A 57,671-nucleotide genomic window follows, 5' to 3' on the forward strand; every position below is an offset into this window, starting at 1 on the left:
CACTATCTGGGTGTTTGTTTCATGTCGCAGAAAGCACGTCAAACTCCAACCACTATCCGTTTGATGCTTAAAATCATTCAATCCCCTCCGTCCCTGATCCGTTCGATCCGTTCAATCGTTTTTCTGGCAGTTCTGCTCGCCTTGCCTCTCGCCGCTCAACAGCAACAATCGAGTTTCGATTTCTCGATCAAGAACATCATGCGCGGCCCCGAGCTGTACGGCCGTCCGCCTGCCAACGTGCGCTGGAGCGCCGACAGCAGGTGGATCTACTTCAACTGGGTGGAGCCCGGGAAGGATTGGCGCGAGACGCCGAAACAGTACCGCGTTCGCGCGGTAGCCGGCTCGAAACCCGAGCGCGTCTCGCTGGCTCAGTTCGATTCCGCGGGCGCACTCGTTTCGCGGGGGAGGCGCTCGCGTGACAACCGGCTCGAAGCGGTCGAGTACAACGGCGACGTCTACATCAACAACCTTCAGACGGGAGCGACGCGCCGTCTCACGCAGACGCTCGCGCGCGAAAGCAGTCCGGAGTTCGCGCTGGACGCACGACGCGTGTTCTTCGTGCGCGATAATAATGTGTACTTCATCGACCTGTCGGATGGTCTTGTCCGCCAGCTCACTGATCTCCGCGCCGGACCCGAGCCCGTTGATTCGGCGAAGCCCACTGGGCAGCGCGGACGTCTTCAACAGCAGCAGCTCGATCTGCTCGAGTCGATTCGCGATCGCGTGCGTGCTGACAGCATCGCCAAGGCAGAACGTAAGGAACGCGAGGCACTCGGGCTCAAGACCTACCATACGATGAAAGGTGAGCAAGTCAGCGAGCTGTCCGTATCACCGACGGGCAGCGGACTTCTGATCCGCACGCGCATCGCAGCAGAAGGCGAAAAGGAGGCCGACGTCCCGCGATACGTGACCGAGACCGGATACACGGACCGTGTGCCAATTCGTTCCAAGGTCGGCGACCTCGAAGACAGGGGGCGTATCGGTTTTCTCTCGCTTCCCACGGGTACGATCCGCTGGATCAAGGCGTTCCCCGCCGATTCGACCAATGGCTTTGTCCAGATCCTCGGATGGAACCACTCGGGCACGCGAGCAGCGTTCTACTCGTATGCGGCCGATAACAAAGTCCGGCTGCTCCAGGCGATTGACGCATCCACCGGCAACTCGACGGTCCTCGAGACGCTGCGCGACACAGCGTGGGTGGGCGGTCCGTGCAACGACTGCGGCGGATGGTACGATGGCGGCCGTCGCTTCTGGTACGTGTCCGAGGCGAGTGGCTTCGCCCACATCTATACTGTCGCGGCCGACGGCAGCGACCGCCGCCAGCTCACCAGCGGAAAATGGGAAGTGAGAGACGCCGAGCTCGCCCCCGACGAACGAACGTTCTACCTCCACACGAACGAGGTGTCGCCGTCCGAGCTCCAGTTCTATAGGATGTCGGTGAACGGCGGCGCGCGGCAGCGAATCACCACGAGATCCGGAGGTCATCAGGCGGTGGTATCACCGAACGGCGAATGGCTCGCCGACGTCTACTCGTATGTGAACCGTCCGCCGGACCTGTTCCTGATACGCAATCAACCAGGCGCGGAGATGTCGCAGCTCACGCTTTCGCCGAGCGCGGAGTGGCTGTCGTTTCCGTGGATCGTGCCGGAGATCGTGATGATCCCGGCATCTGACGGAGTGATGGTGCCGGCCCATATCTACCGGCCGAAGGACATGGGTGCGCAGCCAAACGGCGCCGGCGTGATCTTCGTGCACGGCGCGGGATACCTGCACAACGTCGGTAATTTCTGGTCGTCGTATCCGCGCGAGTACATGTTCAACCAGTACCTCGCGTCGAAAGGGTACGTGGTGCTCGACCTGGACTACCGCGCGTCGGACGGCTACGGGCGTGACTGGCGCACTGCGATCTACAGGTACATGGGCGGCCGCGATCTGCAGGACCATGTGGATGCATCGCGCTACCTGACGAAGGAGTACTCGATCAACCCCGAGCGCATCGGGATCTACGGTGGCAGCTACGGCGGATTCATCACGCTGTTCGCGCTGTTCACTCAGCCGCAGTACTTCGGCGCGGGCGCTGCCCTCCGCAGCGTGACCGACTGGGCGCATTACAACCACGGCTACACGTCGCGGATTCTGAATTTCCCGCAGACGGACACGCTCGCGTATCGGCGCTCATCACCGATCTATTTTGCGGAAGGACTTCGCGATCCCCTGGTGATGCTGCACGGGATGGTGGACACCAACGTGTTCTTCGAGGATGTCGTCCGACTGACGCAGCGGTTCATCGAGCTCGGCAAGACCGGATGGGATCTCGCTGTCTATCCGGTCGAGGATCACGCATTCCTGCGCCCGTCATCGTGGGCGGACGAGTACCGCCGGATCTTCGAGCTTTTCGAGGAGACTCTTCCGGCGCGCGTTCCCCTGAAACCGGACTCCCCATGACTCGAGTTCTTGCCGTTGTCGACAATCTCGGGCGCGCTTTGCGCGCGATGCTCGGCGTGCCCGATTATGAGCGGTATGTCGAGCATTGCCGGTCGGAGCATCCAGGCATGCGGCCAATGACGCGCGACGAGTTCTCCTCCGATCTCCTGGATCGAAAGTACAGTCGACCAGGTTCGCGCTGCTGCTAACTACGGAACTACGGAACTACGGAACTACACAGATTTGCAAAAGCGATTCGGCGGATCTTTAGGCGATTTGGCGGATAACTACGGGATTTTTTGGGGAACTACGGAGGGCATCATCAAAGCCCCGACCGTCGTTGCTGTTAACCAAAAAGAATTTCTGTAGTATCCGCCGAATCCGTCTGAATCCGTCGAATCGCTTTTCCAAATCTGTTGTAGTTCCGTAGTTCCGCGGTCTCGCAGTTAGCCGCAGCGCTCCGCGTAGTCGGCAGCGCTCCACTCCTCGCCTCTTCGCTGCTCCTTCGCGCCGAGTGTGTGCGAGATCTCATGTCGCAGCGTCCGCGCTTTTGCATCGATAGTTCGCTCGTTCAGCTCGTCCAGACGACGAGCGAGTCGAATCATCCACTCGCCGTTGCTCTGATATGAGTGCCCGACCCCATAGAACCTGTACGGGCCCGACCGACGAACGATCGCCCTGTCGTACATGCGAACTCCGGAGAGGTGATTCTGAATGGCGTCACCGAGCTTGCGACATGTCTCCTCTGCGTGACCAGCGAGGCGCATGGCTTCCGCGTGGAACGCGGCCGCTTCGTCAGGCGAGACCTCAGCTTCCATGCACGCACTTCCAGCGACTGGTGCCGCGCTACTGGCCACGCACGGCGGTACCGTCCCCGAGTACTCAGGCGGCAAAGGGGCATCGACGGCGGGCGTGGTCATCGCGACCTCATACTGCGTACTCAGGTCGGACACGGAACGCGCCGCACCCGCGTGCGCGCAGGCAACCAGCAGAGGAAGAACAAGCAGTACTTTCATCTTGTGGCGGGCCTCACCATCGTCATTCCCATCGCGGCGACCAGCGCGAGCGATGCCCCGAACATAAACGCAGTCTCGGGACCAACGCGGTCCCAGATCGCTCCAAAAATCAGTGATGCTGGGAGCGCTCCTAATCCTATAGCGAGGTTGTACCAGCCGAAAGCCGCCCCGCGCCGTGCACTCGGCACCAGGTCAGCGACTAACGCTTTCTCAGTCCCCTCGGTCATCGCGTAGAACAGTCCATAGAGCGCGAACAACGCCCAGGCATGCCAAACGGCAGTCGCGCGCGCAAAGCCGAAGTAGACTACCGCATAGATCAGCCACCCCGCGATGATGAGCGGCTTCCGCCCGAAGCGATCGGACAGGGCACCGCCCCACGTTCCCGTCGCCGCCTTGATGAGATTCAAAAACGCCCAGAGTATTGGCGCGAGCGCAACCGCGACGCCGAGCTGATTCGCCCGCAGCAGCAGGAAAGCGTCGGTGGAATTTCCAAGAGTGAAAAGCAGAATGACGCCGAGGTAATACCAGAAGCGGCCACTCAGCTTCGATGCGCCGGCGAGCTGTGATCCGGCAGGGATCTGCGATCCGCCCGCGAGCTGCGAGCCCTCGGACAATTTCCCTGCGTCGTTCACCGCGGGCTTCACCTCGCGCACAGCGATGATCAGAACTATGAACGCGATGATTCCCGGAATGGCCGCCAGCCAGAACACTTCGCGCAGCGACAAGCCGCCCCACTTGAGAAGCGCGAACGCAACGAGCGGCCCGAGTACCGCGCCTGCATTATCGGCAGCGGCATGAAATCCAAACGACCGGCCACGCATGTCCGGATCGACTGAATCTGCCAGCAGCGCATCCCTGGGCGCCGTGCGAATTCCCTTCCCTACGCGGTCGGCCAGGCGGATCACCAGGACCTGCGTCGCACTCTGCGCCAGCGCCGTGAACGGACGCACGAACGTCGCGATTCCATAGCCGATCACGACGAGCGGCTTTCGCTTTCGAACCTTGTCGGACCACCACCCGCTAACGAGCTTGAGAACCGCCGCCGTGGACTCGGCCAGACCTTCGATTGCCCCGATGAAGCTCGCGTTGGCGCCCAGCACAGTGGAGAGGAAGAGCGGGAGCAGCGGGTAAATCATTTCCGTCGCCGCGTCGGTGAAAAAGCTCACCGCACCGAGCGCGACGACGTTGCGGCCGAGCTTCCTTACGAGGCCTTCACCTCGGAGTGGTCTCCAAGCGTGACCTCTCCGTTCACCCCCTCGAGCCGGGCCTCGTCGCCGATGAGGGAGTTCCTGAGCTTCGACTTCGAGATTCTCGCGCCGCTGCCGACAATCGAGTGGCTGATCTCCGAATCCTCGATAACGCTGCCCTCACCGACCGAGACGTTGGGGCCAATGCGTGACCCCTTCAGCGTGACATTGTCCTCGATGTAGACGGGATCGATGATCGTAGTGCCGTCGAGCGTTTCCGGCCGGCGGGCACGGCCCTTCGTGAGCATGGTCTGATTCGTCTCGAGCATCGTCTCGATCTTGCCGGCGTCATACCATCCTTCGACGTCTATCACTCTGATCCTCGCGCCCTTCTCGATCATGTACTGGAAAGCGTCGGTTAGGAAATACTCGCCCATATTCTTGGGAGAGCGAAGGACGTGGTCTATCCCCTCGAACAGCAGCTTCCAGTTTCTTATATAGTAGAGCCCGATGTTGGCGCGCTTCGAGATCGGAACCTTGGGCTTCTCAACGATCTGCGTCATGTTGCCGTCCTTGTCCGTGACGACAACGCCGAAGCGCTGATAGTCCTCGACCTCCTTCACCCAGATGATTCCGTCGGCGTCGACCGTTTTCACGACGGTGAGATCGGCGTCGAAGATCGTGTCCACGAAGATGATCAGGACAGGCTGGTCCACATAATCACGCGCCAGCGCAATCGCTCCGGCGGTCCCGTCCTGAATCTTCTGCTCGATGAACACCGACGGAATGTCCAGCGACGCGCGCGCGAACTCCTCGACTTTCTCCTTGAGGTGCCCGGTGATGTAGATGATCTCCTCGACGTTTCCGAGCTTTTTGAGATCGTCGAGGATGTACGACATCACGGGCTTGCCGGCGACTTTCATCATCGGCTTTGGTGTGATGTGCGTGTGCGGGCGGAGACGAGTGCCCTTTCCGGCGAGAGGAATGATGACTTTCATGGAGCAGACGTTCCCTCGCGGCCGTAGCGGTCCTGCAGCCTGACTACATCGTCCGCTTCGGGCGTAGACGCCTCGAGGATATCGCAGTCGGTAACAGCTTCCATTTGATGCACGGTGCCTGGTGTGATGCGGAACGATTGCCCGCGCGTGAGCCGCATGTCCTCGAGATCGTCACCGAGCTTGACGCGATAGATGAGCTCGCCGCTCAGCAGGTGGACCGTCTCGTCCTTTCTATTGTGGTATTGCACCGAGAGTGCCTGCCCCGCGTTTATGTGCAGGATTTTGCCGAGGTATCGGTTCGTGTGCGCCCAGATTGTTTCGTGCCCCCAGGGCTTGGGAACCGTGATGACGTTCACCGGCCCGGAGCGCGCACTGTCTTCGTTGTTCACGTCGATCATGCGGTAATATCTCCCGCAACGAGTGAGCGGGGCAATGCAGCCTTCCGCCGGGCATGCTTCCTGCCCCCCGTGGCTTCATCATCCTCGCTCCGCGATATATCCCTCGTATTGCGGCTACCGTAGGGCTGTTCACGCGCTACGGCCTGCTCGATTTCGCCAAGCGCCAGGGCCTCACGAGCATTGAAGGACTCGGTGCGACCGACGGCAGCCGGGCGCCGGCAAGGACGTCGCGGAAGCGAAGGACAAGGCGGTCGCTTTCCGCGAGCGTCTTGTCGAGCTGGGACCTGCGTACATCAAGCTCGGCCAGGTTCTCTCGACGCGGCCCGATCTCATGCCGCCGGCTTACATCAAGGAGCTCGAGCATCTGCAGGACAGCGTCGGGCCCATGTCGTTCGCCGACGTCGAGAAGACCATAGAAGAGGAGCTCGGCGCACGCATCAGCAAGCTCTTCGCGATGTTCGACGACAAGCCGCTGGGCAGCGCGAGTCTCGGGCAGGTTCACGCGGCGCAGCTGCGCGACGGGCGCGAAGTGGTTGTGAAGGTTCAGCGTCCCGGAATACGCGAGCAGCTCGCCGACGACATCGAGTTCTTCCGCGAGCTGGCGCGCTATCTCACGGAGCAGACGAACGCGGGTGACCGCGTGGACATGATCGGCGTGGTGCAGCAGCTCGAGCGGGCTCTCGCAGACGAGCTCGACTACCGGACCGAGGCGCGAAACTCGGCGATGTTCCGCCGCACACTCGCGCGCTTTCCGCACATTCTGATTCCGCGCGTCATCGATGCGTACACCACGCATCGAGTGCTGACCACGCAGCGAATACGCGGTATCAAGATCAGCCGGATTCCGCCTATCACCCGCATCGACCACGACTTCCTGCCGCTGGCCGAGGAATTCTCGAAGGCCTGTCTGCACCAGATTGCGGTGGTCGGCCACTTCCACGCCGACCCGCATCCCGGAAACATCTTCGTTGTGCTTCCGCGTGAGGACAACCCGATGACGCCGGCCGAGGCGAGTGCGGCTGATCGCCGTCTGGAACCGCGTGAAGCACAGACGCCCTTGCTCAAAACCGAGGCGCTGGCGATGCAGGAAGCAAGAGCGCCGGCCGATCCGACCGAGCCAAAGCTCGCGCTCATCGATTTCGGAATGACAGCGCACCTCACGCAGAGGATGCGCGACAGCGTCGTGCGCCTGCTGCTGGCGATGGCCGACAACCGCGGCGAAGAGGTCGCGGAGGTTCTCATAAGCATCGGCGATCAGGTCGAGACCTTCGATCGCAAAGGGTACATCCGCCAGATCTCCGGGCTTGTTGCCCAGCACGCGGATCAGACCGTCAGCGATATGCCCGCAGGGCTTATTCTCTACGAGATGATCAGCACCGGCTATCGGGCGGGACTTCGTCTGCCGGCGGAGCTGACGCTTCTTGCAAAGGCGCTGTTCAATCTCGACGCCGTGACGCGGTCGCTCGATCCTTCGTTCAACCCCACGGAGACAGTGCGCGAGAACGCGATGGAGATTGCCAACGAGCCCGCGCGGCACGACCTCTCGCCACGGCGGATCATTGAGATAATGGGCTCGACCTCCGATTTGCTGCAGGCATTGCCGCGCCGGATCGATACGATCACCGAGCGAATGTCACGTGGCGATTTTGCGGTGAGGATCGACGCGCCTCAGCTGCCGGCGCTGCTAACCGGCATGGAGAAGATCGCGAACCGGATTCTCGTGGGCCTGGTGCTGGCGGGTTTGCTCATCGCGAGCAGCATGCTGCTTCAGTTCTGGAGGACTCTCGGACTCGTCGGTTTCATAATCGCCGCGGGACTGGCGCTGTACGTTCTGATTACTGTCCTCGTGAACGATCGGCGAGACAAGCAGCGCTCGGCCAAAGAATAAAGGCACCCCTTGCTATCGGACCGGAGCAGATCAACTTTTTGGCATCTCATGGGTCCCGTCCGATAGGCGCTGCCTTGAGAGCTCGCGCCATGTAGTCGCACGCGTCAAAAGCCTTCGCTCCGACCCTATAAAAGGAGTTTCGATGACTCGCATCTTCTCTTTTCGCGCAAGTGCGCTGTCGCTCGCGTTCTTTTTCGGCAGCTGGTCTCCCGCCCGCGCTCAACAGCCGCCGGCGACCTCGAACCGGACAAGCCTATTCTCGAGCGAGACCAGTGACATCGCCGGTTCCGCCATACTCTCGCCGGACGGGCGATGGGTGGCGTTCTCGATCATGAGCTCACCCGCGACTGCACGGCTGGCGGTGAGCCGCGTTGGCATCGGAGAAGCGCAGCATCTGACCGCCGCGGGACGGTGGGACAGCAATCCTGAATGGTCTCCATCGCGCCGCGCGATCTACTTCGTTTCGAATCGACCCGCTCAGGCGGGCGATCAGAACTACTATGGTATGGTCTTGACGTTCGACCCGCGCAGGGGTCGCGCAATAGGGGAGCCGCGTCAGATAACGACCGACGCGGTGAACGGATTCATCCGCGTCTCACCGGACGGAAAAACCCTCGCTTATGTGGATGGCAGAGACCGGCGGCTGCTGAAAGTCATACCCGCCGCTGGGGGCGCTGCGCGCGTGATCGCACGAATGCCGGTTCGGTCGGGCAACATAGCATGGAGCCGCGACGGGAAGTCTCTGCTGTTCGTGACAAACGTTCCCGACCAGTCGGACCGCGTGCTGCATCGTGTATCTGCAGGCGGCGGTGAGGCCGTCGTCGTATCGCGCGGTCTCCCGCTGGGTCGTCTGACAGTCGGTCCCGGCGCCGAGAGTTTTCTTGCGGAGGAGAACGGCGACGGCCCGCGCGACCGCACGCTCAAGCTCGTCGATCAACGCGGCACCGTTCTCAAGACGGTCGCGACCAATCGCAACACCCGCGGCACCCAGGTGACGGCCGACGGGCGCAGTATCGTCGCGATAGAGGCGAACGTCGTCGCGCCCACGCGAATAATGCCAATCGAAGGCGGTACATACCGTGACGTGACTGCGCCCGTCACGTACGACTGGGTGATGCGCTGGAGCGGAGACGGCTCGACTTTGTATACGTGGACCGAGCAGAAGGGAGCGGCCGTTCTGGCGGCGGTGCCTGTGGGTGGCGGCGCACCAAGAACATTCCCGGAGAGTAAGAAATGGAGTGCGCAGGGCGCCAACAGCCGCTACCTCTTCGAGGCGACGCGGCGGGAAGGCACGAAGCCACGGGCTCTGGCGGCGATCGATCTGGGAAACGGAACGCGACACACGATTTCGGAGTCTCTACCTGGTCACAATATGATCTTTCCGTACGGGCCCGGCGGCACGTGGGCGGTGCACGACGAGCTGTATTTCTTCGAGCGTCATGGAGACCGGCTCGACGTGAAGGCATGGCGGGGGCCGGGTGACGTTCGAACCTTGCGTTCTCTTCCCGCGAGCCTCATCGGACGCACCAATGTCGCGGTACACAGCGAGCGGGTGGTTTGGCTCCAGGAGCGTGGCGACACTCTCGATCTCATGATTGCCGCCGGGTCGGATGGGCAGCCGCGGCGATTGCTTACGATGCCGACAATGCCGGGCTCGAACGAGATCTCCTTCTCGAACGACGGACAGCAGCTCGTGTTGCATTACTCGCGCGGGCCGGGCTCCCCCGACCTGATGGCTTTCGTCGATCCGTCGGGTGCCGCTCCGCCGAGGATCGTCGACACGGGTCTCAGCTACTGGTATTGGCCACGCTGGCTGCCGGACAACAGTGGCGTGCTCGTGGTGGGTGGCGGCGCGGGCGCGGAAGCGCACATTGTTCGCATTCCGGTTGCCGAAGGCGCGAAGCCGGTGAACATCACGCGCGGCGACCCGGCGTCGAAGTGGGGGTTCGAGGTGTCACCGGATGGGCGGTTTATCGCGTATCCTGGTGAGATATCAAAGGGCACCTCGGTCTGGCGGATTGATCTGGGCGGCGGCATGCGGTGAAGCTGCTGCCCTCGCCCTGCGGCGTAGTTTCGACCGGCGGATTCCGCAGACATCGTAGATAGAAACGGGAAGACGCGCGCGACCGAACCACCGCTTCATGCCCCGCGACATCGGATAGCCATGCCACGAATCGTTTCCTTTCTCCCTGCCGGCACCGAGATAGTCCATGCACTCGGCGCCGGAGCGGAGCTCGTCGGCCGCTCGCATGAGTGCGACTATCCTCCGTCCGTAGCGGATCTCCCCGTGGTGAGTCGCCCGGCACTCGAGCTGAACGACGCCTCTGCCGAAGACATCGATCGCGCAGTTACGGAGCGAATGGAGACGGGCGCGTCGATGTATGAGATAGATGAAATGTTGCTTCGCGAGTTGCGACCCGATGTGATCATGACTCAGAGCCTCTGCCGCGTATGCGCGCCGTCGGGCAATGAGCTGAGCCGCGCGGTGAAGGACTTCGACATAACGCCCGAGATTCTCTTTCTCACCCCGCGCAGCGTTGCCGAAGTCGAAGAAAACATTCTGGATGTCGGCAAAGCGATTGGGCGGCAGCAGGAGGCCGAATCGCTCGTTCGCTCGAATCGCGAGCTCATCGCGCGAGTCAACGCCGCGGTGTCAGACGTCCCGCGCCGCCGGATAGTCTTCCTCGAGTGGACAGATCCGCCCTTCTGCGGCGGCCACTGGGTTCCCGAGATGGTGGCGATGGCGGGAGGCGACGATCCCCTCGGCCGCGCAGGGGAGGATTCCGTTCGCATGACTTGGGACGACGTCGCGGAGGTTTCGCCCGGTGCGATTATCGTGTCGCCGTGCGGGTACGGCCTCGAAGAATCAACCGAGCTCGCGCGGTCCGTACCGCGCGAGCTGAATGCCCGCGTGTACGCCGTCGACGCCAACGCGTATTTCGCGCGGCCCGGGCCACGCATCGCCGAGGGTGTGGAGCTGCTCGCGCACCTGTTTCATCCGAATCGCGTCGTGTGGCCTCACGCACACGTTCCGTGGCAGGAGATCAATCAGGACGGGTCAGCTCGGCTGCATTGACCGCGTCCCACGTGACCGAAAGAATCCACCACCGCGACCCGTCGTTCCACAGCTGGATGCTGTTCGCTCCGCGGCGGATTGGCTCTCCGCCGAGTCCGGGCAGCTTCGTAAATGCTCCACACATGGGCGACGCTCCCGGATCGGAGCTCTTCGCGCCCCGTTTCCCATTCGTAGAAATCACCGGCGGCAAGTAGCGGCCTGCGTGATGCGATGTATTGCTCGGGACTGAGCACGCGCGGCGCGGGCGTCCCTTCGGTGTCGTTCTCGATTGGAATGAGCCGCGCGTTCGGCACGTAGAGCGTGCGCCAGCGGTCCCAATCACGCTCCTCTCTCGCGCGACCGGAGAGCACCTCATACACCGCGGCGACGATCGCCTCAGGTGAAGCGACATCCGCTTGGCGCGCATTCGCCGTCTGTGTCATCTGATCCTGATGTGGACGTTTCGTCAATGCGCCGCAGCACTCTCACGGGGGCATCCAGCAGCGCGTACTTTTCAAAGTCGAGTAACGCGAGCCCACCGACCACCAAGGTATGTTATGCGACGTCTTCTCGCACGGTTCGGCCTGTTCGCTGCGCCACTGGCGCTCGTCGCGCAGCAACCGGCCACTTACAACCAGCCGCCCGCACCCATCCCGCAGATGCTCGATGCGGAGCCGCTCCCTGCCGTCTCGCTCAGCCCTCAGCGCAACCGGATGCTGCTGCAGCGGCGTGCCGCGCTTCCCGGCATCGAGGAGATTTCCACGCCATATCTCGCGCTCGCCGGCGACCGCGTAAGTCCCCGCACGAACGGCAGCTGGTACGAGACGTCCATCAAGGCCCTCGCGATCAGGAACATCGACGGCTCGAGTGAAATCCAGATCGCTTCCCCTCCGCGGGGAAACATCATCAGCTCTCTATGGTCGCCCGACGGGCGAAACGTCGCCTTTATCGTTCGTACGGACAGCGCCCTCAATCTCTGGGTTGCCGATGCTGAAACCGGTAAATCTCTCCAGCTCACACGGTGGAACGTGAACGGCGCGGTCTTCCTGCCATGCTCCTGGGCGACCACGACTTCCCTGCTCTGCCGGATGGTGATTCCCAACCGGGCATCCGCGCCAAAAGCACCGGAAATTCCAAATGGTCCCGTAATACAGGAAACAGAAGCGGCGCCGGCGGCTGGAACTGCGACGTTTCAGAATCTGCTGCAAAATCAGACGGACGAAGCTCGCTTCGATTACTACTACGCCACGCAACTCGCGTCCATCGCCCTCGACGGAAATGTCAGTGCGATCGGGAAACCAGGGATCTACATTACCTCGCGCCCCTCACCCGATGGACAGTGGATTCTCGTTCAAGCACTTCACCGGCCGTGGTCGTATCAAGTCCCCCGCTTCCGGTTCCCGACGCGCACGGTGATTTGGTCCGCAGACGGGCGCGTCGCTCGCACTTTAGCGGATGTCGGTCTCCAGGACCGTGTGCCCAACGCTTCAGGCGCTGTGGCGACGGGACTCAGGCAGCCGTCGTGGCGCGCGGATGCGCCAGCCACAGTCGTGTGGGTCGAAGCACTCGACAACGGCGATCCAGCGAAATCAGTGCCGAGGCGGGACCGGGTGCTCGCTCTTGCCGCACCCTTCACCGGCGACCCTCAGGCGTTGATCGAAGTGGCGAACCGTTTCGGTTCAATTATCTGGGGTCGCGATAATCTCGCCATCGTCGACGAATACTGGGACAAAACGCGAAAAGCGATCACGTGGACTGTCGATCCGTCGAGGCCGGGCTCAGCGCCGAAGCTGCTGTGGGATCGTTCATACGAGGATGCGTACACTAATCCAGGGACCTTCGCGACCACCGCAGGACGATTCGGGCATCAGGTACTCTTTACAACAAGGGATGAATCGAAGGCGTTTCTCATCGGGCTTGGTGCATCTCCTGCAGGCGATCGGCCGTTCCTCGATCGCTTCGACTTCAGTAAATCGAAGAGCGAACGCCTGTGGCGCTCCGAGGCGCCACATTATGAGCAGCCTATTGTTCTACTCGACGCCGACAAAGTGCGTTTTCTAACCCGCCGCGAGAGCCTGACCGAGGTCCCCAACTACTTCATTCGCGATCCTTCTGGCGGAAATCGGGCGCTGGTCGCGGTGACTCAGTTCAAGGATCCCGGGCCGCAGTTCGCCGGCGTGGCGAAGCAGCTCATCACCTACAGGCGCGACGACGGCATTCAATTGTCGGCGACGCTGTACCTCCCGCCGGGCTACGACAAATCCAAAGGTCCACTGCCGTTTCTGTTCTGGGCGTATCCCCAGGAGTTCAAGAGCGCGAGTGCCGCGTCGCAAGTGACTGGCTCACCCTATCGCTTCACGCGACCAACAGGCATGTCGCACCTGTTCATGCTGACTCAGGATTACGGTGTCCTCGACAATCCGACGATGCCCATCGTCGGCGAAGGCGACAAGGAGCCCAACGACTCCTACGTGACGCAGCTCGTAGCTAGCGCAAAGGCCGCGGTGGACAAAGTTGTCGGGATGGGCGTTGCCGATCGCAACCGGATTGCTGTTGGTGGCCACTCGTACGGCGCCTTCATGACGGCGAACCTGCTCGCGCATTCCAGTCTGTTCCGCGCCGGCATTGCCCGGAGCGGCGCGTACAACAGAACGCTCACCCCGTTTGGCTTTCAGGCGGAGGACCGCAATTACTGGAAGGCGCGCGACGTTTACATGACTATGTCGCCGTTCAATTACGCCGACAGCCTGAGCGCGCCGATACTTCTGATACACGGAATGGCGGACGACAACCAGGGAACATTCCCGGTGCAGAGCGAGCGCTTCTTTGCGGCCCTCAAGGGGAACGGCAAGAAGGCCCGCCTCGTGATGCTCCCCGCCGAGCCGCACGGTTATCGCGCACGTCAGTCACTCGGTCACACCCTCTGGGAAATGACACAGTGGCTCGACAAGTACGTGAAGCCCCCGGCGGTCGCTGGGAAGTAGCCTGCGCTTACCGCGTGAGGATGACGAACCGCGTCTCGTTGGGGCTGGCGGGATCGCGTTTGCATGTGATCCCGGACTCACCAGATGCGGGTTACGCCGAATTCGTCGAAAACCGCTTCATTGGAGACGAGCGATAACTCATGATTCAATGATTGCGCGATCAGCATTCGATCGAAGGGATCCCGATGCGTTCCGGCCAGCGCGCCGGCCAAGTCTCCATCGGCGAAGGTGATCGGCAGCTCAGTGAGCTCGAGGCGCCGGACAGCGCCCGCGAGATCGTGCGCCAGCACAGCAGCTGATGACAGCTTGCCGAGGCGATACTTCGTCCGCACTTCCCACGCGCTGGCCGCACTGACAAAAACCTCGTCCGTCCTCGTGATCGCGTCGCGCGCGACAATTGACAGGTCTTCGTCACCTGTGGCGAACCAGAGAAATGCATGCGTGTCGAGGAGAATCCCTTTCATCCGGCGCCGTCACCCTGCCCCTCCCACGCCTGCAGCTCATCGTCAGGCAGCGGCTCGAAAAACTCGGGTCCGATCCTGGCGAGTCCCTTGTACAAGCCAAAGCGCCGCTGCGCGGGCGGGTTCACCGGGACCAGCTTCACCGCGGGATCGTTCCCGCGGGCGATGATGATCTCCTCTCCCCCTTCGGCGCGCTCGATGAGTTTGGAGAGGTTCGTTTTCGCCGCATGGACGGTAATAACTGGCATGGGCCGTCTCGACTGCCGGATGATTAGCTAAGTATTAGCTAAGTCGCCAGGAGATGTCAATATTCGCCCTTAACCGCCGCTCATGTGATACGGCAGCCCGCGAAGGCGGAGCGAGCGACTCGTCCGGTCGTGCTCTGAGCACTGGCGAACAGCGACCGGGTAGATTTTATCCTCATGGCCATGCGCATGTCCTCTCTCGGCAACGGCTTGGTGATCGCAGGCGGCGCCGTTGGCGTCGCAACCGTTGCGGCCATCGCAACTGGTACGGAGATCGGTCTCACGCCGGCGATGGTTCAGCTCCTTATCTACAAGGGACTGGCCGCCGCAGCGATCGGACTCATCGTGGTTGGATCCTGGCTCGGCCGGCGAGGCCGCCAGCACGACCAGTCAGCCAAGGGTGCGAATGCTGGTACGCGCGAGCTTGAACCGGGGATGCCTCCACTGCAACACACGGTCAGAAAGTCGAACGAGCTCGCCGTCAATACGGTCAGAGACACACACTCCAACTGACCAACCACGAGCATTCCAGAGTGCCTGCACTCAAACTGCTCATCATTGACGACGAGCCACAGATCAGACGCGTAGTGCGTCATGCCCTCGAGGGGGACAACACTCGCGTACTCGACGCCGCTTCGGGGCGCGAAGGAATCGATCTCGCCGCCGCCGAGAAGCCGGATCTGATCGTACTCGATCTGGGACTCCCCGATATTCCAGGAGCGGATGTCTGCCGCGACATCCGCGGCTGGTCCACCGCACCGATCGTTGTTCTCTCCGCCCGGCATTCCGATGTCGAGAAAGCGGCGCTGCTTGACCTGGGAGCCGATGACTACATCACCAAGCCGTTCAGCACGGTCGAATTCCAGGCGAGAGTTCGCGCGCAGCTGCGCCGAGCTCGCCTCTCCAATGAAGTCGGCGGTGACACCTGCGTGACCGCTCACGGAGTGGCAATCGACCTCGCGAAGCGCTCGGTGCACCGTGACGGCGAAACCGTGCACCTGACACCTATCGAATGGGAGCTGTTGCGAGTTCTATCGGCGAACGCGGGACGAACGCTGACGCACCGTCAGCTTTTTTCCCAGGTGTGGAGCCGGCAGCACGGCGACGCTCAGCAGAATCTCCGCGTCCATGTCTCGAGCATTCGCCGTAAGCTCGAGCGCGACCCGGTTCGCCCGCAGCTCATCGTTACCGAGCCCGGCGTCGGATATCGCTTCGAGCTCGAGGCATAGACCCTTGGCCGGGCGATTTCAGAAAAGCCCGAGCCGGCGCGGCAGCTCAAAGCTCTCCAGCCTGCCCCAGTCATTGGACTGGCTGCTCTGGTTCGCCGCGCTCACCATGGCTACCGCCGCGATGCTTCCATTTCGCGACTCTCTCGAGAAGGCGCATGTCGCGCTCGTTTACCTCCTCGTCGTGCTCGGGGCAAGCTCGCGATCGGGTCGGACGCTCGGACTCACGCTGGCAGTCACGGCATTCTTCAGTCTCAATTTCTTCTTCGTACTGCCTTATTACACGTTCATGGTCGCGAAGCCTCTGGACTGGCTGGAGCTCGCGGCCTTCCTGCTCACCAGCATGGTGGCCGCGCATCTGCTCTCGCGCGCGCAGAGTGAGGCAGCCGAGGCTCGCAACCGCGCGGCCGAGGTCGACTGGCTGTCGGCCATCGGCGCTGAGGCGCTGAACGCCGGCCGCGCCGAAGAAGCGCTCGGCACGATGGCAGCGGTAATTCGCGAGACTCTCGACGTCACGCACTGCGAGATATATCTGCGCGACGGTGCGGATGGGTCGATCAGGCTGATGGCCGAAAGCGGAGCTGCGCCTCAGCCGGTCAGCGCCGGTTTCCCGAATGACACGGCGCCAGGTGATGACGGGAATGCAGACGCGAGGCTTCCAACAGGCGCGCGCATGGTCGAATGGGTCGCCGAAAGCGGCCGCGCTGTAGTAGAGCGAACCGATGGCGGCACGCGCACTGCCGGTGACGCATCTGCTCACGCAGATTTCGACGAGGTGGACCTGACCAACGCCCGCACGCTGCTCCTGCCGCTCAGAGTCCACGATCACACTGTCGGTGTTCTTCGCCTGGCACACGCGGACGCACTGCCTCTCGATGCGCCAAGACGCCGCTTTCTCCGGGCACTCTCGTATTACGCGGCACTCGGAGTTGAGCGCGTCAGCCTCGTTGCAGACGCGGAGACCGCCGAAGCGCTGCGCCGCGCGGATGAAATGAAGAACGCACTTCTTGCTTCCGTTTCGCACGACCTTCGGACGCCGCTCACCACGATCACAGCGCTCGCGCACGATATCGGAAAAGAGGGTGATGATCGCGCGCTCACGATCCAGGAGGAGGCTGATCGGCTCAACCGCCTCGTCGCGGACCTTCTCGACCTGTCACGCCTCGCCGGTGGTGCGCTCACTGTTGCGACCGAGATCGAGGCCGCCGACGATCTTGTCGGGGCGGCGCTTCAGCGAGTTTCCGGAGCACTCAATGGCCGCGAGCTGAACGTCACGCTCGACCCGGCTGAACCGCTTCTCCTTGGCCGATTCGATTTCGTGCATTCACTCCGTATCCTCGTAAATCTCCTCGAGAACGCGCTCAAGTATTCTCCTGCCAGCTCGCCAATCGAGCTCTCGGTGCGACGTGAAAGCGACTGGCTCGAGTTCGTCGTCGCGGACCGTGGACCAGGCGTACCGACTGAGGAACAGGAGCGGATCTTCCAGCCGTTCTACCGCCCGGCCACCAGCCCGCCGGACACAGGCGGCCTCGGGCTCGGCCTTTCCATCGCTCACGGGCTCGCGACAGCGCAGCGTGGCAGCGTGCGCTACGAGCCGCGCAAGGACGGAGGGAGCCTTTTCATCCTGCGACTCCCGGCGGCCGATCTAGCCGAGCTTTCGGAGGTTTCACCCGGCTGAACTTTGTGAAATCTTAACGGGACAGCCCCCGTCCCTTGTGCGGTCTTCACGCTTCACCACGTAGCGTGCACCGAAGCGCAGAGCGCCGAACGGCGCATCGCCTCGGACACAATGACCGCAGAACCCACACCCGATCCTCACGGCCGCCGTCTCGCCGTGCTCACCCTCACGGCGCTCGGCGTCGTTTACGGCGACATCGGCACGAGTCCGCTTTACACGCTCCGCGAAACCTTTGCCCACGAGTACGGCCTTGTGCCGAACGCCGCCAACGTCTACGGCATTCTGTCGCTGATCACGTGGTCGCTCATACTGGTCGTCGTCGTCAAATATCTGTTCTTCATCCTTCGAGCGGATAACCGCGGAGAAGGCGGCGTGATGGCGATGCTCGCGCTGCTGCTTCAGCGTCAGCACCGGCGCGGCGATCGGAGGCGGAAAGCCCTGCTCGTCGTACTTGGCGTTTTCGGAACCGCGCTGCTGTTCGGCGACGGAATAATAACGCCCGCCATATCAGTGCTCGGAGCAATGGAAGGACTCGAGGTCGTCACCCCCGCGCTCGAGCCGTACGTGGTGGCTGTGACCGTCGTAATTCTCTTCGGTCTTTTCATGTTCCAGAAGCACGGGACGGCTCGCGTGGGCAAGACGTTCGGTCCTATCACCTTCGTCTGGTTCGTCACGATTGGTACTCTGGGGCTCGTCGAAATCGCGAGAGGGCCGAGCATTCTCGCAGCGCTCAACCCGTGGCATGCCGCGCAGTTTCTGAGCGGGCGCGGGTTCGTCGCATTCGCCGTACTTGGTGCGGTGTTCCTCGCTGTAACCGGTGCCGAGGCGCTGTATGCCGACATGGGCCACTTTGGAAGGAAGCCGATCCGGCTCGCGTTCTTCATCCTGGTGTTCCCCGCCCTGCTCCTGAACTATTTCGGACAGGGAGCTCTCGTTCTGCGCGACGCGACAGCCGTCGCCAATCCGTTCTATCTGCTTGCACCGCGCTGGTTCCTCTACCCGCTCCTGCTCATCGCGACGCTCGCCGCCATCGTCGCTTCGCAGGCGCTTATATCCGGAGCGTTCTCTCTCGCGCATCAGTCGGTGCAGCTTGGCTACAGCCCGCGGCTCACGCTGGTGCACACGTCCAGGGAGGAGTACGGGCAGATATACGTGCCCGAAGTGAACAAGGCTCTGATGGTCGGCACGCTTCTCATCGTGCTCGCATTCCGATCGTCGAGTGCGCTCGGCGCGGCGTACGGCATAGCCGTCACGGGAACGATGTCGATCACCACCGTTCTCTTCGCCGTAGTCGCGCGCACGCGATGGGGCTGGCCGATATGGCGCGTACTCGCGCTGTCTGCCTTCTTCCTTTCCTTCGATCTGGCATTTCTCGGCGCCAACGCCTTGAAAATTGCTCGCGGCGGATGGGTGCCACTGGCGATCGCGATTGCGATCCTGACACTCATGACCACCTGGAAGTCAGGGCGCGGCATTCTCCTGAGAATCATGAGGCAGAGCGGGCTGCCGCTCGATCTGCTGCTCAAGGAGATCGAGCGCCGGCCTCCGTGGCGCGTGCCCGGAACTGCCGTCTTCATGACATCGGAGGCTGAGAACGCGCCGCTCGTGCTGCTCCACCACCTGAAGCACAACAAGGCGCTCCATCAACAAGTGGTACTTCTGTCGGTCAAGGCGGCCGGCGTGCCGCTGGTGCAGGACGCGGAGCGAGTGCACGTGACTGCGCTGGCTCATGACTTCTATCGCGTATCGGCGACATTCGGCTTCATGGAAGCGCCGAACGTACCACGCGTCATGGAGCTATGCGCGGCGCAGGGGCTCCACGCGCCGCCGGCCGACACGAGCTACTACCTCGGCCATGAGCGCCTCATTCCAACGGGCAAATCCAGAATGCCCCGCTGGAGGAAGAAGCTATTTGTGTTCATGACGCGCAACACTCTCTCTGCCGCGCAGTTCTTCGGATTGCCTCCAAACCGGGTAGTGGAGCTCGGCGCGCAGATCGAATTCTGATCGTGTCCGTTCTTTTGATCACCGAGCGAGCAGGAATCTCCGCACGAATTCGACAGTCGAATAGAATTGAAAGTCGACGTTGTTCTTTTTCCTGAATCCGTGCCCTTCATCCTTGCCCATGAGGTACCATACCGGGCTTCCATTCTGCTTCACGCGCGCGACCATCTGCTCCGCTTCGGTCCTCGGCACTCGCGGATCGTTCCCGCCCTGCACCACGAACAGGGGCTTCGTGATCTTTGCGGCGTTGTTCAGCGGAGCGATTCGCTCGAAGAACGCGTACATCGCCGGGTCGCGCTCGTCGCCATACTCCACGCGTCGGAGATCGCGACGATACGACTCCGTGTTCTTCAGAAACGTATTGAAGTTGGAGATGCCGACGATATCCACCGCACAGCAGATTCGATCGTTGTAGTTGGTCGCCACGGCAAGCGTCATGTATCCACCGTAGCTGCCGCCAGTCACCAGAACCCGGCTCGCGTCGAGCTCCGGCTGCCGCGCGATCCAATCGAGGAGAGCGCCGATGTCCCGCACCGACTCTTCCCTCTTCATCCCGTTGTCGAGCTTCACGAATGACTTTCCGTAACCGGTGGAGCCGCGCACGTTCGGATAGATGAGCGCAACGCCAAGCTCGTTCAGGTAATAGTTGGTGCGGGCAAGAAACCCCGGCGTATACTGGCCCTCGGGCCCGCCGTGAATGTTTATGATGACCGGACGCTTCCCGGAGAAGCGCTTCGGCGGCCGGTAGTAGAAGCCCGTGATCTCCCGCTGATCGAAGCTCTTCCAGCGGATGAGTGAGGGCTCCACGAGCTCCGACGCGATGAGCCCGCCAAGCTCGCTCTCGGTCCAGCGCACGACACTGCCCGTCTGTGGATTGATCGAATAGACGTCGCCCGGACTCCGAGCCGACGACATAGTGAACGCCAGCTCGTAAAGACGTGGATGCCACCTCACACCGCCGATGCCGCCTGCCGGAATATTCGAGACCGGCTTGATCTGCCGCGACCGCGTGTCCATCAGGTAGAGTCGATCGATACCAGCCTCGTTAGCGACAAAGGCGACGCTCTGACCGTCGCTCGAGATTTCGAAGTCGACAACATCCCAGTCGATCGACGTGGTCAGGGGCGTGACGCGCCGCGTCGCAAGATCGACATATGCGAGCCGCTGAAACTCGGAGCCGGCATCGCTCGTGAGATATACGCCGCGGCCGTCCCGCGCGAACCGCGCGCCGCCATACGCGACCGTGTCCCGCTCATTCGGAATGAGTGGGGTGCGGGCTCCGCTCGCGACGTCCACGAGGTACAGCCGGCTCTCGTTCACCGAGAGGTACTCCCCGACAAGCAGTCGGGCGTCGTCCGGGGACCAGTCGCTCACGCCCCAGCCACCGCCCTTCACCTCGAGCACCCGGCGTGTGCTCGCCGGATTTATCGGGTCTGCGACGTAAATATCGCGATCGGTTCCGTTGCGCCGGGTGCTGCCGTACGCGATGCGGTCGCCGCGCGTGCTCCACCTAATGCCGCCGTTCTGCGAGCGGCCTCCGTCGCTCAGCAGCGTGACGGCGCCGCTGGACACGTCATATCGGTAGATCTGACCGAATTCGTTGCCGCCAATGTCCCGCGTGAACAGGAAGTAACGCCCAGCCCCGGGCTCGTACGAGGCGTTGCTGACAGGCTCGTCGAAGAACGTGAGCTGGGCGCGCGCGCCGAGCGGGGTGGCGACACGATGAATCTGCGCGGTATTTCCGGAGCGGGTGCTGATGAGCACCTCGCGGCGCGTGGGATGCCAGTCGGCCAGGCTCGCCGATCGCGATTCGGTGTAACGCCGCACCTCGGCAGCCAATGCCGCGGGGATCGGCGGAATCCCGTCCGCTACGAGGTTTTCCGGCGGCGATATGACCGGCGTCTGCGCGCCTTGCGCAGCGAGAGCCGCCGGAAGGAATTGCCCGAGTGAGACTGCGAGGATGAACGATCGGCGCATGCGGCGAGGTCCGGGTGACGGAGAATTGTAGATGTAGTCCGTATCCCCCGGCGACGCCAGATGCCCGCCGTCGCGACGAGCTAAGCGGCGCCCGGCATTATCCTGCTGCGGAGTACGGCGAGACGCTTTCGCACCGAGCCGTCCATCACCGTGTCGCCCACCTTCACGATCACGCCGCCGAGTATTGCAGGATTCACGTTGACGTGAAGCACCGCCTGCTTGCCGAGCACGCGTGACAGCTGCTCCGCAATCGCGTTGCGCTCGCCCTCGGTGGCCTGTCGTGCAACCGTGACGTTGGCGTGAATGCGGCCCTCCGATTGATCGACGAGGTTGTGATACTCTGTCGCGATCTCGGGGATCAGCATCTGCCGCCGCTTCCGCACGAGCGCGAGCAGGAACCGGAGAAAATGGCGGGGCACACGATCGCTCAGCGCTTCCGTGAACACCGACGACTTCTGCGCCTCGCTCACCTTCGGAGACTCGAGGAAAAGATGCAGCGTCGGATCGTCCTCCATCGCGCTCGCGACGTCCTGGATGAGCTTCCCCCATCCGTGAAGATCGTCGGCGCGGCGCGCGAGCTCGAGCAGCGCGTCGGCGTAATTGCGTGTAACCGTCGCGTCGCGCATCAGCGCTTGTCCGGTGTCACCGGTATCGTCGCGAGAAAGCTCTCGACAATCCGGCGGTTCGACTCGTCGTCCAGATTCTTCTCGATCACCTTGCTCGCGCCGGCAATCGCCAGATCAACGGCCTCACGCCGCAGCTCGGCGATGGCGCGCACCTTCTCGCTCTCGATCTCGCGGCGGGCACGCTCCAGCATCTCCTGCTGCTGAGCGCGTGTCTCCTCGATCATCTCCGCCCGCAGCTTGTCGCCAATCGCGCGCCCCTCGGCAATCAGCTTCTGCGCGTCGCCGCGCGCCGCCTCGATCTGCTTGCGGTGCTCAGCGAGAATCTTCGACGCTTCCTCACGGTCAGCCTTTGCGGCGGCGATCGCTTCCTCCAGCGCCTTCTCACGCGCTTCGACTGCAGCGGTGATCGGCTTGAACGCGTACTTCGCGAGGATGAACCATACGGCAAGGAAGATCAACAGCGTCCAGAACATCAGCCCGCCGTGCGGCGTAAGCAGACCTCCCTTCGCCTCCCCGGCCGCTGCGCCGTGCGCTTCCTGTATCAATAACAGAAGAAAGTTGTGCATATGTCGGATCACTCGTTTGGCGTCGTGCACAGCCCGCGCGGTGCGCGCGGGCTGCACATCCGACTAGAACTTGCCCTGGATCTGGAACGCGATGACGATCGCGAACAGCGCCGCTCCCTCGATGAGCGCGGCAAAGATGATGGCGCCGGTCTGAAGACGGCCGGCCATTTCGGGCTGACGAGCCATGCCGTCCATCGCCTGGCCGGCGAGGCGGCCGATTCCGATGCCCGCTCCAATCACCGCGATGCCGGCGCCGATTCCTGCGCCGAGCTGCGCCCACGCTGCAGTGTAGGCCTCGTTGAACGCACCGGCTTGAGCAACTTCCTGAAGTAGCGGATAGAAAGACATTGTCTTGCCCTCGTTCGGTGAATCACTTGATGGTGGAGTCCGCGCCACCTACGCTGCCCGCCGGCGGGACTTTCGTCCCAGCGGGCTTCACCGGTCACTCGACCGGTTACGGAGAATGCTCCTAGTGAGCACCCTCTCTGATGAGACCGATGAATACCGAAACCAGGAGCGCAAACACGAACGCCTGCAGAAAGCCGATGAATATCTCGAGCAGCATGATCCCGAGCGCCGCCAGGAACGGAGCCGGCGCGATGAAGTAGCTGCCGAAGCTGAAGATGAGCCCGAGCAGCGCCAGCACCACGATGTGGCCGGCCGTCATGTTCGCGAACAACCGGATCGCGAGCGCGATGGGCTTCGTGAACTTCCCGGCCAGCTCGATGGGTGTCATCAGCGGCGTCAGCATGAGCTTCATCACCAGCGACTGGTCACTCGGCCAGTAGACTATGGTCTTCATGTAGCCTTTCGGCCCCAGCGTGCGCATGCCCGCAACCTCGATCATGATGAAAGAGAGAATCGCGAGAGTCGCGGTGACGGAGATGTTGCCCGTCGCGGTCGAGCCGTAGGGAATGAGTCCCAGCAGGTTCGCGAACAGGATGAAGAAGAACAAAGTGAGGACGAACGGAACGTACTTGTCGCCGTGCGGTCCGACGTTCGGGATTACGACTTCCTGCCGGAGGTACAGCACGAGTGCCTCGATGCCGTTCGCGAATCCTTTTGGCGCCTTTCCTGCCTGCTGGTGGCGGCCCTGTGCGCGAGCGCCGAGAAGCAGTGTGACCAGGCAGAGTGTCGCGGCGATGAGCAGCATCACGACGTGCTTCGTGGGCGACAGATCGAGTACAAGGTTGCCGATATGGATAGGATCCCAGTGCGGGAGCTCGTACTCGCACACCCAGCCCGCGTTGAAGCACGGGTACTCCAGGTGGTGCGAGTCGGTGATGTGCGGGGTGATGAAATCCTGGTTTTCAGCGATCATATGCGAGCAGGAGAGGTTCTACGAGCATCGAGAGGAACATGAACGTCGCGAGCGAGACCAGAGCCGCGGAGCTCGGCAGACCGAGCGCCGGAACAATCAGCAGAGCGTAGACCGCGAGCACCAGAACACGAAGCACTGAGCCGATTCCCCATCCGAGCATGAGGTTTCTCACCGGCATTCGCCGGGCGATGGCGAACGTGACCAGTTGTACCGCGAGTGCGATCATCGCGCTCGTTCTCAGAGCGCCTGAATCCCCCGGTGAATCGAAGCCGAGCTGAAGCACCAGGTACGAGATCGCGATCAGCGCCGCGGTAGCGGCGGCGAAATACATGCCTGCTTTCACGTGCCTCGGCGACCGTGGATCTCGTCGTCACGTTTCTGTGCGGCGACGATCTTTCGGTATACGAGGTAGAAGCTTCCTGCTGCGCCGATGAAGACGCCGGCGAAGACGCCGATGGGGCTCGTGCCGAGGGTTGAATCGATCCATTTTCCGAGGTAGAGGAAGAGGAGGATCCCGGCGGCGAACTGTATGCCGAGGCCAGCGTAGCTCGAGGCGGAGAGCTCATCCGAGCGACCTTGTTTGTTGGAGGAATCGCGCGGTTTGGGTTGCATTTCCGAGTAGAAATCTAGACTTTGTGAAATTTTTCGCAAGCTCGGTGGCCGTCACAAACTTGCTCCTGACGAACGATCTCCACAATCGCAACTTATTCGTAACTAGCGCAGTTACTGGAAGTTAGCTGTTACTTGTCTATTGACCGATCGTCATGGTGTTGATAAGTTGGCGCTCGTCATTTCGCGGCCTTAGTAAGGGTTCGAACGAGCTCCAGCACGGGCCATCTGTTCAAGAATGCGTAATCCACTTGTAATACCTCTTCTTGTCGCCGCGTCTGTGGCATTTGCCAGCAGCTCGTCGGGCCACAAGCAATCCCCGGAAAAGAAGCAGGACGATTCAGCGCACAAGAGCGCGGCTTTGGCGTCGTCGCTGGCGGTGAAGGTGAGCGACGGGGTTCGCTTCACGCTGAACGTTCGGAACAACGGCTCGCGGATGGTGGAGCTGAGGTTCCCGAACGGGAAGACCCACGACTTCTACGTGCTTGACGAGACCGGCCGCGAGGTGTGGCGCTGGAGCAAGGGGCGGATGTTCACGCAGACGCTTCAGAACAAGCTGATCAAGTCGAAGGACAACGCGGTGTATGCGGACAGCTGGAGCGGGTCGAACGCGCACGGGAAGTTCACGGCTGTCGCGGTGCTGCCGAGCGTGAATTATCCAGTTGAAGAGAGAGTCGAGTTTGCGCTGAGGTAGGCCGGGCTGGAAGAGAAGTTCGGATGAAACTTGCCGCCGCTCAAAATTCGAGTGGCGGCCTTTTCTTAGGGCTTGCCGAGGGAGCGGCGACCGAAGCGAAAGCTCGCTGACGCCTCGGTGACGCCGCAGCCGTATGTTAGGCCCGTGACCAAAAAGCCGAATCCCGGAATCAGTCTGCGCGCGTTGGGCGATGCCACAATAGCGACTCCGTTAACGACGATCGATCCATCGGCTGAGATCATATTCGCCGCCGCCCTTTATTTGCTGCTCGAGCGCAGGGAGCCGATAAGCAGGAGAAGCTTTCAGGCGGTTCTCTGGCCGGACGCTTCAGATCGAACCGCGTCCCACCGGTTGCGGCAGACCCTTCTCAAGCTTCGGCGACTTGGCTTTCCAATCGATGTCGCAGGCAAGGGACACATCTCGCTTGCCACGGAATCCGTCAAGGTCGACTACGAGGATTTCCTCGCAACGCGAAATGGCCTCGAGCGGAGTGGGAACGATGCGCTGGTTCTCCTGCCGGCTTATGAGCCGCGCTTTTCTCAGCGGTATCTCGAGTGGCTCGATACCTGGAAAGCAGACGTCAACGCCTCGATGACCCGCGTGATGCTCGGAATAATCGCCCGGCATCGAGTGAAGGGAGAGTGGGTCGAGGCGGAGCGTAACGCGGCGAAGCTCCTTCGATTTCAGCCTTACAATGAAGAAGCGACGCTGGCGATGGCTGAAGCGTGCGCGATGCGGGGTGGCAAGCTCCAGGCGATGGAGATTCTTGACAAGTATTTGAATGAAGTCGGGAGCGGCCCAACGGATCTTCGGCTACCGGCGACGATCATGCGGCGGCGAATCGCTGAGCGGATGCATCCGCGAATGGAAGCGGCAGTCGGGCAGTCACCGCTCGTGGGACGGGGCGCTGTGATGGAGCAGCTCGGAGAGCTGTTGCGACGTTCTCGCGACAAGAAGGGTCAATCTTGCCTGGTGTGGGGCGACGCGGGTGTGGGCAAGAGTCGTTTGTTGGCCGAGTTCGCAACATTCGCATCGCTGCAGGGAGTTCCAACGCAGCGCGTGCAGTGCAGGCCCAACGACCGGCATCGCCCACTCTCAGCATTCGTCGATTTGGTGCCGGGATTACGAACGATGCGAGGTGCGATTGGCTGCTCACCCGAGACGTTTGGCTATCTGGATCGACTGACGAAACACAAGCCATCTATTAGCGAAAGCAGGACGAGCGATGGAGACTCAGAGTTCGTGTATTCGCGGGTCCAACAATCACTCTTCGACCTGATCGATGCGGTGTCCGAAGAGGGATGTCTTATCGTCCTCATAGAGGATGTGCACTGGCTCGATTCGACGTCCGCGAAGCTTCTGAGCGAAATGGTTGCATGGGCGACTGACCATTCAATCTTCTTCGCTCTCACGGGGCGCGAGCGCCCGGAAGATTGGGCTCGCACGCCGGGTGGTTTGACGGAGATCCATCTACAGCCACTCGACACCGGCGCCTCGAAGGATGTCATTCTCGGAGTTGTGAGGCAACAAGGGCATGAAATCGCCGAGGGTCATCTTGACTGGTGCGTCCGCGTTGCGGAGGGCAACCCTTATTTCCTTCAGGAGCTGGCGAACCACTGGGTAGAGACTGGCGATCAGCAGGAGATTCCGTCGTCACTGGCGGCTGTTCTCAACGAGAGGATTTCGCGGATAAGTGGCGAAGCCCTCCTATTACTGCAGACATGTGCGCTGTTAGAGACAAACGCAACTCTTGATCGCATCGAAAAACTCATTGGCCTCGAGGCGCACCGCATGCTGCCGGCGATCAATGAGCTTGGGCTCGCGGGAATGCTTGTAATTGAAGCCGACGATCCAGCGAAAAACTCAGCCGATCGACTGTTGAGTCGTCACGATCTTCTCTCTAACGCTGCGCTCGCGCGGCTCACCCCCCCCGCCCGCGCTTTTCTTCACCGTCGCGCAGGAGCCGTATTCGAAAGCGAGATCGAGGGTGAGCGTTCTGCCTCGACTCTCTGGGATTGCGCAAGACATTGGCAGTTGGCGGGAAATATCGGCCGCGCGTTTCAGCTGGCGAAATCGTGTGCGACCCATCTTATGGAGGTCGGTCTCCCGAGCGGAGCCGCACAAGCTTATCGGAAGGCTTTAGCGTATTGCAGTACCGCTGAGGAGACCGCTCAAATTCTTGAGGGGCAGACTCGAGCCTACTATCGAAGCAAGGACTGGGGGGGCGTACTGGAGGCCGCAGCGCGTGCCAGAAAGGTCCATCTAAGCATCAATCCGAGCGTGGACCGGCACGACGATCTCGAGTTGATGGTGCTGCGCGCTCAGTGGCGCAACATGCATTACAGTCGCATCCTAGAAAAGGCGCTAAGGTGTCTCAACGAGCCAAATGCCACAGCCAGACACAGAGTCGAAGCTGGGATCATGTCATTGAAATTGCTAACGATGACGGGAGACATGGAGTCGATGCGCGACGTATACGCGCAGGTCGAAACGCTCGCAACAGCGCCAGATGTGGACCTTGCAATGCAGCTGCAGGCGAAGGCTATCTACCATACGACTTGCGGTAGCCTGGAAACGGCGCTTGCGTCTACGCGTTTGCTGGTCGAAGAGCATCGCAAAAACGGTCACGTCGGCGATCTAATACGATCACTCAATAATGCGGCGGTGACACTGCGAACAGCCGGCGTCTTTGACGAAACCGAGAGTGTACTGCTTGAAGCTTTATCCGTGGCGAAAAAACACAAAATCGATCTTGCTTCCTTCGGAGTGCTAGCGATGCTCGCGCATACGGCACTCGAGCGCGGTGGAACCGAAGATGCACACCATTGGTGGGAATTGCTTCGGGCTAGTCCTGTTCCCACAGATGATAGATATAGCGAAGTTGAGCTTGCAGTGATTTCAACCCGGGTCGCGCTCTTAAGTAAGCGGCCTTGCGAGGCAAAACGATTCTTGCCCCGCGGCTGGGGATGGGTGCGCCGAGACCCAGTCGTGTTTAGACAAACATATTTCGCCTGTCTTTACGTAGCGACGGAATTGGCTTGCGGCCGTATCCCTTCCGACTCGCTCTTGGAATTTCTTGAGGGGGCGCATCTTCGGGCGCGTGATCTCTTTTACCAAGCTTATCCGACGTACGCCCTCTACGTTGGTCTTACGGCGGCCGGGAAGGAGGCGCGCGGGGCAAAACTGCTTACCGAATATCTATCGAGTTTCCGGAGGGAGCCGCACCCGCCCTCGGCCAAATTGTTGTTGGGGCTCGAACGGCTTCTGCCGTTAGCTCGCAAGAAGCGGAACGGGCGCGGGAGTCTTCCAGCGGTCTTGTCCAGCGATCGCGGGCGTTAACGGAACATCCTGATCGAAGAGTTTTGGGTAAATCGGGCTTACGAGCAACTTGTCGCATATCGACGGATCAAATTGGCGTCCCCGTAACTTCACGAACTCTGCCCGAACCTGGGTTTCCGTCAGAGCAGCTCGGTATGGCCTGTCGGTTGTCATCGCATCGATCGTGTCAGCGAACATGATGATGCGACTCGCGATCGGAATGTTTTCGCCAACCAGTCCATCCGGATAGCCCGTACCATCCCAATTCTCGTGGTGGTGGCGAATCGGCTCAACTACATCCTTAAGTTGGGAGACCATTCTAACCAGCTCCTCACTCTTAACGGGATGAGTTTGCATGATCGCATTTTCTTCGGCAGTAAGTCTGCCGGGTTTGCTCAGAATTGGCGCGAAAACTTCGTGAATCTTTCCGACGTCGTGGAGCAAAGCAGCTACTGCGACACGCTCGACTTGTTTGTCACGAAGTCCAATAGCCTGCGCAATCAGGCGAGAATTTCTCGAGACACGACGTGAGTGGCCCGATGTGTAAGGATCCCGTGCCTCGATAGCGGCCACCATCAGCTGCAGGAGTTCATGATTCGTTTGGTCTAGCTCCCAGTTAACCTTGTAGAGCGCCCGAATTCCTAAGGCGGGCACGACGAGGGCGATTGCGCCCAAGGCTCCCCAATGCACATAGCAGTAGGCGAAGACGTAGACACAAGGCAATGTGAACAGGTCGTACAAGACGGTAACTCGCGCTCGGCCCGCCCAGAGGCCCCAAAAACGTTCTCGCTCACTTAGGGCGATGGCACCGGCCACCGCGGCTGAATTGATGAGCGCAAAAACGACGAGAATCGCGACGAAAGCAGGAAAAAACGGTCCCGACCCGGCGACCATCGCTTTTCCGCCAAGGGACTTGTATGTGACAATGCTTAATGCAACCCACAACGCGACCTGGGCAACATTGAATACGCCTTTAATAACCACTCGACGGTTTGCAACTTGAACCGCGACCGTTGCGATGGTAACGGCAGCCACCGTCACCCAATTAGGGGCCAAAATCACTGACGCGAGAATTGGCAGGAATGCGATTGAGCCAGATTCGCTACGGCCTGATTTCTTGTACGCGAGCATTTCGCATACAGCACTGAGAGCGGCAAAGACCGTCGCAACTTGGAGCGCCGGCCAAGTCACGCCGGGCTCCAGCAAATACGCTAGTACCCCCGCAAGTATCGCGGCCAGCGACAACGTGCCGACATAGAGACGAATGGGGCTGAACATAAGAAGGAGAAACCCCCAACCTCACGAAATTACGTCCAGCTGCCCTGGTCAGCCCAACACAGCATTCCGTGTAGAAGAGCAAGTAGATATGACATTTCGCGTCACCTCCCGGGATTTCAGTCGCAACCAGCATCCGCTGAATTGCGCTTAATCGGTTGGCTCAGCTCATGTTCTGTCTTGCCCGCTCAAGCTCCGCTCGTTTCTGAGGGAGGGGGTTTTTTTAGTTTTCCTGTGTAATCCCTGTTAAAGGTGAAACTCCACCACGCCATACAGGCGCGCTTTCGTTCTCACTTCACCTTCAAACTCCGCGCTGTTAGCGCGCATTCATTTTTGATCTGGTTTCTGCAATCTCACGCAAGGGCGCGTGCTGCTTCTTTTCTCACCGCGCGCGTGGCGCAGCCTTCATCTATAAGGTCAGTTGTGCTCGATCCACCGGTTAGTCGCGTCAAGTACCGCCAACACACCGGCAGACTCCGCACTCTCCCGCATCTCCACACTGCCCGTCAGTATCTTCGTCTCCCTGCCCGACCTCACACTCACCGCCACAAACACAAACGTCCGGTCGAACGCGTCGAACACCTTCACTCCCGCCACCCCGAGCTGACCTTCACGATTGTCCGCATCACCAATCGCCAGCAATGTCGCCCGCGCTGCCAGCTCCACCCGCGAACGATCACCCTCGATCCCTAAAGCTTCTCCGATAAATGACGAGTTCCCCTTCCGCAACGTCACCCTGCACGACAACCCCTTCGACCTCGACCCCCGTACCTCGACATCCTCGAAATACAGCCGGCGAGCAAAAGGGCCCGTCCTGTGTGAAGGCACCGACCCTTGCTGTCCTGAACGCTGCTGCTGACCGCCCTGACCCTCACCACTCTCCCCAGCCGCCGATCCCCCCGAACCAGCCGGCCCCGCCGGCCCCGTTGGAGGCCTCGCCTCCTCCGGCAACAGCTTCGGCTTCACTTCCGTCGTCGTCGCCACCGAGATCTTCCGATGATCTATACGCATCGCCAGATGCGCGATCAAAGCACTCTCGATGTTCCTTACCATCTGCTTCGGCGTGAGCTCCGCGGTCGTCAGAACGTGAATCTGATCGATCGCCCCGCTGTCCCCCGCAATAATCCGCGCCGAGATAACACCAGGGAGAGTGAGGATCAGCTCCTCCGCACGCTTGATCGGGAGGACGCTGCCAGCGATCGGGGACGACAAGCTCAGGCTCGTTGCGTGAGTTATAAGTGGCGGCTCGCTCGGAAACGGGCAGCAAGTATGGGAGTCGATACAGAAGTTTGCAAGAACAATTACCGGACAGGGATGTTGTAGTCTCGCAGCTTCCGGTACATGGTTCGCTCGCCTATTCCGAGCATCGCCGCCGCCTTCCGCCGGTTACCATTTGTTTCCGCCAACGCCGCCTGAATCGCCGCGCGCTCAATTTCCGCCATCGTCATTCCCGGCGCAATAGTCAACGTCCTTGGCCCCACGGACTTACCCGGCGGCTCGATCGCTGATTCAGGAAACCGTGCAGACCCAACCAGAGAAGGCGCTCCAATAGTAGTCGGCGCGCCCGCACCATTGTCCGGTACCGCACCATCCGCCCCACCATAACGAGATACATCCGATCCACCAGTCAACGCCGATTGAACATTTGGCGCTCCCACAGCCTGCATCCGCGACCGCAGCTCCTCCACCTGAAGCTTGAGCTCGACAAGGCTCCGAACGATGAACTCGAGCTCGCGCCCGCCGCTGCCGGCCGAACCCCGAAGCAATGGGCCGAGCGGAACAGGAAGAAACCGCGAGCTCCCACCCTCCCTGATCTCGCGCGGGATGTCACTCGCCTCGATCTCCCGGCCCGGCGCAAGCACCACCATGCTCTCGATCAGGTTCCGAAGCTCACGCACATTGCCCGGCCACTGGTACGCGACGAGCAGCTGCATCGCTTCCGCCGAGATGCCGCGGAACGGACGGTCGTGCGCCGCGGCGAACTCGCGCACGAATCGCCGCACGAGAAGCGGGACATCGTCCGGGCGCTCACGCAGCGGCGGCAGATAAACGCTCAACACATTCAGTCGGTAAAACAAATCGGCGCGAAACGCTCCCTCGGCCACGAGCTGCCGCAACGGCTGGTTACTCGCGGCAACCACCCGCACGTCGACATTGATCGCCGAGGTTCCGCCAACGCGCATCACTTCACCTTCCTCCAGTGCACGCAGCAGCTTCACCTGCGTCGCGGGCGGCACCTCGCCTATCTCGTCGAGAAAGAGAGTGCCCCCATGCGCGAGCTCGAACCTTCCGAGCCTTCGCTCCGCCGCGCCGGTGAACGCTCCCTTCTCGTGGCCGAACAGCTCACTCTCGATCAAAGTCTCGGTGAGCGCACCGACGTTCACCGCGATGAACGGCTTGTTGCGGCGCGGGCTCAGGCGGTGCAGCGCGCGCGCAACGAGCTCCTTTCCCGTCCCGCTCTCACCTTCCACCAGCACGGTGCTCGAGACGGGCGCCATCTGCTCGATCTTCACCAGCACCTGACGGATTCCATCTGACTGCCCAATGAGGCCGGTGACCTTCGTCAGCCGCTGCCGATCGAGTATTCCCTTCACCGCCGCGAACAGCTCCTCCGGCGAGATCGGCTTCGCGTAAACGTCCACAAAGCCGATGCCCCGCAGCTTCTCCATCAGCTCGGGATCCGAGACGTCGGCAAGGCCGAGCACCGCGACGCCCTCCCAGAGCTGATCCTTCACGACTTGAACGCTCGACGGATCGGCGATTGCACCGGTGAGAACGACGAGATCAGGCTTCGCCCGCTTGATCTCGCTCCTGATGTCATCGAGCGGCGACACCATCACCGTCTCGAAGCCTTCCGCCTCGAGGAGCGCGTTCAGGCGAACTGCAGTCTCGACGTCCGCCAGCGTGATCAGAACTTTCATCGCGCCGCGCTCTCGCTTCCGTGCTCCGTCACTCGTCCACTGAGGACATCGCAGGCGTGATCGACTATGGGATCGAGCGCCGCCAGACCGTCGCGCACTCCACTCGGTGAGCCCGGAAGATTGATGATCAGCGTAGAGCCTCGAACGCCGGCAATGCCGCGCGACAGCGCCGTACGCGGAAAGCTCTCGAGCGAGAGCACGCGAATTCGCTCGGCGATTCCCTGCGCTTCGCGCTCGATCACGACGCGCGTCGCTTCCGGCGTCACGTCGCGTACGCCGAGCCCCGTTCCGCCGGTCGTGAGTATGACGTCCGTGTCGCCCGCGTCACACCATTCCGCAAGCCGGGCGACGATTATCGGCGTGTCGTCGCCGACGGTCTCCTGTCGCGCCACCGAATCGCCCCGCGCCGCGCACCATTCACCAATCGCCCGGCCCGACGCATCATCGCGCTCGCCCGCCGCGACCGAATCGGAGATCGTGAGAATCGATACGCGCATGGTCCGGCTAGAGATGCGAGCCGTTCTTGTAGAACGGCATTTTCTGAACGCGCGCCGGTATTCTTCGCCCGCGAATCTCGATCTCCAGCTCGCTACCCTCGCCGGCAGACGCGAGCGGTACATAAGCGGTACCGATGGGAATGTTGAGCGTCGGACTCATCGTGCCACTCCGCACTTCTCCGCTCGGCTCCCCATTCACGAACACCGGGTAACCGCGGCGCGGAAACGAGCGCTCCTCCGTCGTGAATCCGACGAGCTTTCGCGTGAGCCCCTGTTCCTTCTGGCGAACGAGAGCTTCGCGTCCAACGAATTCGCCTTTCTTCAGCTTTACCAGCCAGCCGAGGTTGGCTTCGAGAGGGGTGACAGTGTCGTCGATGTCGTTGCCGTAGAGCGCCATTCCGATCTCGAGCCTCAGCGTGTCGCGTGCGCCTAGCCCGGCGGGAGTGACTTCGCCCGACGCCAGAAGGGCGTTCCAGATTTCGACCGCGTGCTTGTTGGGGAAATACAGCTCGAAGCCGTCCTCTCCGGTGTAGCCGGTGCGGGCCACGACGACATCAGAAATTCCCGCGACGGTGCCGAGCGAGAAGTGATAGTACTTCACGGAGGCGAGCTCGACGTCGGTGAGCGGCCGGAGAATGCGCGCCGCTTCGGGCCCCTGAAGTGCAAGAAGCGCGGTCGCATCACTCACATCCTCCAGCGTCGCGTCGAATCTGTCGAGCTCGCGGCTGATGTGCTCGAGGTCCTTCGCGGCGTTCGACGCGTTCACCACCATCATCAGATGGTCGGCGGCGCGATAGACGAGGCAGTCGTCCTCGATGGTCCCGCGCTCGTTGAGGATTGTCGAGTAGTGGGCCTGGCCTACCGCCATCCCGGCGACGTCGTTCGTCGTGACGTAGCTCACGAAATCAATCGCGCCCGGGCCCCGCACGATGAACTCGCCCATGTGGCTTACGTCGAACAAGCCGCACTTCTCCCTCACCGCCCGATGCTCAGCTGTTATTCCGGTGGGGTACTGCACGGGCATCACGTAACCCGCGAAGGGTACCAGCTTGGCACCCAGTGCTGCGTGGGTATCGGTGAGCGGTGTGCGCTTAAGTGCCTGCCCCTGTTCTGCTTGCGCCGTCAAACTGTGCTCCGGAAAGTCTTCGCTGCATGAAGTCCAATCCGGTCAATATGGCAGAAGGCGGGCGATCAGTCCACGTGCCTACCGCTTCAAGCTCCCGTTGTAGAGCCAGATCGTTTTGTGCAACGCATTGAACGCGCTTACATGGCGCGACACACCGTAAAAGAGGAGAGCACCTCCGCCGAGCACGGCCGCAAAGGGTAGCACATCCGAATCGCTTCCCGGAGCCGCGCCAACGCCGGCTCCCATGAGAAGCAGTCCGACCATCTGCAGGACCGCGCCCGTCGTATAGTCGCTCCGGATTGTTCGCGCCTCCGCTACTGCCTCCGGTGATGTCGCGACAATCGCTTCGATCCTGGGTGCGCTAAAAGTTCCCAGCGTTCCGACGCGCTGCTCCTGCACGCCGCGGAGAATGCGCCAGTTACCCCACGAAAGCTTCATCCGCAGCGCGCAGGTATTGTAGTCGCAATCGGCTGAAGCGTTCGGCGCGGGGCTAACCACTGCCGGCGTCCCTGGTGAGACTGAGCTCTGACTTGCTCCCTGTGCTCCAACGTTGAAAGCCGTCGCGACGGTCAGTCCTGTCAGAAAGAATATGCGCGTTTTCATCGCTCTCCTCCGGTGTAGGAAATGGGCCCGCGGCGTGGCTTGATGAAGGCAATACTATGTAACGAGCGTCACCCAGGCGTCAGCGCGGAAATTCTCGCCCGAAAACGAAATCTCCGGTACCCACGTTCAGCCGAGCTCGCCGGCCCGGCTGGACCATGGTCATGCGCTATCTGCTGATAATGTTCGCCCGGCCGTTAACTACGCTTCCCTTGAGCAAAGTGGAGTTCGCGTCGTACCAGGAATCTCCATGATTCTGCGCCGGCACCAGAGCGCCGAGATAGTCGTCGTTGGTCCTCAGCCAGCTCAGCTGATTGTACGCGTTGGCGAGGAATGACCCGAGAATGAGTCCCCAGCCGACCGGCCATCCGCCTTTGACGGCTGCGCCACCAACCGCGGCGGCTGTGGCGGCGAGAGCGCCCATAAGCGTGTCGCTGTTGAACTTCAGACCGCATGGGGTGTCGTCGTCTTCCCAGAAAAGAATGTGGTGCCCGTCTGGAAACTCCGCATTGAATCCGTTGACCTGGTCTCGCGTGAAGATCAGAACGGACCCGTTCCAGAAGGCATTGTTCTGGTCGAAGATTCGCTCCACCACGGCGTGTTCCCCGGAGCACGAAAGGTCTTCACCATATTGCGTGTTTCCACCCGATACTGGCCCATGGACATGGACTTCGATCTCGGGGTCGCCCTTGGTCCAGGGCTCGCCCCTGTCCACAATGCGGGAAAAAGTCATGTAATAGCCCGGCGTACCATATGAGCTCCCGCCGCCGCCTCCGCATTCGCCGCAATCGATCACCTTGCTGATCTCGAGCCCCCGATTGCCGCTCACCGACGAACACGCGGCAGGATTCTCATCGCATCGAACCATCGTCCCGATTGATTTCCCGCCGCGATCGTTGATGTTCCCGGATTTATTCGGGTCCAACGGCTCGTTGAAGCGCGTTTCTACCGGCACTAGTGCGAGCGTCGGCAGCGACGGTGGTGAGGCCTCATTGAGAGCTACCTGCCTTCCCTTCAGATCAAATGCAACGATCTCCTCGCCATCGTCGAGCTGTGAGGCAACGAGAATATTCGCATCGCCGGTCCAGCTCTCTCGCTGCGAGGCGACCGGGATGTAAAACTCGAGGTCCCTGACGATCTCGAGAGCCGCGGCGATGTCATCGGCTCTTTTTCCCGCAGCCGAAGCGGTGCGGACAAGCGTACCGGGGTTCAGGTACCTCCGGACCTCGAGCTTGTGCTCCTTGAATGGAGCGCTCTGCATCTGCTGCAGCACCTCAGCCCTAAGGCCGTCATTCGCGAGCGACAAGGCGATCGCGCGAGTGAGCGTTGTGAGCGCGGCGCGCTCCGTGGTGACTGGCTGACCGGGCGCTGCCGACGCCTGCGCGCGCACTGTCGGCTTCGTGACTTCGAGTGCATGGTCGGCGCAACCGTACGTGCCGGCGACAAGAACGATTGCTGCAAGGCTCCACAGCCTGGCGTGTCTCTTCATGAGGGACCTCCGAAGAAATGGGGGATGACATTCCCGGAGGCCAAAGGCATGACGACGCATGGACCGCCGGAACTTTGCCTGGCAGTCTACGCCGAGCCTGCAGTTTCAAGAGGACCGTTTTCTGGCGCCCGCAGCCGTTTCACCGCGAGCGGAGCGGCCGGCTCAGTCCATCAGCTCGCCGCCGCTGATCTCCCGCACGTCGCCGATCTCCGCCGCGCGTCCCGTGACTCTCGCCTTGATGACCTCCCACAGAATCATCGGCATCGGCTTGTCGTTCTTCATGTAAATCACCGAATCGGCATCAACGAAGATGAGCGCAATGCGTGGATCTTCGGGGCCGCCGTCGCGTTTGCCACCCTCATCGCCGAACCAGATTTTCCAGTCAGGCTTGTAGAGACTCCTGATCCGGTGCCTGTCGCGCGAGACGTGCGCCACGCCGCTCACCGAGACCCACTCGCGCGTGCGGGAATTGTAGTACGCGCAGTTCACATTTGGGTCGCTCTGAATCTCGTCGAGCTTGGTCGATTCAGTGTTCGTGACGAACCAGAGATCGGCGCCGGAGATGCGCTTCTGTGTCGCCATCGGCCGCGAGACGAGATGGCCGTCAGCCCGGCGCGTGGTGAACATCGCCGTCTCGATGCCGTCAATCAGGTCATCGAGCTCCTCGAGCTTTTTTTCAGTGGTAGGCATGCCGTCGAGCATCCGCAGGAGACATGCCCACCGTCCTGACGGCTCGTGTTAACCGAGCCCTTCAATCAAGCGCACGGACCGCCGACTCGACTTCCTGTACTTGTCCCGCGATCTGCACCTTCGGGAAGATCTTCGCGACGCGACCGTCACGGCCCACGACCACCGTCGTCCGCTCGACGCCCATGTACTTCACGCCGTACAGAGACTTCTCCTTCCAGATACCGAACGCGTCGGCGAGCCGGTGGCCTTCATCCACCAGCAGCAGGTACGGCAGCTCGTTCTTCTGCTTGAATTTCCGGTGCGACTGAGCGCTGTCAGGGCTCACTCCCATCACCACCGCATCTATCTCCCCGAACCGGGGAAAGGCGTCGCGAAAATCGCACGCTTCCTTCGTTCAGCCGGAGGTGTTGTCTTTCGGATAGAAAAAGAGAACGACGTTCTTCCCCTGGAAAGAGCGCAGGCTCACCATGCTCCCGTCGTCCGCCTCGAGCGTGAAATCAGGGACAGCATCGCCTTCCCTGATCACATCGGTGCCGCTCGCGGGAGGCGCCGTAGTCACAGCGCCACTCCGCCCATGAGATTCGCCATTATCGCCTTCTGAATGTGAAGCCGGTTCTCGGCCTCGTTCCACACCCTGCTCTGCGGTCCGTCGATTACATCGGGAGCAACTTCCTCGCCCCGGTGCGCGGGAAGGCAATGAAGAAAGATTGCGCCCTTTTTCGCGCGCGCCATGAGCTTCTCGTCCACCCTGAACCCGTCGAACGCCTTCTGCCTGATCGCCTGCTCGTCTTCCTGACCCATCGAGGCCCACACGTCCGTGTTCACCACGTCCGCGCCTTCCGCCGCCTCGCTTGGCTCGCGCACGACGCGAACATTCGCCGCGGATTGAGCGCGCTTGAGAATCGCGCCGTTGGGGTCATATCCCTCGGGACACGCGAGCGTGAGATCGAAGCCGAGCCGGTACGCCGCGTTCATCCACGAGTTCGCCATGTTGTTGCCGTCACCTATCCAGGCGACGCGCTTTCCGTCGACGGAGCCGAGCTCCTGAATGATCGTCAGAACGTCGGCGAGAACCTGACATGGATGGAGCAGATCAGTGAGCCCGTTTATCACGGGAACGGTCGCGAACTTCGCAAGCTCCTCGACGTCCGCCTGCGAAAAAGTCCTGATCATTATTCCGTCGACGTACCGCGACAGTACGCGCGCAGTGTCGGAGACGGGCTCACCGCGGCCGAGCTGCACGTCTCGCGACGAGAGGAAAAGCGCGTGACCGCCGAGCTGCCACGTGCCCACCTCGAAGGAGACACGCGTTCGCGTCGATGACTTCATGAAGATCATCGCCAGCGACTTTCCGGCAAGCGGTTTCGCCGTGTAAGAGCCGTCCCGCATGCGCTCGGCAAGCGCAAACAGCTTCAGCAGCTCGTCGCGCGAGTAGTCCGGAATCGCGAGGAAGTCTCGCGCGCGATCGGCAGGCATGAGGCTAGAGAATGTACCGGCGCAAATCTTCGTCCTCGACGATCGCCTTGAGACGCTCCGTCACGAGCGCGGCATTCACCGCAATCTCGCCATTGCCGCGGTCGGGAAGCTCGTATAGAACCTCCTCTAGCAGGGTCGTCATCACCGTGTGCAGGCGCCGCGCTCCGATGTTCTCCATCCGGTCGTTCACCTGCGCGGCGATCCGCGCGATCTCGGCAATTCCGTCAGTCGAGAATGTCAGCTTTGCGCCATCGGCCTCGACGAGCGCTGCGTACTGTTTGGTGAGCGCGTTCTCCGGCTCCGTCATGATGCGCACGAAGTCGGCCTCGGTGAGCGGCTTGAGCTCGACGCGGATCGGAAACCGGCCCTGAAGCTCGGGAATCAGATCGCTCGGCTTCGCGACGTGGAAAGCGCCGGCGGCGATGAACAGCACGTGATCGGTTTTCACCATTCCGTACTTCGTTTGCACGTTGGAGCCTTCGACGATCGGAAGCAGATCGCGCTGCACGCCCTCACGCGAGATGTCGGGCCCGCCCATCGACGGGCCGCGCTGGCCGGCAATCTTGTCGATCTCGTCGAGAAAGATGATCCCCATGCTCTCGACTCTCTCGAGAGCGTCAGCCGTCACGTCTTCGGTATCGATCAGCTTGTCGAGCTCCTGCTGGAGCAGGATGCGGCGCGCCTCCGACACTTTTACCGTGCGCTTCTTCGTGCGCTTCGGAAGCATGTCCTGGAGCATGTCCGAGAAATTCTCCATGCCTTCCGGCGCGCCCTGAGGAATCATCATGTCGAACATCGGCGCGCTCTGCGATACTTCGATGTCCACTTCGCGCGACTCGAGCTGACCGTCGAGCAGGAGCTGCTTCAGCTTTTCGCGGGTCCGCTTGTAGCGCTCTTTCTCGACATCCACTTCCTGTGAGACGTTGCCGCTCGACGAGACGAGGAAAATCGGCGATTCGCCTCCGGCCGCGTTTGCCTGCTCTGGTGCCGGCGCGGATTTCCCGTCTGCCGGCACCGGCAGCAGAAGATCGAGCAGACGATCGTCGACACGATCGTGAGCCAAATCTTCCACCTCGGTCTCACGCTCCGTGCGCACCATGTTCATCGCACTCTCTACGAGATCGCGCACCATGGATTCGACGTCGCGACCGACGTAGCCCACCTCGGTGAACTTCGACGCCTCGACCTTTATGAACGGCGCACCGGCAAGCTTCGCCAGGCGACGCGCGATCTCCGTCTTTCCGACACCGGTAGGTCCGACAAGGATGATGTTGTTGGGAGAGATCTCCTCGCGGATCGCTTCCGGCGCACGCTGCCGTCGCCAGCGGTTCCGCATCGCTATTGCCACCGACTTCTTGGCGTCGGCCTGGCCCACGATGTAACGGTCGAGCTCAGCGACAATGTGCCGAGGCGTCAGCTCGGCGAGCTTGGCCAGCGCCTGAAGGGTTCTCGGGGATGTCACCTTTGGCCAGTTGCCGGAGTCAGACAGACATGATGCGCAGTGATCATGTCACCGGCTCGAGCACCGTGATGTTGAGATTCGAGTACACGCAGATCTCGCCCGCAATCCGAAGCGACTGTTCGACAATTTCCTTTGCCGAAAGCTCTGTGTTGCTCACCAGCGCGCGCGCGGCCGCAAGCGCGTACGATCCGCCGGAGCCAATGGCAAGAATGCCGTCGTCAGGCTCGATGAGATCGCCGGTGCCGGAGATTATAAAGCCATGCTCGGCGTCGGTAACGGCGAGAAGGGCCTCGAGGCGCCGCAAAACGCGGTCGCTCCGCCAGTCCTTCGCCAGCTCGACTGCCGCTCTTGGCAGGTTTCCCGGATGCCTCTCGAGCTTCTCCTCGAACTTCTCGAAAAGCGTGAACGCGTCGGCCGCGGCGCCGGCGAATCCGGCGAGCAGCTTTCCCCCGCGCAGCGCTCGCACCTTCTGCGCGTTGGACTTCATAACCGTATTTCCGACCGTAACCTGGCCGTCGCCGCCGAGGGCCACCTTGCCATTTCGGCGGACTGCCAGGATCGTCGTGGACCGGATCCTGGTGGAGCGAATCCTGCTACTCTCCCTTTTCATCAGGTCAAAATTAACAGGGATGGCAGGGTGAAGCTGGAGCAGCTACCAATCGTAATCGGGGTTCTCGTCTTTCTCATCGCGTTGGCGATTGCCTACGATTCGATGAGTCCCGAGGAGCGACGCCCGTTCCGCGAGAGGCGGAGGCGCCAGCGCGCAGATCTCAACCGCACGGGCGAGCTTTTCGTTGCGCTGGGGACGGCGTGCGTGGCTGCGGCGCTCATCGGTCGCGACAACTGGCGGTGGGGAAACATCGCTGTATTTGCCGCCATTGCGCTGCTGGTCATTGGCGCGGCATTGAACCACCAGTTCCTGAAGGAGCTCCTGCTTTTTCGCGGGGCCAGCAGGCGCGCTACTGAAGATGAGCGGGCGCCGTCGACCCGTGCAGCTACTCAGTCGGCAGTGATTCGGGGTCGTATTTCAAGGTGACGCGGGCGATGTCGCGGACGAGCTCCTGAAAGCTCTCGGGGCTCATGTGACCGCATACCAGTCTCAGTCGCACGGCGATGTCGCGCTCGAGACGCTCGAGCGCCGGATTCGGGGTGTCGGCCAATTTCACCTCTGAGGAATGCGACGGCAGGAGCCGGCACCAGGTTACGCATTCCAGATACACCCACTTTGATTCATATGTTTCACACCCCGGCGTACCATTCATATCCCTGGTCGCTCCAGTAGCCGCCGTTTCGGACCGGCATAAAAACGATGCGGGTGAGGTACTTGGTGTTCTTGTAGCCAAGCTTTGTTGGAGAGTACACGCGGGCGGGCGCGCCGTGCGCCGGCCCGAGCATCCGACCGTCGAGACCGTAGGCAACAACCGTCTGCGGATGCAGCGCGCTCTCCAGGTCCCAGCTCTCGTGATAGCCGCTGTCAAATGACTGAAAGTCGACGTACTTCGCCGCGGGCTGAGCTCCGGCAAGACGCGCGAGGTCGCGGAGCCGGACGCCCGTCCATTCCTCGATGGCCGTCCATCCTTCCACGCAATAGTGATTCACTCGCTGCGTCGTGCGAGGCAGTTTCTGGAGGTCGTCCAGCGTCAGGCTGAGGGGACGATCCACCAGGCCCGATACTTCGAGCGCCCATCGTCCGCGCAACGCCTCGTTCCAGATCGGAACCGTCTTCGACACGAAATAGCTCGGCAGCGCGTTCCCGGTGAGACGCGTTCCGGCAATTGGCGCATCCATCGCGGTGTGGCGGAAAAGCGCGCGCTCCAGCGACTCGTTCTTTCGCTCGGCGTATCGCAGGAGCTTCTCGGCGCCCTTTGGACCGCGTGAATCGCATGCCGCGAGCAGGGTGGACCACGCCGCGGCGCCCGTAAGCTCCATGAACTTCCGTCGATCGATTGTCACTCCTCCGCTCCATCCGGCACCGCGGAAGCCGGCTCCGATGGCGGGGCGATTGCCGGACCGGGGAACGCCGGCGCTTCTCCGCCTGAAGGGTGTGGAATAGCAACCGGCGGTACGCTCGGCGGCTCCGGTGCCGCAGGTCGTGCAGGAGGTACAGGTGCGGGAGGAGCGTCAGCGGGCTCTTTCGATTTTCGCCGCCCGAACAGATTGTAGAACGGCCGCGCGTTTCTCGCTTCGGGCGATTTCTCCGGACTGTAGCCGCCGGTGGTGATGGCCCTCAATGCGTAAGGATCCACGGCGAAGACCATGAAGATGTGGATCGCGCTCAGCGCGACGAGCGCGACCATCGACAGGAAATGCCAGTAGCGGGCCCAGACATATCCGCCCATGAGGTCGGTCAATGGCGCAAGCTGAACCGGCTTCCAGATCGCGATCCCGCTGAGGACCGCCACAGCTCCGACGATGGGGAGGACGAAATACGTTCCGCGCTGAAGCGCATTGTATTTGCCCTGCACCGGATGCCGCTTTCTCAGGAACAGGTAGTACTTCATCATCTCGAGCGAATCGCGAAAGAATGATTTCCTCGGGACGAGGTCCCGCCATTCTCCGTGCAGGTAGATGAAGCCGAGGTAGATGATTGCGTTGACTACGAGAACCCACATCATCGCAAAGTGCCAGTTTCGCGCGCCGGCCAGCCAACCGCCGAACGTCAGAGCATTCGGAATCGGCTGACCCTCCCACGGGTAGCAGCAGAAGGTCTCGCCCTTCCGCGCGAAAGCCGGGTACGCATTGAAAATCCTGAGCCCGCTCCCCACCATGATCGTGAGCGCGACGGCGTTCACCCAGTGGGTTATGCGGACGACAGGATGAATTCGAGCTTTGCCCATACTACCTGCGGAAGCGGTTTCGCGTCGGACCCGGGATGCAGACAGTGGTGAAGGTTGATCTGGGACCAGATCAACCGGTATGCATTCCCGGCTGCTCGGATTATACGATGGCAATTATGTGTGCGGTTTTGTCCAGCCGCGAGGTCTTACGCCCTTGGGTGGGCCTTCCGGTAGACTTCCTTGAGCCGCTCGACGCTGGTGTGGGTGTAGATCTGCGTTGTCGAGATCGAGGCGTGGCCAAGGAGCTCCTGAACTGCGCGGAGGTCGGCGCCGGCGTCGAGAAGGTGCGTGGCGAAGCTGTGGCGCAGCGAGTGAGTGGACAATCCCGAGTCTTCGTCGATGCTGTCGAGGAAACCGGTGACGGCGCTCTGGATGGCGCTCACCGACATGCGCTTCCCGCGACTGCTGAGAAAAAAAGCGGTCCTGTCGGCCTTTGGCAGTGAGGTGCGGACGATCTCGTCGCGCTTCACCTCGTAGTTGCGCAGTGCAAGCTGCGCGTGATCGCCGACTGGTATGATGCGCTCCTTACGGCCCTTCCCGCGCACCTTTACCTGCTGCGACAGAAGATCGATGTCGGCGCGGTTGATTCCACGCAGCTCGGACAATCGCATTCCCGTAGAGTAGAACAGCTCCAGAATCGCGTTGTTGCGCACGTCGGTGAAGCGGCCCTCCTGCGCTTTCAGCTCGGAGCTTTGGAAGAGCAGGTCGATCTGCGTCCGGTCGAGATAGCCGGGCAGGTGGCGCTCGAGCTTCGGGCTGTTCACGCCGCGCGCCGGATTGGATTCAACCTCCTCGTTTCGATGCATGTACGCGTAAAAGCTTCGAACCGCGGACAGAGCGCGCGAGATGGTGCGCTTCGACAGCTTTCGGCGAGTGAGGTGTGAGAGAAATCCGCGAATCGCGAGTCGATCGACTCCCTCCCAGCTCCATTCCCCACCGCCGTAGTAGCCCCTGAGGTAAGCGGTGAACTCAGTGAGGTCGCGACTGTACGCCTTGAGCGTGTGTGCCGAGACATTCCGCTCTTTCTCCAGGTGAAGGAGGAAGTCGGTCACCTCGGGCGAGATGACTGTGGGCCGCTCCGCCGTGTCAGCTGGTTTCAGCGACACGGACAGCACTTTCGATCGACTCGTTCCATTCGGCGATCGCCGCAAGCGCGCGCTCGGCGATCATCTCGCGCTTTCGCTTCTTGTCGCGAATTGCCTCCGGCAGATCGTCGACGAGGCCGAAGTTTGCATTCATCGGCTGAAAGTGCGAGGGATCTGCCTCACGCATGTAGCGGTACAGCGCACCGAGCATCGTGACGGGCGGAGGGATCACTGGCTCCTCGCCGCCGATGATGCGCGACAGGTTGATGCCGGCCAGCAGGCCGGTCGCGGAGCTTTCCGTGTATCCCTCGACGCCCGTGATCTGTCCCGCGAAGAGAACACTTGGATCGTCGCGCAGCGAGAGATGAGAGGTGAGAGCCGCCGGAGAATTCAGGTAGGAGTTCCGGTGAATCGAGCCGTAGCGAAGAAACTCCGCGTTGGCCAGACCGGGAATCATCCTGAACACGCGCTGCTGCTCCGGGATTCTCAGTCGCGTCTGGAAACCGACGAGATTCCACATGCGGCCGTGCCTGTCCTCCCGCCTCAGCTGCACTACGGCGTGGGGCCGCTTGCCGCTGCGCGAATCCTGCAGACCGACCGGCTTCATCGGCCCGAAGCGCAGCGTTTCCGCACCGCGACTGGCCGCGACCTCCACCGGCATGCACCCCTCGAAGTACGGAGCCTCGTCGAACTCGTGTCCGTGAAACTGATCCGCGGTAGTCAGCGCTGAGATGAACGCGTCGTACTCTTCCTTCGACATCGGGCAATTGAGATAGGCGCCCTCATCGCCCTGGCCTTCCATCGTCTCTCGTCCGTACCTCGAGGCCGAAAACGCAATCGTCTCATCGATCGACTCTCTCGAGACGATCGGGGCGATAGCGTCATAGAACGCGAGGGCGCTCGTCCCGAGCCGCTCGCGAATCGCATCAGCCAGAGCGTCGGAAGTCAGAGGACCCGTCGCGATAATGGAGTTCGGCTCGAGGGTGGTGACTTCCTCGCGTGTTACTTCGAGGTTGGGATGCAACGCGATTTTCGCGGTGACTGCCGAGGCGAAAGCGTCGCGGTCGACGGCCAAAGCGCTGCCCGCCGGAACCCGCGCTGCATCGGCGCACTCGAGGATCATCGAGCCAAGCACCCGCATCTCGGCTTTCAGCAAGCCGTGAGCGTTGGACGTCTCGGTGCTCTTGAACGTATTCGAGCACACCAGCTCGGCGAGTTTATCCGTTGTGTGTGCGAGGGTCGTTCGCACCGGACGCATTTCGTGCAGGGCGACGCTGTGGCCCCGCTCGGCCAGCTGCCACGCTGCCTCCGAGCCGGCCAGCCCACCGCCTACTACATGAACAACCCTGTTGCCCGTTTCCAGTTGACCGTACCCGTACCTGTTGGCCGTTATCCGGTTGCCGTTATCCGGTTGCCGTTATCCGATTGCCGCTGCCTGCTTCCCGACGTCCGCTATCCGGTGCGCCTTTGCCTCTTATCCGCTCATCTGTTGAATCCGTTTACACCGCAACTGCCTCCGCCGGGCGCTCCGGTGCTTCCCACTCGTTCGCGCACTTTATGCACCGACGGTACTCGCCACGAGTTTTGTTGGATTTCATCTCCGCGCCGACGTAGCCGCACTCCGGACACACTTCCGCAACCGGCTTGTCCCAGATGACGAAATCACACGCCGGATAATTCGAGCACCCGTAGAACGCCTTGCCCCGCTTCTTCGAGCGGCGAATCGAGATGTCACCGCCATCCTTCGGACATTTCACGCCGGTAGGCATCGATCGCGTTCCGCGACACTTCGGGAAGCGCGAGCAGCCAAGGAACTCGCCTGAGCGACCGTGGCGAATCACCATTGGGGCGCCGCACTCGTGGCAGATCTGATCCGTGAGCTCGGCCGGCTTCCGCTCGCCGCGCAATGGGCGAGTATACTTGCAGGCCTTCGGATGGTTCTCGCAGGCAATGAAAGGACCGAAGAACCCGCCGCGCGCAACGAGCTTTCCGCCGCAGTCGGGGCAACGCTCCGTGGCGAGCGCGGAGAGATCGTGAGCTTCCGCGATGAGCGCCTCGAAATCGGCGTCCCTGAGCGACGCGGAGAATGGACCGTAGAACTCGCCGAGCATTCCGCGCCAGTTCACTTCGCCTTCCTCGATGCGATCGAGGTCGCTCTCCATGCTGGAGGTGAACTTGACGTTGAAGATGTCGGGGAAGCTCTTGACCATGACGCGCTCGACCTTGTCGCCGAGCTCGGTGGGGAAAAAGCGGCGCTGCTCGAGCTGCGCGTATCGTCTGTCGACGAGCGTCGAGATGATCGACGCGTATGTCGATGGTCGACCAATCCCGAGCCGCTCGAGCTCCTTCACCAGGCTCGCCTCGGAGTACCTCGGCGGCGGCTCGGTGAAATGCTGCGAGGGCGTGATCTGCTTGACGGGGACACTCTCGCCTACCTCTACTGAAGGCAGCGCCTGTTCGTCCTCGAGGGGACGGCCGTGACCGTCGCCTTCCTCGCGCGCTTCGCGGTAGAGCGCCAGATACCCCTGGAACTTCATCACGCTGCCCGTTGAGCGGAACAGGTACGGAAGCGGCTTCACCGCTCCGTTTTTCGTTACCGAAAGATCGAAGTCAACGGTTGTCGTATCGAACACCGCCGGGGACATCTGCGATGCAATGAACCGCTGCCAGATGAGCTGGTAGAGCTTGAACTGATCGGCGGACAGGTAGCGCTGGATGTGCTCCGGGCGGCGCGTGGGATCTGTCGGCCGGATTGCTTCGTGAGCCTCCTGGGCATTCTTCGATTTGCCGTCGCCATAAAGCTGCACGCTCTTCGCGACGAACTCCTCACCGAAAAGCATCTGCACGTATTTGCGTGCCTCTGTCCCAGACGTTTCGGAGACGCGTGTCGAGTCCGTCCGCATGTAGGTGATGAGACCGACTGCGCCCTCGGGTCCGATCTCCACGCCCTCATACAGGTCCTGCGCCAGGCGCATCGTGCGCTTGGAGCCGTAGCTCAGCTTCTTCGCCGCTTCCTGCTGCAGTGTGCTGGTCGTGAACGGCGGCGCCGCATTCTTGCGCCGCTCACGCCGCTTGACTTCGGTGGCATCGAAATGTTTCCGGGGCTCGAGCTCCGCGAGAATCCGCTGTGCCGTCTCCTCGTTCGGAATGACGGGCTTCTTCGAGTCGATGTGGTGGAGCTTCGCGATGAACTCCTGCCCCGCCTTCTCGAGCAGTGCCTCGACCGTCCAGTACTCGACTCTCTTGAATGCGTTGATCTCGCGCTCGCGCTCGACGAGCAGACGAAGCGCGACTGTCTGCACCCGCCCGGCTGAGATCCCCTTCTTTACAGTCTTCCAGAGAACGGGGCTGGCCTTGTAACCGACGAGCCGGTCGAGAACACGGCGCGCCTGCTGCGCGTCAACCTTCCGGTCGTCGATCTCGCCGGCGCTGGCGATTGCCTTCTGCACCGCCTCGCGAGTGATCTCGTGAAAGAGAACGCGGCGAATTGGAGCGCCGTTCTTCCGGCGGATCTGTCCGGCGACGTGCCAGGCGATTGCCTCGCCTTCGCGGTCGGGATCGGTTGCGAGCAGGATCTCACGCGAATCCCGCGCGGCAGTCTTGAGGTCGGCGAGCGTTTTCTCCTTTCCCGGGATAGTGACATACTCCGGCTCGAATCCGTTCTCGATGTCGATGCCGATCTTTTTCTCGGGCAGGTCGCGCAGGTGACCGATCGTGGCGCGAACGCGGTAGCCGCGGCCGAGATACTTTCCGATGGTCTTGGCTTTCGCGGGCGACTCGACAACTACAAGTGTACTTGTACCCGGCTCGAAGGGCGCGTCATCGTCGTCTACGATCGCCGACTTCCGCGATTTCACGCCGCGGGCGGTAGCGCCGGTTTTCTTCGCCGTTTTTCTTGCCGCTTTCTTTTTGGCGATTGCCATGAGGCTGCCTAGTGGACCGTCTGGTTGTCGCCGGGCGCGCCGGAGTCCTCGAGGCCCGAGCCCTCGAGCATTCCGCGAAGGTCTTCGAGAGCGATCCTGCCGTCGATCTGCATGAGGGCGCGCTCGATTATGTGCTCGAGCTCGACCGGGTTGATTGCCCCCGATCCGCTGAGCGAAAGGAGGTGGCCCCAGGCGTCCGGGGCGAATCTGCCCCGCTCGTGCGGTCCCATCACTCTGAATGTCATTGGCACAGCCAGACGTTCGTCCATTCGCCTAACCTATTTGTGCAGTATATGGTCAGCAAGCGCGTTAATCCTCCCCGCCAGACGACAGAGCGTACTGGCACACCTGCTCGATAACTTCTGATTTCTCAATAACTTCGGTATCCAGCACCAGATCGGCGGTCTCGTAGAGCGCCCGCCGAGCGTCGTACAGCCGGTTGATAGCCCCCAGAGGGTCGGGACCGTCCAGAAGCGGTCTCCTGGCCCTTCCAGAAGCCATTCTGGCCAGCACGGTCTCCGGGGCCGCTCTAAGGTATATCATACGCCCCGTGGAATGCAAAAGTGCCATTGAGTCGGCGTTGGTCACCCATCCTCCTCCAGTGGCCATAACTGTTCCCTTGCTGCCTGCCAGCTCACTGGTCAGGGCCGCCTCGATGCTTCGAAAATAGGCCTCTCCCTTCCGCTCGAAAATCTGGCCAACTGTCGCATGCTCGCGGTGCTCTATCTCGGTGTCGAAGTCCACGAAGGGCCAATTCAGCAGCCGCGCTGCCGCCCGGCCTACCGAAGTCTTTCCGACCCCGGGAAGACCCACGAGGATGATGTTCAATTAGGTCCGTTTTCCAATGTGGTCGACATACCCGTCGAAGTTCCGACGCATCTCGCCCAGCGAATCGCCGCCGAACTTCTCGATCATCGCGTGCGCGATGACGAACGCCAGCATCGCTTCGGCAATCACGCCCATCGCCGGTACAGCCGTCACGTCGCTGCGCTCCGCCACCGCGGACGCGGCCTCGCCCGTTTTCATCTCGACCGTGGCGAGCGGCTTCATCAGCGTGCTTATCGGCTTCATCGCCACTCTCACGATGAGTGGCTCGCCGGTCGTCATTCCGCCCTCGAGTCCGCCGGCGCGATTTGTACGCCGGCGCAGATTGGCCGACCTCGCGCTCTCGCCCCCCGAGAGGATCTCGTCGTGCACCGCTGAGCCCGGAAGTCTCGCCGCGTCGAACCCGATTCCGATTCCTACACCTTTCACCGCCGGAATCGACATCATCGCCTTCCCGATGCGGCCGTCGAGCTTGCGGTCCCAGGAGACGTGGGATCCTATCCCCACAGGCAATCCAGTGCATACGACTTCGCAGACGCCACCAAGGGTATCGCCCGATTTCCTCGCATCGTCTATTCGCGCGATTATCGCCAATTCGTCCCCGCGATCGAGAACTCTTATTGGAGACTCGTCGGCAGCCGCATTGAGGTCGGCCGGCAATTCGTCGGGAATCACTGCATCGATCCCGCCGACCTGCACGCTGTGACTTCCAATCTTTATGCCGAATTCCCCAATGAGCTTTCGACAAATTGCCCCAGCAGCAACGCGCGCTGTCGTCTCGCGCGCTGAAGCTCGCTCCAGTACGTCACGCGCGTCTTCGCGATCGTATTTCAGCATTCCGGCAAGGTCTGCGTGGCCGGGACGCGGCCGCGTTACCGCACGTTTTCGCGAGACCGCTCCGCCGTCCGCCGCCGGTGCGTCCGGCTCCGGATCCATCACTTCGCGCCAGTTTTCCCAGTCACGATTGCGAATCATCATCGCGATCGGCGAGCCCATCGTGAAACCGGCGCGCACGCCGGAAAGAAACTTGACCTCGTCGCGCTCGATCCGCATCCGGCGCCCGCGCCCGTAGCCTTGCTGGCGCCGCGCGAGATCGGCGTCGACGTCCGAGGCAACCAGCGGCAGACCCGCAGGTGCACCCTCCAGAATCGAAATCAGCGCTGGCCCGTGTGACTCGCCGGCGGTGGTGAATCGAAGCATTTCCTTCCTCCCTCGCGGCCGTCTACAACGCAGAAGCCCGGCGTTTCAGCCGGGCTCGCGTTCACATCATCAACATAGCTCGATGAGCGCTCGACCGGCGTCCCGCAGCCGGTCGAGCGGTGCGCCTATGGACAACTCGTCGTAAACGTATCCGGGAGAGTCACGATCACAACCCCTCCCCTTGTCGCGCCGACCAGCACGAGCTGACCCGACGCGGCGCGGAATGCCGCCTTGATCGGCCCGATAATCGGGTCCCTGATCGGCACGTTGCTGACCCGCTTGTAGCAGTAGCTGTCGAAGATCTCGATGACCGGCTCGGCCGACGCGGCGAACAGCAGCCGGGTTGAAAGCGGGAATGAATTGGGCCCGCTGTTCGTCGGATGGAAATCCAGACCCGCGTTGCTCGTGGTGGTTCCGAGGATTCCCTGGAGCCTGAGAACCGGGTTGAGCAGATATGTGGAGTCCGCTCGAATGCCCGAGAGTGATCCGTCGAAGTTGATTGCGACGCCCTGGACCTTGGCGAAGCTGTTGGCCACGAAATCCGACACGTCTGCCGCCGGCGATATGCCCCGATCCATCACCGGGAATGAAAGCGTTCCGATACTGCCATCTATCAGGCGGACCTGGCTGATGAATCCGCGGCCGACCTCGAATGACATTGCGCGCGTGCCGAAGACCGGGCCGCCCTCGCCGTACGCAGCCCGGCGGAAGTTGCCCGAGTTCCGAACGAACGTGGTATCACGAAATGCCAGAGCCGTTGGGTCGACAACTACCGAATAGTTGTCGACCCTCGTGCCGGATGTGACTTTCTGCTGGTAGGGCACGAGCACCGACTCGACGCCGGTGTTCGCATCGTACCGGAGAATCTCCAGCGTATCGGAGCTGTTGGCTGCCTGGCCAACTGCCTGCTCGAAGAAGAAGTGAGAAGTTCCACGGGAGATGTTCTCCCACCGCAGCGTGCCATTGTTTTTCGCAAAGGGCTCGCTCTGGCCGGGAGTAGGCGTCGTCGAATAGGTCACGACGACATCTCCGCATTCCAGTCCTGTTCCGTCGCAGGTCGCGCCGATATACTGCGGCCGGTCGCTGAAGTCGTACTTGGTGCGCTCCTGAACAGTGAAGCCGGCGGGCGTCTTTTTCGACGTTACGCTGAACGCAATGATGTTCGGCAGCGCGTAGCGGAACACTTCCCGTCCGCTCCCGCTCGCGTTCAGGTTGACGTAGCTGATGTCAGTGCCGCCGGAGTTCGCGACCAGCAGCGTATCGCCTATCGTACCGTTGTGGTCGCGCGGCCAGGCAGCGATGCCCCACGGACGCGACCCCACGACGATCGCTGATTTGAACGCTGAGTCGGTGAGACTGAAAACCTCGAGCTGATTCCGCTCGATGTTAGTGAAGTACAGCCGGTCCGTTCGGGGGTGATAGATCACGTCGGCAACGGTTCCTCCGAGCGGCAGCGATCTGGTGGACCCGGCAACGATTGTCACCGTGTCGACACGATCGGTCCCCCCGGAGAGCTTTGCATAGGCACGCACGTTATTGGAGTTCCGGGCGAATGCCTGGATGAAGACCTGTGTCGGGAAAACCGAATACGGCAGCCTGAGGTCGAACGTCTTGAGCTGTGAGGTGATGCTGCCGTTCGAGACAACCGAGTCTCTGGCGTCGATTGCGCCGCCCACGGTCCTGCGCACTTCGTAGCCGAGCACGGTGATGCCGGTTTGATCGCTCGCCTCGACGTGCAGCGTGTCGTTCACTTCCATTCTGGTCGTGTGACTCATTGTCACGACCGGCGTGGAATTGATAGCCGAAAGCGGCTGAACGTTGAGAACGAGCGGCGGTCCGAGGGTGCGCTGGCCAAGCGAATCGATCACGAACGGAACGACCGATACTGAGCCTGTCGGAGCACTCGCCGGTATTGCAATCGTGTCGAGCACCGCCACCGAGTCGCTAAGCGGGCTCGAGTACACAACAGAGTCCACCAGCGCGAGACCGCTGGTCGCACGGAAGCCGACGGATCGCACTTTGACCGCGGAGCGCGCGCTGAGTGAGACGATTATGGATTTGCCGACAACGGCAACTGTGCCGCTGGCCGGACTCGTGAATTGAACATCGGCAGGGGCTACGTTGCCGACTGTAAGCCTGAGTGTATCGATTGGCGAACGATTGAGCGCTCCGTCCACGGCCTGTGCGGTGACCAGCACCGGCGTTCCTTTCGGAATGCTTCGAGGAACCGATACGGAGAACGGAATCGAGGCGTCGGTGTGGGCGCTCGTGAACGTCGAGTCGAAGCTGTAGTCGAGGCCGCCCGAGACATTGACGGAGATTGTCTTGAGGCCGAGGTTGTCCTTCGCGTCGACCTGGAACGAGATAACGGTGTCGACCGAGGTACCACCCTTTGACAGAGCAACAGACGGCGGCGACTGGTCGCTGAGCGTGTTGCTGCTGGACGTCGACTCTCCGCAGGCGCCGGCAATGACGACGAGCGCCGTTGCGGCAGCGAGCGAGGCGAGTCCGCGCCTGGTCATATGAGTCGGCATCGTCGGCTACTGTCTGGCGGGGGCGGGATTGCGCGAGAGCACGCGGTCGCCATCGTCGATGATGTGCGGCGTCACGAGAATCAGCAGATCGCGCTTCTGCTCGGACGTGCGGGTGACCCCGAACAGGCGGCCGATGATCGGAAGATCGACCAGCAGCGGTATGCCCGATTTCGAGCTCGTCACCTGCGTTACGGTCAGTCCACCGATAACGGCCGTCTCACCGTCGCCGACGAGCAGCTGGTTGTCGGCGCGCTGTTTCCCGAAGATGAAGCCAACGTCGGAGGATGCGAGCTGCGCATCGGAATTCTCGGCGTGCAGCTTGAGCAGGATCTGCCGGTTGTTCGTGATGTGCGGCGTGACACTCAGGATTATTCCAACTTCCTTGAGCTGAACGGTTGCGCGTGGAACCTGGTTCGGCTGCGCGCCGCCGCCCGGCTGACCCTGCGTGCTCAGATCGAGAACACGAATCGGAATCTCCTGCCCGACGAGAATCTCAGCTTTTCTGTTGTCCAGCGTCACGATGCTCGGCTCAGCCTGCATGTCCGCCAACCGTACTTCCTGCAGAGCATCGAGGAAGGTCGTCAGCTGAAACTTTCCAAGCGTGGCGGAGAATATCAGCTTGAGCGCGGGATTGACCACGCGGGCATTTGCGTTGGCAATGGCCGAGAGGGCGTTCCCACCGAGGAGAATGCGGTCGCCATTTATTGGCGAGCCGCCACCGAATGCATCGGGAACTCCGTCGCCATTGGTGTCCACGGGCTTGAGAGTCGACGGATCGATGCGCGGCGCGAGCTGGCCGAAGAACTGATCGGTGCCGGTGCCAAGATCGTACGAGATTCCGAGCTCTTCTATGTCGGTACGGTTCACGAAGATGATCTTCGCCTTGATTGCGACCTGCGGAGTGCGGACGTCGAGACTCTTCACGTACGAGAGCAGATCCGCCATTCGCGACGGTGTCTCGGTGATGAGCAGCGTGTTCGTCGCCGTATCGGCCGCGACGGCACCACGCGAGTAGCAGCTCGTGCGGGTGTTCTGCGGCGCTTCGGGTACGCCGCCGGGCGTGCAATCCTTGGCGAGCAAACCTGTGAGCGTCCCGACGAGCGACGCGGCGCTTGCGTAGTTCACAGCAACGAGCTGCGTGGTAACGGGCTCGGACTGCTGCTTTGCGGCAATGTTTCTGTAGCTGTCGACCGTGATGATTCCGCTAAGCGCGTCCTCTGCCGCGGCAAGGCCCTGGCCCTGCAGAATCGCGCGCAGAGCGACGTCCCACGGCTGATTCTTGATTTCGGCGGTGATGGTTCCAGCGACATCCTTGCCGACTACGATCGTGCGCCCGGAGAATGATGCGAAGGCGGCGATTACGTCGCGGATGTCCGCGTCCTGATATGTGACGGTTATGCGAGGCTGCTCGGACATGACTGTCGCCGTTCCAAGCCGATTCGACGCATTGGCGCGGTCGTAAGCAGAGCTGGTCGAGGTGATGTTTGGATCGGGGGATGCGCTGTTGGCGGGTTCATCGGCCTCGACAGGCTCAGCCGCACTACTATAGGTATCGCTCTCGGCCGGCCTGGCCTGAGGAGCGGGTGCCGGCGAGGCATCGGCCGTTGTCGAGCTTCCTGCACGGGCGGCACGGGCGGCGGCGTCGGACGAGTACCATGCGGCGAAGGCTCCGGGTGAGCCGGCAACGGCCACGCGGACTTCTCCATTGGAGCGCGAGACTTCGTACGGATGTGCGGCATCCATCTCGATCACGACGCGTACGACGCCCGGCTTGAACTGCGCGGCACGGATGTTCGTAACGCCGCCGCGCATGACGCGGTCGTAGCGCGGTGCCATGTCAAGTGTGGCGCCCTTGAGATCGACGACGATGCGGAACGGAGCTTCGAGCATGAAATCATCAACCTCGATTGACGCATCGACGCCGATGACTACCTGCGCCCGCCCCGCGTTGGGAACCACGCTGACGGCGCGAACCGTCACGGTATTCCCGGTCGCGGGAGCCGCTGCATGTCCGCTCGCCCATTCCGCCGTCAGCGAGCCTGTCGCCGAGAGCAGGACAACGAAAGCGGAAGTGATGGTCAAGAGCTGCTTCATTGCGTCCTCACTTTGGTGGAATCATTCATCGCCAGTGTCTCCTGGCGGCTGTAACCGAACTCCTCGATGCCGAATGTCACCGACTTCTGGCGTATTGCGGCGACGCGCATGCGGCCGATCTCCTGGCCGACCTTGACGCGATACTGCTCCTTCGATGTGACATCCCGCAGAACAGCAACCGAGTTTCGTCCAAGGGGATCGAAAGCGACGGCAACGAGCTTCAGATCCTGGAAGACCGGACGCAGCTCACCGTTGTTCATGAGAGAGACGAACGGGTCGCGGCGGCCAGTGCCCTGATAGGCGTAGGTCTCTCGCGAGATGAGCTGCGGGCTTGCTTCGCCCGTCGCCGGCGCGACTGCTGGGGCAACGGCCGGCTTGGAAAGCGGGGCGGCCGCCACGCGCACCGGCGCCCGAGCGCCAGTGGTTTGCGCTGTCGCTGCAACCGCGAGCGCTACAACGACCGCGCCGACTGCGACGCAGGCGATGAGACTGCTTCGATTGACCGTCATTCCCTGTTCTCCTGGTCGGCTGCTCCGCCGGTCGAATCGGCCGTGTGAGCTATGTAGGTCTGAATCTGGAAGTCGCTATCGAGCAGCAGCTCATCCTTCTTCTGAATCCTGATCTTTCCTTTTTCCTGCGGTGCGAGCGGCTTCAGAGTCAAAGCGACTGGCGCGATGATTCGGTTGAGAGATCCGACGTTCGTGAGAAACGCTGCGATGTCGTGGTAGCTGCCGGTGACCGAGAGCTTGTACCGGTAGGTGTCGAACTGCTCGCCGACAAGCACCGGCATCGGCTCGACAGAAGCCAGGTCGAGCCCGACTCGGCGCGCTGCAGTCGACACGTTCTCGAGCAGCGCCGGAACTTCGTTGGTCGTCGGAACGACCTGTCTGAGCACTGCAAGCTCGGCCGCGAATTGCACCGCTTCCGCGCGCATCTTTGCGAGCGAGCCTGCAGTGACCTCGGACCTCACCTTGGCATTCCTCGCCTCGAGCACATCGACGTGCTGCTCGATTGCCGCCAGCGCATCGCGCTTCGGCAGATAGAGGAAGTAGGCGTACGCGCCGGCGAGTGCGACGGACAGCACGGCGGCGCTGATGAGCATCTGATCACGCTTCGAGAGATTGGCGCCAATTGCCATGTCAGTTTCCTCCGGCGGAAATGGCCACCGACTTGATCAGATACGGCGGTGGAACCTGCGATTCCGCCTCGAGCTGGAACTCGGTGACTTCCTTGCCGTCCGCGGTGACCATGTCGGACCGCGTGAGCTGCACGTTCTGAATGAACGGCGACGCTTCGAGCGTCTTCATGAAGAGCGTAAGCGCCTGGATGTCGACCGTCTGGCCGACAACCCTGAACTTCGTTGCGCGCGATGCGATCGCGAGCACCGAGTCGGCGCGGGCCTTTCTGGTCTTTGCATCTGCCGGCTTCTCCTTGCCGCCCTTCTGCGCGGCAAGCGCCTTTGCGGCCGTCGCGCTGTCAGTCGCTACAGAGGTGGGTGGAGTGCTCGTCTGCGTGACCGTGCGAAGCCAGGTGTAGGCCGGCAACGCACTCGAGATTTCGTCGAGCAGGTGCGGCCACAGATAGCGGCTGGCATCGATGGACTTGATGATCGCGACCTGCTGGTACAGCGAATCCCGGGCGGCTTCGGCCTTGGCCTTCGCGGCGAGCACGACCTTGAAGCGCGTTGAGTCCTCGATTGCCTTTCGCTCACGCTCGACGAGAGTGCGCTCCTTCGACTGCTGTCCCATGAACAGCAGCGCAACCGTCAGAACCACAAAGCTCACCGTCCCGACAGCGCCGAGGAGAAACTTGTCCTTGACGCCGGAAGTTGCGCTGGCGACGAACCCGCCGAAGTCGATTCCGGCACCGCCCTCAGATTTCCCGCCGGCACCCGGAAGAAGATTGACTTTGATCATGTCAGATGTCCGTTTGGCCGGTTACTGGCGGAGAGCGAGACCGATGGGGAGCATCAACAGCGGCGCCACCTCATCGGTAGAGAGAGAGGCCAGCGCGCCATCGCGCATGCTGAGGCGAGCCAGCGGATTGGCATGCTCGACGGGAACTCCGAGTCTCGTGCCGAGAATCTCGGCGAGACCCGGCGTGCGGGAGCCGCCACCACACAGGTAGACGGCGCGCACCTGAGCGACCGCTTTTGCCGTCGAGAGAAATGCGGCACCGCGCTCCACGCTGACCGCGATCTCTTCGGCGCGCTGCTGAAGAATCGAGTCGAGGTTTGGCGAGCGATCGAAACCGCGAATCATCGCTTCCGAATCTCTTGCGGAAACGGCGTGCTGGCGCTGGAGATCCTCGCTGAAACGGCGGGTTCCGAGTGGAAGCTCACGCGTCAGCAGTGGAACTCCGCCGTCCATAATGTTCACGTTGGTCACTTCATGGCCGACGTTGACGAGGCCCACCAGACCCATCATCGCTTCCGGATAGTTGACCTCGAACGCATTGTGCAGCGCAAAGGCGTCGACGTCGACGATTGTCGGAGTCACACCGGCCTCGGCGAGAATCCGGAGCTTCGAATCGATCAGATCTCTCTTGGCGGCAACGAGGAGCACGTTCATCTCGTCGGAGGTCCGGCCTGGATCGAGGATCTGAAAATCGAGCTCCACCGACTCGACGTCGGGCACGTGCTGCTCGGCTTCCCAGCGCATGAGCTCGCGGGCCTGCTTCTCCTTTACGCGCTCGGTCTGGATCTTCTTGATGATGACGTCGCGCCCGCCGACTGCGGTGACGACGTGCCTCGAATTCGCGCCGGCTGCGTCGAGCGACACGCGTATCGCGTCGGCGACGATGCCGGGATCCATGACTTCACCCTCCACGATTGCATCGGGAGGGAGCGATGTAATGGCGACTCTGACAAGCTCAGGCCCGCTGCTGCCATGATCGACAACGGCGACCTTGATGAGGCCTGAACCAACGTCGAGGCCCACTGTCGTCTTCCTGCGACTAAATA

54 protein-coding genes (1 of these 54 running past the window's edge) are annotated in these 57,671 nt (G+C 61.7%); 13 read left to right on the forward strand and 41 right to left on the reverse strand.

Features of this window, described 5'->3' with window-relative positions; genetic code table 11:
• The first annotated feature begins 63 nt into the window (after window positions 1–63).
• Entirely contained in the window at window positions 64–2,445 is a 2,382-nt protein-coding gene (locus VES88_00200) for a prolyl oligopeptidase family serine peptidase (GenBank protein ID HYN79891.1), read from the forward strand.
• A complete protein-coding gene (locus VES88_00205) occupies window positions 2,442–2,633 on the forward strand; it encodes a YbdD/YjiX family protein (GenBank protein ID HYN79892.1) in 192 nt (63 codons plus the stop codon). Before VES88_00200 ends, VES88_00205 begins: the two co-directional genes overlap by 4 nt.
• Before the next feature lie 237 nt (window positions 2,634–2,870).
• Here the strand turns inward: VES88_00205 and VES88_00210 are convergent, their stop codons facing one another.
• From VES88_00210 to VES88_00225, 4 genes are read right to left on the reverse strand one after another with little or no spacing between them, the layout of a single operon-like run.
• Window positions 2,871–3,440, reverse strand: coding sequence for a hypothetical protein (locus VES88_00210; protein ID HYN79893.1), 570 nt, complete (start codon window positions 3,438–3,440; stop codon window positions 2,871–2,873).
• Window positions 3,437–4,606: an MFS transporter gene (locus VES88_00215; GenBank protein ID HYN79894.1), complete on the reverse strand. Its 1,170-nt coding sequence runs from the start codon at window positions 4,604–4,606 to the stop codon at window positions 3,437–3,439. Before VES88_00215 ends, VES88_00210 begins: the two co-directional genes overlap by 4 nt.
• 35 nt (window positions 4,607–4,641) lie before the next feature.
• Complete coding sequence (locus VES88_00220; protein HYN79895.1) at window positions 4,642–5,625, reverse strand: sugar phosphate nucleotidyltransferase; 984 nt, start codon at window positions 5,623–5,625, stop codon at window positions 4,642–4,644.
• Complete coding sequence (locus VES88_00225; GenBank protein ID HYN79896.1) at window positions 5,622–6,023, reverse strand: cupin domain-containing protein; 402 nt, start codon at window positions 6,021–6,023, stop codon at window positions 5,622–5,624. The genes VES88_00220 and VES88_00225 overlap by 4 nt, the downstream gene beginning before the upstream one ends.
• A gap of 331 nt (window positions 6,024–6,354) precedes the next feature.
• Here VES88_00225 and VES88_00230 point away from each other — a divergent pair, with 331 nt between their 5' ends.
• The 3 genes from VES88_00230 to VES88_00240 all read left to right on the forward strand — a co-directional run bounded on the left by VES88_00230 (window position 6,355) and on the right by VES88_00240 (window position 10,987).
• Window positions 6,355–7,911, forward strand: coding sequence for an AarF/ABC1/UbiB kinase family protein (locus VES88_00230; GenBank protein ID HYN79897.1), 1,557 nt, complete (start codon window positions 6,355–6,357; stop codon window positions 7,909–7,911).
• 142 nt (window positions 7,912–8,053) lie between these two features.
• Window positions 8,054–9,955: a hypothetical protein gene (locus VES88_00235; GenBank protein ID HYN79898.1), complete on the forward strand. Its 1,902-nt coding sequence runs from the start codon at window positions 8,054–8,056 to the stop codon at window positions 9,953–9,955.
• 120 nt (window positions 9,956–10,075) lie between these two features.
• Complete coding sequence (locus VES88_00240) at window positions 10,076–10,987, forward strand: ABC transporter substrate-binding protein (protein HYN79899.1); 912 nt, start codon at window positions 10,076–10,078, stop codon at window positions 10,985–10,987.
• Here the strand turns inward: VES88_00240 and VES88_00245 are convergent.
• Complete coding sequence (locus VES88_00245) at window positions 10,960–11,409, reverse strand: hypothetical protein (protein ID HYN79900.1); 450 nt, start codon at window positions 11,407–11,409, stop codon at window positions 10,960–10,962. The genes VES88_00240 and VES88_00245 overlap by 28 nt on opposite strands.
• Window positions 11,410–11,523: 114 nt before the next feature.
• Here VES88_00245 and VES88_00250 point away from each other — a divergent pair, with 114 nt between their 5' ends.
• A complete protein-coding gene (locus tag VES88_00250) occupies window positions 11,524–13,950 on the forward strand; it encodes a prolyl oligopeptidase family serine peptidase (protein ID HYN79901.1) in 2,427 nt (808 codons plus the stop codon).
• A 77-nt stretch (window positions 13,951–14,027) separates the two neighbouring features.
• On the opposite strand, the gene VES88_00255 is transcribed toward VES88_00250, so the two are convergent.
• Window positions 14,028–14,414: a type II toxin-antitoxin system VapC family toxin gene (locus VES88_00255; protein HYN79902.1), complete on the reverse strand. Its 387-nt coding sequence runs from the start codon at window positions 14,412–14,414 to the stop codon at window positions 14,028–14,030.
• Window positions 14,411–14,659: a type II toxin-antitoxin system prevent-host-death family antitoxin gene (locus tag VES88_00260; GenBank protein ID HYN79903.1), complete on the reverse strand. Its 249-nt coding sequence runs from the start codon at window positions 14,657–14,659 to the stop codon at window positions 14,411–14,413. The genes VES88_00255 and VES88_00260 overlap by 4 nt, the downstream gene beginning before the upstream one ends.
• Before the next feature lie 180 nt (window positions 14,660–14,839).
• Between VES88_00260 and VES88_00265 the strand changes: the two genes are divergently transcribed.
• From VES88_00265 to VES88_00280, 4 genes are all read left to right on the forward strand, one after another.
• On the forward strand, window positions 14,840–15,169 hold the full coding sequence (locus VES88_00265; GenBank protein HYN79904.1) for a hypothetical protein: 330 nt from the start codon (window positions 14,840–14,842) through the stop codon (window positions 15,167–15,169).
• 20 nt (window positions 15,170–15,189) lie between these two features.
• Window positions 15,190–15,885, forward strand: a complete 696-nt coding sequence (locus tag VES88_00270) for a response regulator (GenBank protein HYN79905.1) — start codon at window positions 15,190–15,192, stop codon at window positions 15,883–15,885.
• Window positions 15,886–15,889: 4 nt separating this feature from the next.
• On the forward strand, window positions 15,890–17,560 hold the full coding sequence (locus tag VES88_00275; GenBank protein ID HYN79906.1) for an ATP-binding protein: 1,671 nt from the start codon (window positions 15,890–15,892) through the stop codon (window positions 17,558–17,560).
• A gap of 111 nt (window positions 17,561–17,671) precedes the next feature.
• Window positions 17,672–19,567 (forward strand): potassium transporter Kup, encoded by a 1,896-nt coding sequence (locus tag VES88_00280; GenBank protein HYN79907.1) that lies wholly within the window; start codon window positions 17,672–17,674, stop codon window positions 19,565–19,567.
• A gap of 18 nt (window positions 19,568–19,585) precedes the next feature.
• Here VES88_00280 and VES88_00285 read toward each other — a convergent pair whose 3' ends face one another.
• The 7 genes from VES88_00285 to VES88_00315 form a co-directional block, all read right to left on the reverse strand.
• Window positions 19,586–21,541, reverse strand: a complete 1,956-nt coding sequence (locus VES88_00285; GenBank protein HYN79908.1) for a S9 family peptidase — start codon at window positions 21,539–21,541, stop codon at window positions 19,586–19,588.
• Window positions 21,542–21,621: 80 nt separating this feature from the next.
• A complete protein-coding gene (gene atpH, locus VES88_00290) occupies window positions 21,622–22,167 on the reverse strand; it encodes an ATP synthase F1 subunit delta (GenBank protein ID HYN79909.1) in 546 nt (181 codons plus the stop codon).
• Window positions 22,167–22,733 carry a F0F1 ATP synthase subunit B gene (gene atpF, locus VES88_00295; GenBank protein ID HYN79910.1) on the reverse strand — a complete coding sequence of 189 codons (567 nt, stop codon included), beginning with the start codon at window positions 22,731–22,733 and terminating at the stop codon, window positions 22,167–22,169. Before atpF ends, atpH begins: the two co-directional genes overlap by 1 nt.
• Window positions 22,734–22,796: 63 nt before the next feature.
• Window positions 22,797–23,081: an ATP synthase F0 subunit C gene (atpE, locus tag VES88_00300; protein HYN79911.1), complete on the reverse strand. Its 285-nt coding sequence runs from the start codon at window positions 23,079–23,081 to the stop codon at window positions 22,797–22,799.
• Window positions 23,082–23,202: 121 nt separating this feature from the next.
• Window positions 23,203–24,054, reverse strand: a complete 852-nt coding sequence (gene atpB / locus VES88_00305; protein ID HYN79912.1) for a F0F1 ATP synthase subunit A — start codon at window positions 24,052–24,054, stop codon at window positions 23,203–23,205.
• Complete coding sequence (locus tag VES88_00310; GenBank protein HYN79913.1) at window positions 24,044–24,397, reverse strand: hypothetical protein; 354 nt, start codon at window positions 24,395–24,397, stop codon at window positions 24,044–24,046. Before VES88_00310 ends, atpB begins: the two co-directional genes overlap by 11 nt.
• Window positions 24,394–24,666 (reverse strand): AtpZ/AtpI family protein, encoded by a 273-nt coding sequence (locus tag VES88_00315; GenBank protein HYN79914.1) that lies wholly within the window; start codon window positions 24,664–24,666, stop codon window positions 24,394–24,396. Before VES88_00315 ends, VES88_00310 begins: the two co-directional genes overlap by 4 nt.
• Before the next feature lie 235 nt (window positions 24,667–24,901).
• On the opposite strand from VES88_00315, the gene VES88_00320 reads away from it, so the two are divergent.
• On the forward strand, window positions 24,902–25,357 hold the full coding sequence (locus VES88_00320) for a BsuPI-related putative proteinase inhibitor (protein HYN79915.1): 456 nt from the start codon (window positions 24,902–24,904) through the stop codon (window positions 25,355–25,357).
• A gap of 144 nt (window positions 25,358–25,501) precedes the next feature.
• Window positions 25,502–28,696 (forward strand): AAA family ATPase, encoded by a 3,195-nt coding sequence (locus tag VES88_00325; protein HYN79916.1) that lies wholly within the window; start codon window positions 25,502–25,504, stop codon window positions 28,694–28,696.
• Here the strand turns inward: VES88_00325 and VES88_00330 are convergent.
• From VES88_00330 to hslV, 12 genes are all read right to left on the reverse strand, one after another.
• On the reverse strand, window positions 28,628–29,920 hold the full coding sequence (locus tag VES88_00330; protein ID HYN79917.1) for an HD-GYP domain-containing protein: 1,293 nt from the start codon (window positions 29,918–29,920) through the stop codon (window positions 28,628–28,630). The genes VES88_00325 and VES88_00330 overlap by 69 nt on opposite strands.
• Window positions 29,921–30,367: 447 nt before the next feature.
• The gene (locus tag VES88_00335; GenBank protein ID HYN79918.1) at window positions 30,368–31,162 is read right to left on the reverse strand and encodes a hypothetical protein; all 795 of its coding nucleotides are present in this window, start codon (window positions 31,160–31,162) and stop codon (window positions 30,368–30,370) included.
• Window positions 31,163–31,251: 89 nt separating this feature from the next.
• A complete protein-coding gene (locus VES88_00340) occupies window positions 31,252–32,871 on the reverse strand; it encodes a sigma-54 dependent transcriptional regulator (protein ID HYN79919.1) in 1,620 nt (539 codons plus the stop codon).
• A complete protein-coding gene (locus VES88_00345; GenBank protein HYN79920.1) occupies window positions 32,868–33,368 on the reverse strand; it encodes a MogA/MoaB family molybdenum cofactor biosynthesis protein in 501 nt (166 codons plus the stop codon). Before VES88_00345 ends, VES88_00340 begins: the two co-directional genes overlap by 4 nt.
• A 7-nt stretch (window positions 33,369–33,375) precedes the next feature.
• The gene (gene gcvT, locus VES88_00350; GenBank protein ID HYN79921.1) at window positions 33,376–34,494 is read right to left on the reverse strand and encodes a glycine cleavage system aminomethyltransferase GcvT; all 1,119 of its coding nucleotides are present in this window, start codon (window positions 34,492–34,494) and stop codon (window positions 33,376–33,378) included.
• Between the two features lie 78 nt (window positions 34,495–34,572).
• Entirely contained in the window at window positions 34,573–35,097 is a 525-nt protein-coding gene (locus tag VES88_00355; GenBank protein ID HYN79922.1) for a hypothetical protein, read from the reverse strand.
• A 166-nt stretch (window positions 35,098–35,263) separates the two neighbouring features.
• Window positions 35,264–36,583, reverse strand: a complete 1,320-nt coding sequence (locus VES88_00360) for a hypothetical protein (GenBank protein ID HYN79923.1) — start codon at window positions 36,581–36,583, stop codon at window positions 35,264–35,266.
• 162 nt (window positions 36,584–36,745) lie between these two features.
• Window positions 36,746–37,273, reverse strand: coding sequence for a pyridoxamine 5'-phosphate oxidase family protein (locus VES88_00365; protein ID HYN79924.1), 528 nt, complete (start codon window positions 37,271–37,273; stop codon window positions 36,746–36,748).
• A gap of 61 nt (window positions 37,274–37,334) precedes the next feature.
• Window positions 37,335–37,904, reverse strand: coding sequence for a peroxiredoxin (locus VES88_00370; protein ID HYN79925.1), 570 nt, complete (start codon window positions 37,902–37,904; stop codon window positions 37,335–37,337).
• On the reverse strand, window positions 37,829–38,749 hold the full coding sequence (gene argF / locus VES88_00375) for an ornithine carbamoyltransferase (GenBank protein HYN79926.1): 921 nt from the start codon (window positions 38,747–38,749) through the stop codon (window positions 37,829–37,831). The genes VES88_00370 and argF overlap by 76 nt, the downstream gene beginning before the upstream one ends.
• Before the next feature lie 4 nt (window positions 38,750–38,753).
• Window positions 38,754–40,211 carry an ATP-dependent protease ATPase subunit HslU gene (hslU, locus tag VES88_00380; protein ID HYN79927.1) on the reverse strand — a complete coding sequence of 486 codons (1,458 nt, stop codon included), beginning with the start codon at window positions 40,209–40,211 and terminating at the stop codon, window positions 38,754–38,756.
• Between the two features lie 43 nt (window positions 40,212–40,254).
• Window positions 40,255–40,821, reverse strand: coding sequence for an ATP-dependent protease subunit HslV (gene hslV, locus VES88_00385; GenBank protein ID HYN79928.1), 567 nt, complete (start codon window positions 40,819–40,821; stop codon window positions 40,255–40,257).
• Window positions 40,822–40,848: 27 nt separating this feature from the next.
• On the opposite strand from hslV, the gene VES88_00390 reads away from it, so the two are divergent.
• Window positions 40,849–41,247, forward strand: coding sequence for a hypothetical protein (locus VES88_00390; GenBank protein ID HYN79929.1), 399 nt, complete (start codon window positions 40,849–40,851; stop codon window positions 41,245–41,247).
• Here the strand turns inward: VES88_00390 and VES88_00395 are convergent.
• From VES88_00395 to pilM, 15 genes are all read right to left on the reverse strand, one after another.
• Entirely contained in the window at window positions 41,207–41,371 is a 165-nt protein-coding gene (locus tag VES88_00395) for a hypothetical protein (protein HYN79930.1), read from the reverse strand. The two genes, VES88_00390 and VES88_00395, sit on opposite strands and share 41 nt — an antisense overlap.
• 79 nt (window positions 41,372–41,450) lie before the next feature.
• Window positions 41,451–42,164 (reverse strand): molybdopterin-dependent oxidoreductase, encoded by a 714-nt coding sequence (locus VES88_00400; protein HYN79931.1) that lies wholly within the window; start codon window positions 42,162–42,164, stop codon window positions 41,451–41,453.
• Window positions 42,161–43,048, reverse strand: a complete 888-nt coding sequence (locus VES88_00405) for a cytochrome b/b6 domain-containing protein (protein ID HYN79932.1) — start codon at window positions 43,046–43,048, stop codon at window positions 42,161–42,163. Before VES88_00405 ends, VES88_00400 begins: the two co-directional genes overlap by 4 nt.
• Before the next feature lie 146 nt (window positions 43,049–43,194).
• Window positions 43,195–44,154, reverse strand: coding sequence for a tyrosine recombinase XerC (locus VES88_00410; GenBank protein HYN79933.1), 960 nt, complete (start codon window positions 44,152–44,154; stop codon window positions 43,195–43,197).
• On the reverse strand, window positions 44,135–45,526 hold the full coding sequence (trmFO, locus tag VES88_00415; GenBank protein ID HYN79934.1) for a methylenetetrahydrofolate--tRNA-(uracil(54)-C(5))-methyltransferase (FADH(2)-oxidizing) TrmFO: 1,392 nt from the start codon (window positions 45,524–45,526) through the stop codon (window positions 44,135–44,137). Before trmFO ends, VES88_00410 begins: the two co-directional genes overlap by 20 nt.
• A gap of 106 nt (window positions 45,527–45,632) precedes the next feature.
• Window positions 45,633–48,056 (reverse strand): type I DNA topoisomerase, encoded by a 2,424-nt coding sequence (gene topA, locus VES88_00420; protein ID HYN79935.1) that lies wholly within the window; start codon window positions 48,054–48,056, stop codon window positions 45,633–45,635.
• A gap of 8 nt (window positions 48,057–48,064) precedes the next feature.
• Window positions 48,065–48,325 (reverse strand): DUF494 family protein, encoded by a 261-nt coding sequence (locus tag VES88_00425; protein ID HYN79936.1) that lies wholly within the window; start codon window positions 48,323–48,325, stop codon window positions 48,065–48,067.
• 40 nt (window positions 48,326–48,365) lie between these two features.
• Complete coding sequence (locus VES88_00430; protein ID HYN79937.1) at window positions 48,366–48,884, reverse strand: shikimate kinase; 519 nt, start codon at window positions 48,882–48,884, stop codon at window positions 48,366–48,368.
• On the reverse strand, window positions 48,885–50,081 hold the full coding sequence (gene aroC / locus VES88_00435; protein HYN79938.1) for a chorismate synthase: 1,197 nt from the start codon (window positions 50,079–50,081) through the stop codon (window positions 48,885–48,887). It abuts the gene before it with no gap.
• Between the two features lie 125 nt (window positions 50,082–50,206).
• Window positions 50,207–52,615 (reverse strand): hypothetical protein, encoded by a 2,409-nt coding sequence (locus tag VES88_00440; GenBank protein ID HYN79939.1) that lies wholly within the window; start codon window positions 52,613–52,615, stop codon window positions 50,207–50,209.
• 6 nt (window positions 52,616–52,621) lie between these two features.
• A complete protein-coding gene (locus tag VES88_00445) occupies window positions 52,622–54,709 on the reverse strand; it encodes an AMIN domain-containing protein (GenBank protein HYN79940.1) in 2,088 nt (695 codons plus the stop codon).
• Complete coding sequence (locus VES88_00450; GenBank protein ID HYN79941.1) at window positions 54,706–55,218, reverse strand: hypothetical protein; 513 nt, start codon at window positions 55,216–55,218, stop codon at window positions 54,706–54,708. Before VES88_00450 ends, VES88_00445 begins: the two co-directional genes overlap by 4 nt.
• Window positions 55,215–55,847, reverse strand: coding sequence for a type 4a pilus biogenesis protein PilO (gene pilO, locus VES88_00455; GenBank protein HYN79942.1), 633 nt, complete (start codon window positions 55,845–55,847; stop codon window positions 55,215–55,217). The genes VES88_00450 and pilO overlap by 4 nt, the downstream gene beginning before the upstream one ends.
• Before the next feature lies 1 nt (window position 55,848).
• Window positions 55,849–56,625, reverse strand: a complete 777-nt coding sequence (locus VES88_00460; GenBank protein HYN79943.1) for a PilN domain-containing protein — start codon at window positions 56,623–56,625, stop codon at window positions 55,849–55,851.
• A gap of 21 nt (window positions 56,626–56,646) precedes the next feature.
• Window positions 56,647–57,671, reverse strand: partial view of a type IV pilus assembly protein PilM gene (gene pilM / locus VES88_00465; protein HYN79944.1) — the 3' portion only. 7 nt of this gene lie beyond the right edge of the window; 1,025 of the gene's 1,032 nt are visible here — the last part of the coding sequence; its start codon lies off the right edge, out of view; the stop codon is at window positions 56,647–56,649.

The sequence above is a fragment of the Gemmatimonadaceae bacterium genome (assembly GCA_035633115.1).
Taxonomy (GTDB): Bacteria; Gemmatimonadota; Gemmatimonadetes; order Gemmatimonadales; family Gemmatimonadaceae; genus UBA4720.

Coding starts and splice junctions, on each gene's coding strand:
- VES88_00200 (HYN79891.1), top strand. CDS start 64: ATGCTTAAAATCATTCAATCCCCTCCGTCCCTGATCCGTTCGATCCGT.
- VES88_00205 (HYN79892.1), top strand. CDS start 2,442: ATGACTCGAGTTCTTGCCGTTGTCGACAATCTCGGGCGCGCTTTGCGC.
- VES88_00210 (HYN79893.1), bottom strand. CDS start 3,440: ATGAAAGTACTGCTTGTTCTTCCTCTGCTGGTTGCCTGCGCGCACGCG.
- VES88_00220 (HYN79895.1), bottom strand. CDS start 5,625: ATGAAAGTCATCATTCCTCTCGCCGGAAAGGGCACTCGTCTCCGCCCG.
- VES88_00225 (HYN79896.1), bottom strand. CDS start 6,023: ATGATCGACGTGAACAACGAAGACAGTGCGCGCTCCGGGCCGGTGAAC.
- VES88_00230 (HYN79897.1), top strand. CDS start 6,355: ATGCCGCCGGCTTACATCAAGGAGCTCGAGCATCTGCAGGACAGCGTC.
- VES88_00235 (HYN79898.1), top strand. CDS start 8,054: ATGACTCGCATCTTCTCTTTTCGCGCAAGTGCGCTGTCGCTCGCGTTC.
- VES88_00240 (HYN79899.1), top strand. CDS start 10,076: ATGCCACGAATCGTTTCCTTTCTCCCTGCCGGCACCGAGATAGTCCAT.
- VES88_00245 (HYN79900.1), bottom strand. CDS start 11,409: ATGACACAGACGGCGAATGCGCGCCAAGCGGATGTCGCTTCACCTGAG.
- VES88_00250 (HYN79901.1), top strand. CDS start 11,524: ATGCGACGTCTTCTCGCACGGTTCGGCCTGTTCGCTGCGCCACTGGCG.
- VES88_00255 (HYN79902.1), bottom strand. CDS start 14,414: ATGAAAGGGATTCTCCTCGACACGCATGCATTTCTCTGGTTCGCCACA.
- VES88_00260 (HYN79903.1), bottom strand. CDS start 14,659: ATGCCAGTTATTACCGTCCATGCGGCGAAAACGAACCTCTCCAAACTC.
- VES88_00265 (HYN79904.1), top strand. CDS start 14,840: ATGCGCATGTCCTCTCTCGGCAACGGCTTGGTGATCGCAGGCGGCGCC.
- VES88_00280 (HYN79907.1), top strand. CDS start 17,672: ATGACCGCAGAACCCACACCCGATCCTCACGGCCGCCGTCTCGCCGTG.
- VES88_00285 (HYN79908.1), bottom strand. CDS start 21,541: ATGCGCCGATCGTTCATCCTCGCAGTCTCACTCGGGCAATTCCTTCCG.
- atpH (HYN79909.1), bottom strand. CDS start 22,167: ATGCGCGACGCGACGGTTACACGCAATTACGCCGACGCGCTGCTCGAG.
- atpF (HYN79910.1), bottom strand. CDS start 22,733: ATGCACAACTTTCTTCTGTTATTGATACAGGAAGCGCACGGCGCAGCG.
- atpE (HYN79911.1), bottom strand. CDS start 23,081: ATGTCTTTCTATCCGCTACTTCAGGAAGTTGCTCAAGCCGGTGCGTTC.
- atpB (HYN79912.1), bottom strand. CDS start 24,054: ATGATCGCTGAAAACCAGGATTTCATCACCCCGCACATCACCGACTCG.
- VES88_00315 (HYN79914.1), bottom strand. CDS start 24,666: ATGCAACCCAAACCGCGCGATTCCTCCAACAAACAAGGTCGCTCGGAT.
- VES88_00320 (HYN79915.1), top strand. CDS start 24,902: ATGCGTAATCCACTTGTAATACCTCTTCTTGTCGCCGCGTCTGTGGCA.
- VES88_00340 (HYN79919.1), bottom strand. CDS start 32,871: ATGAAAGTTCTGATCACGCTGGCGGACGTCGAGACTGCAGTTCGCCTG.
- VES88_00345 (HYN79920.1), bottom strand. CDS start 33,368: ATGCGCGTATCGATTCTCACGATCTCCGATTCGGTCGCGGCGGGCGAG.
- VES88_00355 (HYN79922.1), bottom strand. CDS start 35,097: ATGAAAACGCGCATATTCTTTCTGACAGGACTGACCGTCGCGACGGCT.
- VES88_00360 (HYN79923.1), bottom strand. CDS start 36,583: ATGAAGAGACACGCCAGGCTGTGGAGCCTTGCAGCAATCGTTCTTGTC.
- VES88_00365 (HYN79924.1), bottom strand. CDS start 37,273: ATGCCTACCACTGAAAAAAAGCTCGAGGAGCTCGATGACCTGATTGAC.
- argF (HYN79926.1), bottom strand. CDS start 38,749: ATGCCTGCCGATCGCGCGCGAGACTTCCTCGCGATTCCGGACTACTCG.
- hslV (HYN79928.1), bottom strand. CDS start 40,821: ATGAAAAGGGAGAGTAGCAGGATTCGCTCCACCAGGATCCGGTCCACG.
- VES88_00405 (HYN79932.1), bottom strand. CDS start 43,048: ATGGGCAAAGCTCGAATTCATCCTGTCGTCCGCATAACCCACTGGGTG.
- topA (HYN79935.1), bottom strand. CDS start 48,056: ATGGCAATCGCCAAAAAGAAAGCGGCAAGAAAAACGGCGAAGAAAACC.
- VES88_00425 (HYN79936.1), bottom strand. CDS start 48,325: ATGGACGAACGTCTGGCTGTGCCAATGACATTCAGAGTGATGGGACCG.
- aroC (HYN79938.1), bottom strand. CDS start 50,081: ATGCTTCGATTCACCACCGCCGGCGAGTCACACGGGCCAGCGCTGATT.
- VES88_00440 (HYN79939.1), bottom strand. CDS start 52,615: ATGCCGACTCATATGACCAGGCGCGGACTCGCCTCGCTCGCTGCCGCA.
- VES88_00445 (HYN79940.1), bottom strand. CDS start 54,709: ATGAAGCAGCTCTTGACCATCACTTCCGCTTTCGTTGTCCTGCTCTCG.
- VES88_00450 (HYN79941.1), bottom strand. CDS start 55,218: ATGACGGTCAATCGAAGCAGTCTCATCGCCTGCGTCGCAGTCGGCGCG.
- pilO (HYN79942.1), bottom strand. CDS start 55,847: ATGGCAATTGGCGCCAATCTCTCGAAGCGTGATCAGATGCTCATCAGC.
- VES88_00460 (HYN79943.1), bottom strand. CDS start 56,625: ATGATCAAAGTCAATCTTCTTCCGGGTGCCGGCGGGAAATCTGAGGGC.